The sequence below is a fragment of the Hyphomonas johnsonii MHS-2 genome (genome assembly GCF_000685275.1).
Classification (GTDB): domain Bacteria; phylum Pseudomonadota; class Alphaproteobacteria; order Caulobacterales; family Hyphomonadaceae; genus Hyphomonas; species Hyphomonas johnsonii.
The window spans coordinates 112,062-168,077 of record NZ_ARYK01000001.1; the positions used below are offsets into that span (position 1 = coordinate 112,062).

Consider the following 56,016-nt stretch of genomic DNA (forward strand, 5'->3'; position numbering starts at 1 on the left):
ATTGGATGAAGGCTTTATCGTCTTCATTTCATCCCGAATGGAATCCTCCATATCGAGGATGTGGTTGGAATTTTTAAACACAGCGATACGCGTCAGATAGAAGATGGTGAAGTTTTCGATCAAGAGATGTGGTGTGAACCCTTCTATGAAATCGAGGCTCTGAAGGTTGCATCCAGCCTGCAGCATGCCTTTGAGCATCATTGTGTTGAATTCAGGTAGAACTTCTTCGCTACGCCCCAGCAAAGCGAGGAGCTCTTCGAGAAACTGCTTTCGATTCTCCGGCGCAACATCTGGATAGTGATACTTATAGAGAATGTTTATTGTTGCAGGGAGGTTTGCTCGTAGCAGCGTGGTCAGGTCAGCCTTTAGCACGATGTGTAGTTCAGTCAGGCGTGGTTGACCCAGTCTGTAAAGGATCGAGTCTATGATATCGACAAGTGACCAATATAGCGGGTCAAGTGCATGATAGTGGACCATTAGGCCATTATCGGTGACCCATTGCAGAAACATGGTCAGCTTGTCGGACTTGAGTAGGTCCAAAAACTCACCCTTGGCAACATGCTTGAGTTTGATTTCATCCGCACTCTTCTGGATGCGCATTGCATCACGCAATGGCTGAATATCAAGCGGGCGTGGTCCGCTGTCATGGACTACACCTCCTAAAACGAAGACGGCGAGCTCTGCAACGTTTAGGCCCTGAAGTCCAAGGCGGAGCTTTTTGATGTTGTTTGTTTCGTCGTGATAAAAGGTATAGGCCGCATCGGCCTTTGTCAGTCCATGCATAGCTATGTGTGCATTTCGAATTTCACCAATGTCCATCAAAGGCAACCCCACAAGTATTGTATTTAGAAGGCTGCACTATAAACCAAAGGTAGCTCATACATTTTTCAATATTTGAACGCTTGTGGCGTGCAGAAGCGGCCACCTTAACACCCTTTCTGTTGATAAGTCTGTAGATTTAGAGAAGAACTACTGCCTTACCCCTATATAATGTTCTCCAGAAAATACTCATGCGAATCGGGTGATTGTTTCACCCCTAACGAAAGCGCCCTTGTCAATTTCATGTCCCAACTTTCTGCCACACAGATCCCAAAACCTTCGGATGATCAGGCATTTGAACGAGCATGTTTGGTGCTCTTTCGGAACGTCCTCAACGACCCCTCCGCTAAGCTGTACGGACGGAAAGGCACTTCGCAATATGGGGTCGATATTGCAGGCATTAGAGATGGCGATAACCACTGCGTGGTCGGCATACAATGTAAACTTAAGGGACCAGGCAAGGAACTCGACGAAAAAAAAGATATCCGAGACCAGGTTGCCATGGCACGAAAGTTCAGGCCTCTGCTGTCTGAGTATCTGATTGTCACTAGCGCTCCTGATCATCCGTCGTATGATACTTTAGGGCTTGAGCTATCTCAGTCAGAGAGCGAAGGCAGGTCCAAACCGATTAAGATACGCATACTCGGTTGGGAGTCTCTCGAAAGAGAGGTTAGGGAACACCCCGAAGCACTGAAAGCATTCGATCCGTCTCACACGCCTCATGGCGATCAAATGATCAGCATGATGACTGAGTTGTCAGCGGCAATCACGGCTGACATTCGTTCAAATCCGGAAATCCACACCTCCGACCAAGCAGCCCGCTTTGAAGTAGATACAGGCGTTGTTGGCATGGAAGCACAAGGTGTAGCTGCCGTTATCAATCAGCAAATTTCTGACTATGCCGACCTAATTTCGACAGACCCTAAAAGCGCCTTGAAGCTACTAAGCTCGGTTCGGGATAAGCTGGATGATGGAGCCACACAAACTCTCCGATATCGAGTGGTTGCAAATATAGCAGCCTGCTATCTTGAGCTTGGTGAAGAAGCCAATGCCGCAGAGCGCCTCATCAACGCCTACGACATTGACCCCGAAAATCCCAAGGCATCAGCCAACAAGGCCTTGGGACTGCTTCTGCAAAATGAAACCGCCAAGCTAATCTCATTCGCAGAGGCAAAGTTAACATCTCAATCTGAAAATGCGTCCTTGGCAGGATATCTCATTCAGGCGCGCATTGGTACAGAGTGTCTCGACCCGCTGGAAGCTATTCCCGAAGCGCTACGTGAGCATGCAGAGGTCCAGCTTGCTTGTGTCCGATACTACATGGAGGCAGGGGCAGAGGGTGAATGGTGGCCGCATGCAATGCAGGCCTACAAAGACCACCAAGATGTGCCAGGAGTATCTGAATTCTACGCGGCTGCCCTTCTGGAAAGAACAATTACCGCAACTGGATATAGATACGGATACATCCTCACGGACGAGCAGGAAGGTGACCTTAGGGAAGCAATTCAAATTCTTTCTCGTCAATGGAGCGAAATAAAAGATCCAAAGACACACACGCGGGGGGAGCCCATCGCTACACCACTCAACTTGATGGTGGCGCATCGACTGTTGGGCGAGCATGAACCGGCGCTTCAAATTGGACAGGACGCTTTGCATCTTTTCCCTGATAGCGAAGATGTTAAGGAACGTCTGGCAGCGGCCTATATGGATGCGGGAAAGAGATCGGACGCAGCCGAACTTACAGCCAGCCTCACAGTCACCCCAGCAATTTTCATGGTTCGCTTTACTGCCGCGATGGAGATGCAGGACTGGAAAACCGTAAACGAACTATATGAAGCACATCTCGACAAGTGTCCCCTTGCGGAGAAAAGTATTGTATCCGCAGGCCACCTTATCAGCAGTATGAGCGGGGAGGCGTCAGGTCAAATTGAAGTCAAGTTGACCGAAGCACTGAAAGAATTCGAATCAAGCCCGCGCGCCTGCATCGCCCTAAGTCAATTTGCAGGAGCCAACTCACTCAATGAGCGTGCGGATCAATTCTTTAATCTGGCGAAGAAATGTATCAGCGAACCATCCCCCAGTTTCGCGGCACGGATGATGTTTGCGCAGGAGGCAATCAATAGAGGCGACAACATAGCCGCAGCGAGTGCGCTTTATGGATATGTTGACACTTCGAGAGATTCTTCTGAATTGCGGACTCTGGCACATGCGTTAGCAAATGAGTTTCCGGTCAGACAACGAAGCCGAGACTTCTTTCAGAAGCTGCCGGATGAAATATCATCCACACCTTCATATCAGGTATTCGAAGCATTCAGCCTAATCAATGCAGGGCAGCTTAAAGAGGCTATCCCTCTTTTGGAGAGCGCATTTTCTTCTGAGCGGAAGCTAAGCACGCTAATATACCTTTTTAACGCGTTTATGAGGATTGATGACCGCAAAAGTATCAAAGACTATCTCGACCAAGATGGAATTGATGATCTCGAAGGCCCTCCGATTCACCGGATAACTCTTAGTCAGATTCTCTTGGAATTTTTCGAATGGGACCGGGCGATCTCTATTGGTTACGATACCGTTTGCGCCGCCACCAATATGCCTAATGTGGTAATGAAATTCTGTGGCCTTGTGCTAAAGCCAACCGCGAACAGGCCAATCGATTTCGACGGACGCGTTGCACCGAAATGCTGGGTGAAATTGCGCAGCGAGCAAGGCGATAGATACGAATGTATTATAGATGAAGAAGCTGACCGCGCCTGGGGCAGTGCGGCGAGTTCATCCAACACGTTTGTACAGCGTATGCTGGGTCTTTCAGATGGAGATTCCTTCAAAGAAGATGCTGTCTTTGGGATAACGAAAACTTGGACTGTTGAGGAAGTAAAGCCGCGCTGGTTACAGGCATTTCATTATCTCAGCGCCAGCTTTTCTCAGAGATTTCCCGGCGTGCCCGGCTTTGTCTCTTTCACCATGAAAGACGACGACATTCAGCCGGCGCTAGACCAAGTCAAACGGCAAGGCGAAGCTACACGAGAATACGCAAACCTCTATTTAAGAGATGGCGTTCCTGCGGCTATCGTTGCGGGCCGTCGCGTAGGCGGAGCGATAGCGTTTGCGGACTACCTGCCGATAATTGGTGAGAACTTGCGGACCTGCTTGGGAAGTCATCAGGAACGCCATGAAGCCTTCGAGACGATACGAGAAATTCAAAACAAAGGAGTTATTGTCGATGCGCTTACGGCATGGCGTGCGGCCGAGCTGAAGGTGTTTCCCGCACTAAAGGCTGTATTAGGACCAATATACTTGCCTCAATTCGAGCTTGAAACCTTAAAAGAAATTCTTGAAGACCAAATGATGGATAGAGAAGGCAGCTCGCTATCCATGAGCTATGAGAACGGCCAGTACTTCCGAAGAATGACAACGCCAAAAGAGCGGAAGGAAACACTCAAAATTCATCAAGAGCGCTTGGCCGAGATTCAAATACATTGCCAAACTGAAGCAGTCGTCCTTCCCACAGAGATGAATGAGGTATTAGAACAACTGGCAAATGCCGAACTGGCAAAAGATATATCGCCCGTGCTGATTCCTATTGATGAGCGAGCGCTCTTATCGGACGATATGCGGCTACGCGAGTGGGCATTTGCCGCATGTGGTCGTAAAGGACTGTGGTTGCAGACTGCGTTGATGGTAGCGCTGGATGACGGCCATATCACCCTGGACGAGTATAGCGACGCTATAGTGCTTCTTGCCGCTCATAGACATGATTATGTATCGGTCGGAGCGGAGGCCATGCTAAGCGTGGTTACACGGGGGAATAGCGATCACCTCTATGAGCTTCTGGCTCTGTGCCAGTTTGTTGGATCAAAGAATGCTGAATTCAGATCGCACCTAAAGTTAGTCGCTGAGTTCATAAATAGGCTCTGGAAAATCAGCACCCTTCCAGATCTGACGGTTATGAAGGCTACGAGTATTGCGCTTCGCGCACTCCTGACAAAGCATCGAGAGAAAGAGTGGGCGCTATGGGCAGCCGGATTGGCTGTGATTTTGGATGCTCAGCCCAAGGGATATTTTCAGTCTTGGCTCAGAGGGCACTTCCTTAGCGTCGAGGAGGTGAACGACGAGATCGGAAAATTTTCGGAGGCTCCAAAAAAAGGACGTAAGCGAAAATAGAGACGCCTACACAACTTCGAAAGTTAGGTAGAGTAAGACTTAAACGGCATCCAATCCGCGCAGGGTTGGTCACACTGAGGGTGTCACGCTGAAGGCGTCTCCATGAAATGGTCTGGGGTCTTGGGGGCAGGAACGCCGCCTAAGTCGATGGGGTGCAGGGGAGAGCGAAGTCTCCCTTGCGAGTGGTGGAACGGCGATACGTTTTGATGGCTCTGGATGGGTTGCCCAGGAAGAGCCAGGGCCGGAGGGATGCAACGGGAGCGCGCAGCGGGCTCCCTTGCCAAGGTTGCTGGTATTACCAGCATACACCTTGCGCTTCTCACTATGGCCACCACGCTGACCAATCTTGAAATTTGAACTCTCCAGCCTGACCCACTCACTGACCTTCTTTTGCATCTGCTACGCCGATAACGTCGATATCATTTTGATCTAGAATTTCGCCTAAATACATTCGTATACTGGACTATGATCGATGAACTAAAATCTGAACTCGACCGCACTGGTCTCACACTTCGTAAGCTCGCTCTTCACATTGTTGAAACTGATCGATCCAAACTGTCGCCTGAAACTCTCAACTCCATGCTTGCTGAATGCCCACTTCATAGCATTACCGATCAATCTGCTGATCTCGTCGAGATTCTTCGAAGCCATCCCGACACGCCAGCGCCTTCTGATAATCGTCGCGCTAAACGTGATACCATTAGACGTTCCGTCATCAGCGCAGAAATGAGCGCCCAACTTGATCACGAACTCACTCGAACCGCAGCCTCTGTCAGCGTGTTAGCTCGTCGTCTTTTTCCGAGCATGGATTCAACAAAGGTCGCTCAATCAATCTATCTTGCTAGAAAAGGCATCCTCACCACGCTGCCTGCGAATGTATGGAGCCCATTGATAGAGCATCTGCAGTCATTGCCCTCTCCTGGATCGACACTTCCTATATCTGAATCTGGCGGCGAGATGGTGCTGCCCACGGCAGAGAGCTATCCTAAAAAGGCTACGCGGTTATCTTCGGTCGACGATAGCGCTGCTGCCCCCGATCTGGAGCTCGCGCAAATCCTGCCGCCGGCTCCGCGCCCAAACATGATTGGCTGCTCGCTTTCGGATAGGCCCAAGCGCGCTGGATACGTGGTTATTGATGAGCAGCTTTATCAAGCGCTACACGATCAGCGCCGCCGCACTCTCGTTTCACCCAGACGTCTACTGGCCGCTGCTGATAAGGCTCCTGCGGGCTTAAAAACGCATCTCGTAAAAAGCTGGTTCTCCGGCCAAACACGATGCGCAGAAGGGCATTACCTTGAGTGGGTTTTTCAGCGCTATCGCGCTCTTCCAAGCGCCCTCAAAAAGTAGATACAATTTTACTAAAGTTGTATCGAAACTTTACATATTCCTAAAAATTTATCCCTATACTGATGAGGTGTGTGAATTCGTGCAATGCGCGGAAATTCATTTGAATCAAAGACAATAAAACTGGGCGCGAAGCGCTCAACGCCAAGAGCCCGAGAAGAGGCAAGGCATAAGGGAAGTGTGTGTGGGATGGCATCGCCAGAAAGCAAATTAGCAGAATTCAGAGAAATGGGCTTGGCCATGGCCGCGCCGATTATGAGCGCGATGCTTCCAGGTGGGAAACCTATTGAGGCTCTAGCAAATGTATTTTCTGTTGCTCATGGACAGGCGGAACAATCAATTCAAACCAGTCTTGTGCGGCAGGTCTGGGCGGGGGTGATCGATCCTTCACAGCTCAGTATACGTGTTAATGGCGCGGATGCGGCAGCCCTCATGGCGCAAGTTCAAGCCTCGGAAGCGAAGCGTGCGTCTGAAAACCATATGTTCTTAATCACGTTAAGCCAGTTGAACGATGCAATTGATGAAATGGAAGCTCGGGCTGATGAAATGGAAAGAAGCTTTGTCGAGAAATACGGGGAGAGTTGGCGTGAAGATCTTGCTCTCAAAATTCTTGATGAAGATGAAATCCCTCAACGCATGGACGGCGAGAGCCTCGCTGATTATCGTGAACGTGTCGAGCAGGCTCTTATCGAGGAAATGATCGATGAAAATGGCGAGATTAAAGATCAGTACAAAAATGATCCTGAGCTAAAAGATCGCGCTGAGTGGGCGAAGACGCGTTGGGATACAAGACAGGCGAAACTTAAAGCAGAAGGCTTGGAGGCAACATATAATGATCCAAACGCTACTGACGTTGAGCGTCAAGAGGCGCTAGAAGACGCTTCTCAGGCGGGGGTGAGGCTTGCTAAGCATAATGCCGCAGATGAAGACATTGCGGCAGAAATGGACGCTGAAATGGATAAAAGGCTAGATGAAGTCAGTTCGACAAAGGAAGTGGCTGTTGAAAACAGCTTCCTCTCCATGACGGGCCAGTCCTAATTAAGGGTGTCGTAGTCGTTGCTAGCTGTTTGAAACAGCGCGCCGTCAGTTTTGAGGTAATTCGTCGCTTTTTGTGTTTTGGCGATTATGTCTCCCATTGAAATTGGAGCATCATAAACATCCTGATAATAAAGAGCGAATGAGTTTGCCGGAGTATCGTTTTGCTCGAAGAAAAACTCAATATTACCTACGCCGCCACTGTTCGCCACGTTAGTTAGACCAACTCTTAGTTGCTCAGGCGTGAGGTCGGTTTCAGTTCCCATGTAAACCGCAATGCCAATCCCATCAGGATTGCTCGCATTCCACTCGGTTGCCGCATCATCTGCGTTCTCAACATAACTAATAGTCGTAGCGGCCACCGTTGTTGCTGCCGCAACGGGCGCAGGTTTAGGAGCATCTTCCGCATACGCCGCGCTCGCAAAGGGCAGTGAGCCTGTGGTCAGCGCTAATAATCCTGCTTTTACTGTGTTCTTCATAGCAAATAGCCTCAAAATCGATCGGGATACTGCGCTGTAATCATTCGCAAATTCTGGTCAAAAAGGACCCTTTTTGTTGCAAAGCAATTATCTTTTGTGTTACGTTCCGTATTGAATAAGAAGCCGTTGTTTTTACTCGGCTTTGTAACAAGTGCGGGTCGTTGCGAATCGTAACCGTGCAAATTCAACAAAAACGGTCGTTTTTTGGGTGTGTCGCCAGCGTTGCTTTGGTGGCCGCTGGCGTCATTTCAACTCACTTGAAAGGACACCGACCATGGCAAAGACCTATGGCTATTACCGCGTAAGCACACATGACCAGAACCCCGAGCTACAAATCTCCGCGTTGAGGGCGGCGGGATGCCACCCAGTTATCAGAGACGTGGGAGTTTCAGGCGCGAAAGCGTCACGGCCCGCATTCGATCAGATCATGAACAGGATAACCGATGGCGATAAGCTGATCGTCTGGCGATTGGATCGCATGGGACGGTCCTTGCGAAACTTGGTTGAGGTGAATGAAACGCTGATTGAGCGCGGAGCGAAATTCGAGTCCCTTACTGAGAAGCTCGACACCTCAACCCCGATGGGGGAGTTTGTGTTTCACATCCTGGCCGCAGTCGCGCAGCTTGAGAGACAGATCATTCGCGAGCGTACGCTGGCGGGCATGGCTGTGGCTGCTGCGAAAGGACGATTTCCAGGTCGTCCTCGGAAAAGAAGCAACGAGTCCCCTATTCAAAGAGGAAAAAAATTGAATAGAAACATCCGTATACTGTATAATAATGTATATGTGGGACAAGAAAGAAATAAAGAAGTGGAATCGTCATTTTGCAAATGACCCGATGTGGGCCGTTGAGGTTCACCTTAAGTTTTTAGATGAGCAGCGGAGGTGCGGAAGCCGAGACATTGGATTTCAAGAGCTTGCTATCGCTGCAAAGTTTGACATTAACCCTTTTGAAGACATGTCTTTCGACAGGCTGGACCCTGTGAAGATATTTTTCGAGTTTCTTCCAAAAAAGTATCACAATGACTACGCGAAAGTAGACGTCGGGAATAAAATTGATGAACTCAAACGGCTTTACCAGGGTGGTCACCCCGCACCAGATCATCGTACGTCCGGTCCCACATAAGCATGAGCATAAGCACCAAAAGTGATTGGGTTAGCATCTCTGAGAAAAATGCATCTTGCTCCACTTGATTTTGATCGTCGAGGAAGAAGGTTTGGTTTGGCATGCCAACTTTACCGCGCATCTGATTGAGCCCGTACTGCCAAGCAAAATGTAATGCGATGTGCGGGTCCAAAGCTTTGCGATTGTATCCTCGAAAACGCTTATAACGGTCTCTCATTTTTCTAATAAGCATTGGATTGGTAGCTTTCTCGAAATCTCCAAAACCTAAAACCCTCATCACCGCGTATGGAACCTGATCAGATGACAGCATGTCAATGATTAGGCCCCAATTCTCCTTAAAATCTTCGATGGGACGCAAGGCGCACTCCCTCTCGAATTGTCGGATTTCAGTTGCCGACATCCCTTCGGTTATTCTTTTATAACGAGTATTTTCTCTATGCCCGTCAAAGGCGGATTCTACGTTGTCGAACAATCCAGAATCTCTCTGATCAACATAGGCCGCAGCGATAATGAACTCTGCAAGGTTGTTGATAATATTGTGGGCGCTCTGTCGGTTCAGTGACTCTCCTTCTTCTGCTTCAAAATTAAAGGGAGGAATAATACTCCGAATTTCATCCAATGCACGATCTGCGGCACCACTCTGGTTCAATACAAGATTTGGAATTGATGACACCGTCGCTCCTGAAAGCCAGTAGTAGACTGTTTTCAAATACAGCCTTTCCGATGATCGAGAGTTCTTTCTAAATCTATTTTTTTGTTTGTGCTTCTTAGCCATCTCGCGAAATTTCTGATGCTTGGGGGGGAATCTTCTATACAAGCTCTAACATCGTAGCGTGACAGCTTTTCCGCAAGTCTGTTAGATCAACCTCACCAAACGCGAATAACGAATTAGCATTTAAAAACAGAGCGCTAGCTTCTGTTCGCGGGAGAGTTTTGTTTAACGGTTGTCCAAGGAGCTGAGCCATGGAATTTTGTCGCGAATGTCTTATTGCTGCGTACTGCAAGCGTCTTGTGACACCAATTTTTGTGGACGATGAACTCAAGCGCCCGTTCTTTCAGTCCGACTTAAAGGCCTTCTTGGTGCGCTACACTTACACGCATGGTTTGCCACCTAGCGAGTGGCACGAGCACCTTGTTGATTTGAACCGCGATTATCGTGGCTGGTACAAAAGCGGGGATGGACGAGAAGTGCTTCTTAGATTGAGCGTCTTCGAAATCCCTCACATCCGGGAATGGTTTCGTGACTACATCCAAATCGTTCCGAACGGTGTTGAAACGCGCTTGCGCGGCGAAAGCAAGGAAAGGGTTCGAGTTCTCGCGACTATCATGCGGGCCTATTATCCTGAAGAAGCGATGATGTGGGGCGTCCGTGCGGCGAACGATAATTAGAGCTCAGACATCCGTATCGGAATTATTGAAGCGCTTCGGCGCTTCTTTTTCTTGGCTATCGCCCTAAGCGTCACCCAGAGCGCTGTATTCCTGATTTTGAGCCAAGGGGCTCAACACAAGAAAGGGGGTGCAATGCTCGCCAATCAAAAACACAAAGCAGCGGGACAGTCGATCTTCATGTCGTCTGTAACCGGACTGGCCAACACTCTGGCGGTAGTGACAACATTCATTGGAGCGCCGCCGCTCTATGGCCGGACCGTTGGCTGGGTGCAGGGTTTCACAGCCAACAACTATGGCAGCGGGTTTGAAGATATCACAGCTTTCACATGGGGCGTTGTCTGCGCCTGTCTCGTCTTCTTCATCTCGCGCGCTTCAATCTCAACTGCATTGGTCATGGGCGGTCTCGCTCTGGCTACGCGCATTTTTTAACCCAAAGAAAGGAGCCTAAACATGGCTAAGTATACATCTCAAAAAGTTGGTGAACTCCACCGCATCACCAAAAAGAAGTCGAACATCGGCGAAACGATTGCCGGCATCGCTGCTGTGATCTTTGTCATCATGATTATCGGTGCAATCGCTGGATAATCTTCAACTTTAACATTGCGGGGCTGAGGCGCAGAGGCGGCTTAGCCCCCTTTTTTTGAGGTTCATATGAAACTGAGGGATAACGAAACCCATCGCTTCGGCTCGGCGGAGTTCTGCGATAAGCGCGATTTAAACCTCGCAGGCATGCTTAAACAGCGCCCACACTCGCTTCTAGTTGGATTTAACGGCAAGCGGCCCGTCTTCTACGGTGACGCTGGCGGCCTGCTTCTTATTGGTGGAGCGCGAGGCGGAAAGCTGAAAGACTTGCTCTCCTATAATCTGTGCGCAGGCATCCATAGCCCTTCGATGCTTGTGCTGGATATGAAGGGCGAACTGGCGGCTATCAGCCAGGATCAAACACTCGACAAAAAACACTGCGTTTACTGGAATCCGGCAGCCCTCCATGGCTTGCCTCAACACCGCATCAATCCTGTTGATTATGTGCGGATTGATAGCCCCAGCTTGATCTCAGATGTCAAAGTGCTGGCGCATAATCTCATCCCGCCATCAGGCAGGCATAACGGGGATTATTTCGAAGCGCGGGCGCGAGAGTTTCTCGAAGGGATCATTCTGACGCTTGTGCGGTTGCACGGTGTTTTGACGCTCGCGCTTTTGTACGAAGCCGTGAACCTCATTCCTGGCGGCGGGGAAGCGTGGCTCAATTTTGCGTTCGAGATGAACCAGTCCGGCTTCGCTGTCTCAGCGCGCATCGAAGAGGAAATTGCCGCCTCCCGCGACGGTCATTCCGGCTCGGGCTTTCAAGGCATTCTGGGGGAGGTGTTCAAAGCTTTGTCGCCGCTTTCAGATCCGACGCTGATGGCAGCGGTGTCGCCGCCCTTTGATTTCTCCATGGAGCAAATGTGTGCAGATCAGGCAGTTCAGCTTTACATCATGCCGCCTGCTGAATTCATTGAGCCCTGGGCTCCCGTGATCAAGGCGCTGTTTGTGGCGGGGATGATCTACAAGGCGCGAAAAGCCCAAGCGCCGCAGCAAACATGGATTCTCGATGAGTGCGCGCAGCTCGGCGGGTTTCCGCTCGTCGAGAAACTCTTCACCTATGGGGCCGGGATCGGGATACGTCCGTGGGCGGTGTTCCAGTCGGTTTTCCAGATGGAGCGGATTGGCAAGGGCGCGCAAAACATCATCACCTCAAGTGCGCAGCTGAGGAGCTATTTTGCCATTCGCGATATTGAGACGGCGCAAAGCGTCTCTCGGATGCTTGGCGCGCAGACGCTCGAATGCGATGATGAATTGATGCAGCAACGGGCGCGCCACGCCAGGCATCAGGCGATGCAATCCATGATGAGCGGCGGCGATCCGCTGATGGCGGGGATGAGCATTGCCCACCATGGGCGCGAAGCGCAGCAAAGAAGCAAACAGCACCGCCAGCTTCGCACGCCCGAGGAAGTGCTAAATACCCCCAAGGACCAGCAATACATCTTCACCGACGCTTTGCCTAAGCCGCTATTGGCCGAGCGAAAGCCTTATTACGAGCAGTCCTTCATGGCGGGTCGCTATCATCCGAACCCCTATCACCCGCCGGAGGGCCGCGTGCGTGTTAAGACGCGCTGGGGGCGTGCTTGGCGAGCGGTTGTTCGAGAGCCAGTGCCAGCGGCCTTCGCCGACTACCCGCAATATGCGGATGGTTGGTGGTCCCGCATCGCGCCTTAGACGGCACAGCTTCCAAATCAAATGCGGAGCAATCCATGGAACACCCGAACATCACAACCAGCGCCGAAGCGAGCATGCTGGAGAAGCATCGCAAGCCTTTGGTGCCTAGCCTTGATCTGACGCCGGGCGGAAGCCTGCAATACCAGACCGATTATGATGTTGAGCGCATGCGTGAGCGGCGCATCAGCTTTATCCGCCATCGCTTGTCGATGGCCTCACACAAGGTTCAACGAGATCACGATCAAGCTATTTCTCAAGAGCAATAGCCAACTCAAACCACTAGAAAGGACATCCCATGAGTGAAGCCCCACCAGGCAACCCGAAAACTGAAAATGCCCCCGAGATTGTGCTGCGTGACAATGCCTTGCGCGCCGCGATCTGGAAGGTCGATGGTGAGTATGGCCCGATCTACAACACAAAAATCTCCCGCTACTATAAGAATGACGAGGGTGAGATTCGTGAGACAAGTTCCCTGCGTGAGCGGGACTTGCTGCCAGCCGCAGAGCTTGCGGCAGAAGCCCATCGCAGCATCAGAGACCGTAAGCGGGAAAACGCCCAGACACGCTCCGAGCGTGATCAGCAGTCAGATCAGAGCAATCACGACTGGCATGATGACGAACTGTCACGCGGCGACATTCAGCGCGAACGCTTCAAGCAAGAGCGCGAGACAAAAGGCACTCGCCGCACGCGCCCACGAGATAGAACGGCCCGCTGAGATGCGGGCCTAAAGCCAACCCATTTCTTCTTGACGATTTTGAAAAGTGAGCGTATGTTCACTATCTGTTCTTTTGGTCGATCCCGTTGGATTGAGCAAAGCAAGAAGAGGAAAGGACGAAGATGATTGAAACACGCTAACTAGAAAAGGAACACGAGTCATGGAGGAAACCAGGACCACGCAACTGTCACCGGAACGCGCAGCCGGAACGCCAATAGAGGGGCGAAGCCAGCGCGAATTTAAGAACACCGTGTCGGTCGATCTCGAAGCCTATATGCCGCTTCTCGAAGACACGGACATTCCCGACGATCAAAAGCTTGAATTGCTGCAGGCACTATATGCCATCATGGCGAGCTTTGTTGATCTGGGGTTTTCGCTTGAAACGAGCCCCTGTGGAAAACCGCAAAAAACTGGCGATCCTTCGGCTCAAGCCCTTCGCGATCATGTATACTCTTCTCATCAAAATCAAATTGAGCGCTTTAAAAATGTTGCAGACCGCACGTGCGATGTTGCAGGGGAAGGAGTCGAAGCATGACCCTACAAGCCAAGACAAAAACTGCGATTATCTATTGCCGGATATCATCGCTAAAACAGGCCTCAGACGGGGACGGGCTCAATAGCCAAGAGCATCGCTGCCGTCAGTATGCTGCGCAAAAGGGCTATGAGGTCGAAGCGGTGTTCCCTGACTCGATCACTGGCGGCGGGGATTACCTGAAGCGGCCCGGGATGGTGGCGTTGCTTGCCTATCTCGATGCGCAAAGCGAGAACGAATATGTCGTGATCTTTGACGACCTAAAACGCTTCGCGCGCGACACGGCGCCACATATCGCATTGCGCAAAGAGTTGTCGTCGCGCGGCGCAAGCGTGGAATCCCTGAACTTCAAGTTTGAAGAAAGCCCCGAAGGCAAATTCATCGAGACAATCATTGCCGCGCAAGGGCAGCTTGAGCGCGAACAGAACAGCCGTCAGGTTGTCCAGAAGATGAAGGCTCGCCTTGAAAAAGGCTTTTGGGTCTTCAGCGCGCCCATTGGAATGAAATACGTCTCCGCCAAAGGTGGCGGCAAGGTGTTGGTGCGTGACGAGCCTGTGGCCTCCATCTGTGCCGAAGCCTTAGAAGGATTTGCGAGCAATCGTTTCGCCTCCCAGACAGAAGTGCTGCGCTGGCTGGAATCTCAACCCGAATTCCCGAAAGACAAACCCAATGGCACGCTGCGCCCCCAAAGCATCGTGCGTTTCCTCGGCAAGGAAGTATATGCGGGGCTCGTCTGTTCGAAGAAATGGGGCGTGTCGCTTCGCGAAGGGCAGCATGAGGGACTCATCTCGATTGCCACCTATGAACGTATCCAGCGGAAGCTGAAGGAAGGTGTGTATGCGCCGACGCGCATCGATACCCATGAGGACTTCGCCCTCAGGGGGGCCGTTAAGTGCGATTGCTGCGGCTATCACCTCACGGGCGGCTGGTGCAAAGGCAAGCGCAAGAAATACCCATATTATTTCTGCGTGAACCGCGACTGCGAACAAAAGTCCAAGACTGTTTCCCGTGACAAGCTGGAAGGCGCGTTTGCCGATCTGCTTGGCCAATTGCAGCCCGCGCCGTCACTTGTGAAAGTGGCGACGGCCATGCTGACGGATTGCTGGAAGCAGCGTCTCGCACGCGCTGAGGAGATCGCGGAAGGCTTTAGGGTGCAAGCGGATGCCTGTGAGCGGCAGATCAGCGAATTGGTGGACCGGATCGTCGAGGCGACGAACCCGCGCGTGATCAAAGCCTATGAAGACAAGATCGCCGAAGCGGAGAAGCGCAAGCTGGTGATGCTGGAGAAAGCCTCCCAAACCGCCAAACCTTCGATACCATTAGAGAGTTTGATTGAACACGCCCTGAGATACGTCTCGGCGCCGAAAACCCTATGGGAATCAGGGGGGTTAGAGCTGCGTCGGTTGGTATTGAAGCTCACTTTTTCGAGCCATCTGAGTTATTCTAAAAAGGACGGTATTAAACACCCTGAACCGACAGCGCCGTTCAAATTATTTAATCATATCAAACAAGTAGGAGAAGATATTATGACCCCACACCCCGAATTCGCTTTAGCGAAAGGAGTGGTGCCGCGAGGGAGAATTGAACTCCCGACCTCGTCATTACCAATGACGCGCTCTACCACTGAGCTACCGCGGCGTTGCCGTTTGCAAGACGCGGCTTTAGCTTATGCCTGTATAGAAGAAAAGACCGTTTAACCGCGAAAAGCTGCTGGAAATGCCCGAACGTCTGACTGAACAGGAAAAAGCGGCCCGCCGCGCCCAGGCGCTGCGGGCAAATCTCAAGCGCCGCAAGGCGGCGACACGCAGGGCGAAGGAATCGCCGCCGCCCGATCGCAAACCGGAATGAACCGGCCGGACCTGGCCTCGCAAGCCTTCAAGCGTGCGCCGCATGCGACGCTGGCAGGCGCTGTCGAGGCGGGGCCGTTCTGCGAGGTCAAGCTGCCCGTGTTCGGCCGGGTGCTGGCCACCACCCGCCACGCCGGCAGCCAGGCCTTGCTGAAGGACACAGACCATTTCGCGGTCGACGCGCGCAATGCGGGCCACAGGTCGGCCTTTGGCCTGCCATTCCTGCCCAAGGTGTTCCGGGACCTGGCCAACAATGTCCTGTCGCTGGACGACCCGGATCACAAGCGGCTGCGCCGCCTGGCGGACGGGCCATTCCGGCGCGCCAGCATCGAGGCCATGCGCCCGCTGATCCGCGAGCAGGTCGACCGGCTGCTGGACGCCCATTTCGCCAGCGGCGATGCCGACCTTGTCGCCGGGTTCTGCCGCAGGCTGCCCCTGCAGGTGATCTACACGGTGCTGGGCATGCGCGAGGAGACCCGCACGAAATTCGACGTTGCGATGAGGGCGTTCAATGTCGGTGAGTCGCCGCTGGCGATCCTGCGGGCCGTTTTTGCGCTGAAGCCCCTGCTGAGAACGCTGCGGGAGGAGATCGATGACCTGCGCGGCGCGCCCCGGCCGGGCCTGATGAGCGACCTTGTGCACGCCGAACAGGACGGCGACCAGCTCAGCGAGGACGAGCTGGTGACCATGGTGTTCGTGCTGTTCGTCGCCGGTCACGAGACAACCACGCACCTGCTGTCGACCAGCGTGTTCACGCTGCTGACCGATCCGGATGCGCTGGCGCAATTCCGCACGCTCGATGGTGATGCCCTGACGGTGGCGGTCGACGAACTGATGCGGTTCACGGCGCCGGTCCAGTTCACCAAGCCGCGCTTCGTGCGCGAGGACATGACGTTCGAGGGGCGCGAACTGCGCAAGGGCGACAAGGTGATGGCGCTGCTGGCGGCCGGCAACCTGGATCCTGACGCATTTGAGCAGCCACGGGTGATGGACCTGGCGCGCCGCCCGAACCGCCACCTCGGCTGGGGCGGCGGCCCGCATATCTGTCTCGGCCTGCACCTGGCCAAGGCGGAGGCAGAAATCGCCCTGTCGGAACTCTTCCGGCGGTGTCCCGGCCTGGCGCTGATGACGGCGCCTGACGCCCTGAAATGGATCAGGCGGTCCGGACTGCGCGGTCTCCAGACCCTGCCGCTCGCCCTGTCGTGACATGGTGCGGCTGTGTTTGCGCCCGCAAGCTTCCACATTCACGCCTTTCCCGCGCCGTGAACCTCTCTATAAGTGCGCGCCATGGACAGATTGAATATCATCGGCGGCGCTGAGCTCAACGGCCGCATTCCGGTCTCCGGCGCCAAGAATTCGGCGCTGAAGCTGATGGTCGCGTGCCTGCTGACAGACCAGCCGATCACGCTGACGAACATGCCGAGCCTCGCCGACACGCGTTTCCTGGCGCAGCTGCTGGAAACGCTGGGCGTCGAGGTCTATTGGCCGAAGGGCGAGTCGACCTGCCACCTGAACGCCGCGGAGCTGAAAAGCACGATCGCGCCTTACGAACAGGTGCGGAAGATGCGGGCGAGCTTCAACGTGCTGGGCCCGCTGATTGCCCGTTCGGGGCACGCGACGGTTTCGCTGCCCGGCGGCTGTGCCATTGGTGCGCGCCCGGTGGACCTTCACCTGCAGGCGCTGGAAGCGATGGGCGCCGACCTCAAGGTCGAGAACGGGTATGTGAAGGCGGCAGCGATTCAGGGCTTGAAGGGCGCGCATATCGTGTTCTCGATGCCGAGCGTCGGGGCCACCGAACACGCCATGCTGACCGCCACGCTGGCATCCGGCGAGACGATCCTCGAAAATGCGGCCCGCGAACCCGAGATCGAGGACCTCGCGGACTGCCTGAACAGCATGGGCGCGAAGATCAGCGGCACGGGCACATCGACGATCCGCATCGTGGGCGTCGAAAAGCTGAACGGCACCACGCACGCGGTCATGCCGGACCGGATCGAGGCAGGCACCTATGCGATGGCGGCAGCGGCAGCGGGCGGCGATGTCACGCTTGACGGCGCGCCTGTGGACGCCCTCGGCGCGATGATTGCCAAGCTGCGCGAAGCCGGTGTCACGGTGGACGCCGACGAGGCCGCCTCGACCCTGCGCATCCGCCGCAACGGTACGCGCCTCAAGGCCGTCAGCGTTTCGACGCAGCCGCATCCCGGCTTCCCGACCGACCTGCAGGCGCAGTTCATGGCACTGATGAGTGTCGCGGACGGCACCAGCATCATCCGTGAGACGATTTTCGAAAACCGGTTCATGCACGCGCCGGAACTGTCGCGGCTCGGCGCCGACATCAATGTGCGCGGCCAGGAGGCCGTCGTGAAGGGAGTCGATCACCTGACCGGGGCGCCGGTGATGGCGACCGACTTGCGTGCATCGGTCTCACTGGTCATTGCGGGGCTTGCCGCCGAGGGTGAGACTGTGGTGAACCGTATCTACCATCTCGACCGCGGCTTTGAGCGGCTCGAGGCGAAACTGAATGCCTGCGGCGCAAACATCAAGCGCCTGGCGGGTGAGGACGAGTGACACACCAAGGGGGGCCAATGTCCGATCAACAACCGCTACGCCTCCTGGCCGAGACGGCCGAGGATCTCGAAGTCATTTCGGCGGCGGTGCAGGATTCCATCGTCAAGGCCGGAAGCCTGAAATACGAAGCGAAACGGCACCGCTTTTCGCTCGAGCTGAACCGCTTCCGCTGGGAGGTGGGCCAGCCGCGGCCGAAGGAAGGCCTGCGGGTGCGCTCGCTGCTGGCCTTTGATGGCGTGCTTGGCGCGAAGACCCGCGCCGTGACCAAGGCCGACCCGGAAATGATCCTGTCGCTGCTGGACGCCACGTTCACGCCCGCCGCGGAACCGCCCGGCGGCGTGGTGACGCTGCTGTTTGCGGGCGACGGCGAGATCACGCTGGATGTCGAGGTGCTGGACGCAACCCTTCTCGACAGCGATTATGTGTGGCCAACCCGAAACCTTCCCAGCCACGAAAACAGGCGGAGATGATGCTGCGCCACTTTGCTCACGGCTCGCCGGACTTCAAGGCGGATTTTGACGCGTTCCTGCGGGAGGACCGCAGCAGCGACCATGACGTCGTGACCAGCGTCACGCGCATCCTGGACGATGTCGAAACCAAGGGTGGCAAGGCTGTCGCGGATTACACCGCGAAATATGATGAACTCCAGATCGATCCGACCACGCTCGACTCCGACAATGTGAACCTGCATGCGCTGGCAGCCGAATGCCCGCAGGACCTGTGCGAGGCCATCGATTTCGCGCATGATCGGATCGCCGCCTACCATATGGCGCAGCGCCCCTCCGACCATTCCTTCACCGACAGCCTCGGCGTCGAACTCGGCTGGCGCTGGACGCCGCTCGACAGCGTCGGCGTCTACGTGCCGGGTGGGCGGGCGAGCTATCCCTCGTCGGTGCTGATGAACACGGTGCCGGCCCGGATTGCCGGCGTCGCCCGGATCGTGATGGTCGCGCCTGCGCCCGGCGGGGAACTGGCGCCGTCGGTGGCCTACGCAGCGCTGAAGGCTGGCGTGCACGAATATTATCCCATTGGCGGCGCACAGGCGATCGGCGCGCTGGCGCTGGGTGCCGCGCGGCTGAAGCCGGTCGACAAGATTGTCGGGCCCGGCAATGCCTACGTGGCAGAGGCGAAGCGCCAGGTATTCGGCCGGGTCGGCATCGACACGATTGCCGGACCGTCAGAGGTTCTGGTGATTGCCGACCACACGGCCAATCCCGAATGGGTGGCCGCTGACCTGCTTGCCCAGGCCGAGCATGACCCGTCCAGCCAGTCGATCCTGGTCACTGTGGACGAAGCTGTGGGCAAAGCTGTGGAAATCGCTGTGGAAAACCAGTTGAAGGATCTCGCGACGGGTGAACGCGCGCGCACCTCGTGGGACCGCCACGGCGCAATCATCCATGTACCTGACCTTGCCACCGCCGCGGAGATATCCAACCGCGTCGCGCCGGAGCACCTGGAGCTTGCAATCGCAGACCCAGACGCCCTGCTGCCGCTGATCCGCCATGCTGGTGCCGTGTTCCTCGGCCACATGACACCGGAGGCGCTTGGCGACTATGTCACCGGTTCCAACCATGTGCTGCCGACCAGTCGTTCGGCGCGATTCGGTTCGGGCCTGGGGCTGAACGATTTCATGAAGCGGATGAGTATCCAGCGCGTCAGCCCAAAAGGCTTTGCCGCACTGGCCCCTGCGGCCCTGCGCCTCGCCGAAGCCGAACGCCTGCCGGCGCATGCCCGGTCGATCACGATTCGCTCCAATCCGGGCGGGGGCGATGGGTGACAACCGCCTCATATCGGTCGAGATCGACGACGAAACGCTCGGCGCGTCCGGTCCGGACGCCGAACACGAGCGGCGCGTCGCGATCTTCGACCTGATCGAGGAAAACAGCTTTGCGTTGTCGGATCATGACAAGGGGCCCTATGTGCTGTCCCTGTCGCAGGTCGACCGCAAGCTGGTCTTCGCCATCCATGACGAAAGCGGGACTGACGTGCACACGTTCATCCTCTCGATGGGGCCGTTCCGCGGCGTGATCCGTGATTATTTCATGATTTGCGACAGTTATTACGACGCGATCCGGACGCAGACGTCGCACCAGATCGAGGCGATCGACATGGCCCGGCGCGGAATCCACAATGAGGGCTCCGAATTGCTGGCCGAACGGCTTGAGGGCAAGGTGACGGTCGACTTCCAGACCTCCCGCCGCCTGTTCACGCTGATCTGCGCCCTGCACGCCGGGAACACCCGTTAACGCTGCTGACCTTCCAAGCTTGCCGGAATCCGTTCAAGGCGCTATGGCGCACGCCTGTATGCGTTTCGGCGGCGTAATGGTCGCGCACTGTTTGGAGACTTCATGTCGAAAGAAGAACTGATAGAATTTGAAGGCACGGTCGTTGAACTGCTGCCCAACGCGACGTTCCGCGTCAAACTTGAGAACGATCACGAAATCGTCGCCCACACGGCGGGCAAGATGCGAAAAAACCGTATCCGCGTGCTGACCGGCGACAAGGTCATGGTTGAAATGACCCCCTACGACCTGACCAAGGGTCGCATCACCTACCGCTTCAAGTAAGACCCATGGCGAGCTTTGGACATGCGCCGCTGATCCTTGCGAGCGCCAGTCCGCGCCGGCGGGACCTGCTCGCGCAGATCGGCATTGTCCCGGCCCGCATCGCCCCCACCGACATTGACGAAACGCGCCGCAGGGACGAGTCCCCGCGCGCGCTGGCCGAACGCCTCGCCAGGGAAAAGGCGGCGGCGTGCGATGCCGACGGCTTTGTGCTGGCGGCTGACACGGTCGTTGCGCTAGGCACTCGCAACCTCGAAAAGGCCGAGGACGCGGCTGAAGCGGAAGCCTTCCTGCGCCTGCTGTCAGGCCGCTCGCACCAGTGCATTACCGGCATTGCCGTGAAAGCGCCCGACGGCCGCCTGCAGTCGCGCACCGTTCTTGCGCGGGTGCGGATGAAGCGCCTCACCGACCAGGAGATCGCCGCCTATGTCGCCAGCGGCGAATGGCAGGGCAAGGCAGGCGGCTACGGCATCCAGGGCATGGCCGGCGCCTTCATCACCCACATCAATGGCAGCTACACGGCGATTGTCGGCCTGCCGCTCTATGAAACCAAATCCCTGCTTGAGGGCATGGGCTGGCGCGGGTGACGCAGATCATCCGCCGAAGGCTTTTCTCATATTGATGCCCGTCGCGCGATAGCCTGCCGCCAAGTACAGGCGCTGCGCCTTTTCATTGTCTGCGGCCACGCGCAACCGGGCTTCTCGGTGTCCGGTCTCGGCGAACATGTCCTCCAGGGCGATCAAGGCGGATTTGGCATACCCTTTCCCCCTGTGACCGGGCAGGACGTAAAACTCGCTGATGAAAACAGTCTTGCCGGCCGCTTCGGGCTTGCACCAGAGATACCCGACAGGCGCGTCGCTTTCGTCGCCGTCTCTCACCATGCAAAGCAGGGCCTGACCCGGCGTATCAACGCCCAAGGGCAAATCGGCTTTCACTTCGCGCTCCGCCCGCGCGCGAGCAGCGCCAATGTCTTCATCATAATTGGCAGAAATTTCTTCTGCATAGTCGGGGATGAAGTAGGCGATGAAATCGGCATATTCGCCAATTTTCATGTCGCGGAGATGTATCATGTGATCCTATGTCCCAAGCGTGCCACCCATTACGACTGGTTTGGACTGTCGGGCAGCCCAGGCCAAGCGGAAGCAGGCACAAAACATGGGCAAGTCGACAAGAGCCTGGCTGTGATGTCGCGCCAGGGTCATTTCAGGGAACGGATTTACATGACGAAAACCACCATCATCACCGGCGGCACCAAGGGCATCGGGCTGGCGATCGCCACGCGTCTCGCCGCAAAGGACAGCCATCTCATCCTCGGCTATTTGAGTGATGAGCGCGCCGCGACAGACGCAAAAGAAAGCCTCGAGCAGCTTGGCGCGAAGGTCACGACGGTTCGCGGCGACCTGGGTGAGGCGGGCGGGGTTGAACGGCTTGTCGAGGCTGTAACCGACGATGGCCCGGTTCACATCGTCCATAATGCGGCAATGATCTATGCCACCAACCTGTTGTCTGCCGACATGACCGTATTATCCAGGGCGATCGAAGTGAACGGGATGTCGCTGCTGCATCTCGTGCGGGCGGCGATGCCCGTGCTCAAGGCCGGAAGTTCAATCGTGTTTGTGACCAGTGCCGGGACGAAAGTGGCGAGAACGGGTTATGCGGCCCTGGGTGTGGGGAAAACCCTTGCCGAGGGGCTTGTCCGTTACCTGGTGCTGGAACTGGCGCCGCTTGGAATCACGATCAATTCAGTGGCGCCGGGCATCGTTGCGACCAGTTCCGTGGCAACCATGGTGGGTGGCCAAGAGGCGGCGAACAAGGTTCTTGCAAATGCGGCACGCATGACCCCACAGGGCCGGATCGCACAGGACGACGACTTTACCGGCGTCGTGGAATTCCTGTTGAGCCCGGCCGCGAAATTTGTGCAGGGGCAGACCATTCATGCCAATGGCGGCGTGTTTGTGCCCTAGAATTGCGTGAAGGGCGACGCCATCCGCCCTTGGGCCCCTTGGCTAGGTCCGCTCCATCGCGGCGACGGCCAGCAGGCTGAGGCCGACAATTGCAGCGATGCCCAGCCAGAGTGGATTGGCGCTTGCCAGCGCGCTGGCGTCCGTCTGGACCTGGATGATCGACGTCGTCAGCGATGCATCGAGGCCGACCGTATCTGCCAGCAGCTTTGGCAGCTGGGACGCCGCCAGGAGCGCGCCGCCCACGCCGGTCACGACCAGCAGCAGCTTGCGTATGCGGGCCTGGGCCCGGATACGGCCCATCACCTGGTCCACGAACGGCTTGGCCTCTTGTTCGCGGTCTTCGGCGCTGAACAGTGCGGTCAGGTCGGCATATGTGTCTTCGTCTCGCATGGTCTCTACTCCATCACGCCACTTGGTCGGCGGCAAGGTGTTTGCGAAGCGCGGCAACACCGCGGTTCACATGGGATTTTATCGTGCCGAGGGGCCAGCCCGTGGCTTCGGCGGCCTCCCGGTGGCTGAGGCCCGCTGCGACACACAGGGTGACGCAGATGCGTTGGGCCTCGGGCAATTTTGCCAGCGCGCGCGACAGGTCCAGCTTGTCGCCTGCGTCGGGGACCGACCGGTCGAACGGGATGATCTCGGCGGTCTCGTCGAGCTCGATTTCCGGCCTTTGCCGACGCCGCACCTGCAGGAACTCGCGGTAGCAGATCATGCAGATCCAGGCGCTGAACGTGCCACCGGCATAGGTGGCGATCTTTTGCCAGGCGGTCAGGAAGGTCGCCTGGGCGATATCGTCGCCATCACTGGCCGAGCCGGTCAGCCGCCGCGACATGCCCCGCACCCGTGCCTGGTGACGCCGCACGAGTTCAGCGAAGGCGGTGTCGCTGCCGCGTGCGGCATCAGCTGCCAGGTCAGGGTCGGTGCGCATGTCGGTGCCTCCCGCAGCGACGATCCAGAGATCAGGCCGATTTGTTGCCATGACCGAATGCCCAGAGGCCAAGATATGCCAGTCCGAGGAAAACCGGAAACGATGCCACGCCGAGCATGGGCATCAGGGCATCGCCATCTTCGAAGTTGACCATCATGCCGAGGACGGCAAAGGCGGCACCAAAGGCAATGAACAGCACGCCGCGGCGCAGGTCGGCGCGGATCGGGTCGACCAGGAGCGACATCTTTTCGATCAGCTCCGGAGACACGGTCTGGCCGGCATCGATGGCGTGACGCACGGTTTCGTGGGCCGTCAGGCGTTTGCGATAGTTGAAATAACTGACCAGCCAGATGCACACTGGCAGGACAGAGAACAGGACGATTGGGACAATCACGTCTTCCATTGGGTAATCTTTCTGCGTGTTTCACCGGATCCGAATGTCCGGCCTTGTGGGTGAGATGCCCTGACCGGGGCATTTGGATGCAGGCGGGCTGAAAAAACGTCAGCTGCCCCCATGTCTTGCCGTGCGGAAAGCGGGCCTGTAATCGCGGGAACAGAATGGTCAAACTGACACCCAAATCGAAAAAGCGCCCGCATGTGGCTCCTGATCTCAGCACGCCGGGCGGGCGGCGCCGTGCGCGCGCCGAGCTTGTCTGGGGCGATCACGGCTTCCTGAGAGCCGCGTTCAGCAACCTGCACCAGATCTCGCCCGACATGTGGCGCGCCAACCAGCCATCCCCCCGCCAGGTGGTGGCGCATGCCAAGGCGCGGGGCATCCGGACGATCATCAATCTCAGGGGGGCCAGTACAAAGGGCTATTACCTGCTCGAAAAAGAGGCCTGCGAAGCGGCCGGGATCGTGCTGGAAGATTTTCAGGTGTTTTCGCGCGATACGCCGACCAGGGAGGCGATATTCGGCGCACGCGACCTGTTTGAGCGGATTGCCTATCCGGCCCTGATGCACTGCAAGTCCGGTGCAGACCGGGCCGGGCTGATGGCAGTGCTGTACAAGCTGCTGCACGAAAAGGTGCCGTTCGAAGAGGCGCGCCAGCAGCTGTCCTTCAAGTACCTGCACGTGAAACACGGCAAGACAGGCATGCTGGATGCCTTCCTGGACGCCTATGCGAACTACAATTCGGGCCGCCCGGTGGACAATTGGAAGCCGTTCCTCGACTGGGTCGCGGAAGACTATGACCGGCAGGCCGTCAAGGACGCGTTCCTCGGGTCATTTGGCAAGAAGGTCCAGCTCGACCGGATACTCGGGCGCGAATAGGCGCTTAACACCGCTGCCAAGTCGTGGTTGGCTTCGGGCTGGTGATAATATCGGAGACAAACGGCATGCGCACGCTGGTGCTTTCCCTCGCAGCCATTGGCCTTTTGGCGGGTTGCGGCAAGAGCGACAAGGCGACCCTGGTCGCTTCCTGTACCGCCGAAGGCGAAAGCCAGCAGGCCTGTGCCTGCATTGCCGACGCGATGGAGACGAATCTCAGCCCGGACCTGTTCAAGCGGACCGCCCAGGCGATCGGACGCGAGAAACAGGAGGTCGAACGGTTCGTGTTGTCACTGACACCGGACGACCAAATGGAATTTGCCGCGGTCGTCGGTGACATGTTCACCTGCAAACTGGCACCGGAAAAGGACTGAATTGCCAGCCGCAATCGGTGTTTTTGAGCAGCGGGCCCGCAAAGACATTCGTTTGGTACGTGTAATCGCGTGACGTGTCGTCGCAATCCGCCTAAATTCGGTTCCGCAACAGGAAGGGGATGCCCATGAAGTTCTTAATCATCAACAGTTTCCGCATCATGGTCTATGTGGCCTATATTGCGATCATCGTCGGGGGCATTGCGCTCGGACTCTACAACAAGGGTGAATTCAGCAACGAGATGCTCGGCCTTTCCGGCGCTCTCGCCCAGGTCGCGGACTTTGTGATCTTCACAGCAGCCGGCTGGATCGCGGCGAGTCTCGTTTGCGGTCTGATCGTCACGCTGATGGACATCCGTGACGACATCAACGATCGGTTGCCCGATGCCCGCCGCGACGATTGATGCGGCCGGCTTGAGCGGGGAATGACAATCATGCCGCCGGAAGCGTTCCGGCGGCATTTTTTCTGGGAGGAAATACAACATGGCACCACTGGAGGCGGCCGCAGTCTATGTCGGCATCAACATACTCCTGCTGATCTACCTGTCGTCCCGCGTCGTGTTCATGCGGCGGTCGGCGCAGGTTTCGGTCGGGCATGGCGGAAATGTCGACCTTGAAATTCGTACCCGCGTGCATGGAAATGCCGCCGAATACATCCCGTCCATGCTCGTGGCGCTGATTACAGCGGCCTTCATGGGCATTCCGGTACTGTGGATCCACATCCTGGGCACCACGTTCACGCTCGGGCGTGTCATCCATGCATTCGGGCTGTCACGGTCCGTGCTGCAGGCCCGCGTATTGGGCATGGTGCTGACCTGGCTGGCCATGATCGTCGTCGCTGCCATGCTGATTTTTCACGGTCTTACCGGATTTGCCCCGTTGCACGGCCTGTCGGGGCAGTCCATCTAGCGCGGATGACTGAATTCAAAATTCCGCCGGCCGATTTGCTCGCCGGCCTCCTCGACCAGTGCCTGAAGGCAGGTGCAGATGCCGCAGATGCCCGGATTGGCTCGGCCGAAGGCGTCAGCGTGTCGGTCCGCGACGGCAAGATGGAAAGCATCGAACGCGAAGAGAGCACGAGCGTCTCGCTGCGCTGCCTGTTCGGCAAGCGCCAGGCCCATGTCTCCGGCTCCGACCTGTCCAAGGATGGACTGTTCGCGCTGGCTGAACGCTGCGCGGCGATGGCGCGCGCGGTGCCGGAAGACAAGTATTGCGGCCTGGCCGAGCCTGAAGAACTGGCAACCGGCGAACTGGACATGGACCTCACGGGCGACCCGGAGATCGCCGCTGACACGCTCGAACGCGAATCACTCGCCGCTGAAGCTGCGGCGCTGGACGTAAAAGGCATCAAGACTGTCGCCGGCTGCGGCGCGTCCTGGAACCGGTCCACCCGCTGGGTGGCCGCCACGAACGGCTTTTCCGCCTGGAAGACCGGCACCAGCACCAGCCTGGGGCTCGCTTCCGTGGCCGAAAAGGACGGGGCGATGGAGCGCGACTATGAAAGCTGGTCGGTTCGCCGTACCGCCGACCGCCCCAGCGCGGAAACCATCGGCCGGACCGCGGGCGAACGGACCATCGCCCGGCTTGGCGCGCGCAAGCTGGAAACCCAGAAGGCGGCTGTCCTGTATGACCGCCGTGTCTCCGGCGGCCTGCTCGGAGCGCTGATGAGCGCCATATCCGGCCCGTCGATCGCGCGGGGCGTCAGCTTCCTGAAGGACCGCATGGGTAGCGACGTCTTCGCCAAGGGCGTCCACGTCATTGACGACCCGTTCCGCCCGCTCGGCATGGGCTCGCGCTGCCATGACGGCGAGGGCCGCCCGGTGCGCAAGACGCACTTGATTGACGATGGCCGCCTGACGGAATGGTTGCTGAATGGCCCGTCGGCCCGCCAGCTGGGCCTGCAGCCAAACGGCTTCGGTGCGCTCGGCTTTGGTGATCCGCCCGGTGTCACGACGTCGAACCTCTACTTGCAGGCAGGCGAGAAAACGCCTGCCGAACTGATGCAGCAGGCTGGCAAGGGCCTGCTCGTCACAGACATGTTCGGGCCGTCGATCAATGCCAATACGGGCGATTATTCCGTCGGTGTTGCGGGCTTCTGGTTCGAGAATGGCGAGATTGCGTACCCGGTGTCGGAAGTGACCATCGCGGGTGACCTGCCGGCCATCTTTGCGCGCCTGATCCCCGCCTCTGACCTCGAATTCCGGGGCACGCGCGATGCGCCAAGCATCCTCGTCGAGGACATGAGCCTTGCCGGCAGCTGAACGAACGCTGGTCGAAGACCTTGTGACATTGCGCAGCCTTGCCATTGAGGCAGGCCAGCTTGCGCTGTCATATACACGCGAAGGCCAGTCGGCCTTTGCCTGGGAAAAAACTGGAGGCAGCCCGGTCACCGAGGCGGACCTTGCGGTCAACCAGCTCTGTGCGGCACGCCTCACGCATGCCCGGCCGGGTTATGGCTGGCTGTCGGAAGAGACACTCGACGATTTTGCTGCGCGCCGGAAAGACCGTTGCTGGGTGGTCGACCCGATCGACGGAACGCGCGCCTATATGCGCGGCGATCCGAACTGGTGTGTCGGCCTCGCCATCGTCGAAGAGGGACGAGCCGTGGCCGGTGTCCTCTACGCGCCTGTCCTTGGCCACCTTTATGAAGCCCGCGCCGGAGCCGGTGCCTTTCTCAATGGCGAGGCGATCCGTGTGTCCGAATGCGGCAGCGAAGCCGGCTGCAGGCTGATCGCGGCTGAGGAAATGCTGGTCCACAAGGGCTGGCCGGAACCCTGGCCAATCCTCACGGTCGCCCGCCCCAAGCCGAATTCCACCCTCCTGAGGATGGCCATGGTGGCGTCGGGCGCATGGGATGCCACGCTGACGCTGACCCAGAAGTCGGACTGGGACCTCGCCGCCGGGACAATCCTTGTCACCGAGGCGGGCGGCGTTGCCACGACGCACAAGGGCGAACCTTTCCAGTTCAACCGGGAGGTTCCGGCCCAGCGTAGCGTCATTGCGTCTGGAAAACAGCTGCATCCTCTGTTAGTGCGCCGGTCAGGATTTGTGGATATACCTGACCCACAGGAAAAGGCGGCCAGGCCCGCCGCAACAATCAGTACGGAGCCACTCAAAATGGGCGACGCCCCCAAAGCCGAAAAGCAACTTCTCCACATCGTATTCGGCGGAGAGCTGAAAGACGTTGCCGAGCTGGAGTTCGAAGACCTCTCCAAAGTCGATTTCGTTGGCGCATTTGCCAGCTATCGTGAAGCCTATGACGCATGGAAGTCGGCCGCGCACCGCACGGTCGACCATGCCGAAATGCGCTATTTCATCCTCCATGCCCACCGGCTGCTTGATCCGGAGACGGGGGAACACCATCACGTCTGACGCGGCCAAACCGGCGCGCCGCACCGGCGCCCTGATGCGTCTGGCCCGCGAGCGCTTTGCCACGCACTGGCGATGGTTCGTGGCCGGAACGCTGTGCGCCGCACTGACGTCCGTGGCTGCTGCGTCTTACGGCTACCTGCTGAAACTTGTCGTGGAAGGGCTCGAGGCTCTCGCCGGGCCTGCACAGGTCGAGGTGCCGACCCACCTCTGGTGGCTGATCGGCATCATCGGCGTGGCTGCCGTGGTCCGCTCCCTGGCGCTGTATGGCATGACCATCTTCAACAATACCGGCGTGCAGCGCGCGATTGTCGACATCCAGGACGCCCAGTTCGATGCCCTGACCGGGGGTGACTTTGCCCGTATCGCGGCCGAAGCGTCAGGCGGGTTCGTGTCGCGTTTCATCAATGACGTGAATGCCCTGCGCGATGCAGGCCTGCGCATCGCCAACAACCTGACCAAGGGCGTGCTGACGGTGATCGGCGTGTTCATCACCATGCTGGTCATGGACTGGAAGCTGACGCTCGTCCTGCTCGTCATCTACCCCATCGCCTTCGCGCCGGTCATTGCCCTCGGCAACCGCGTCCGCAAGCGCTCGCGCCAGTCGCAGAAACAGATCGGCGAAGTCACTTCCCTGCTCGGCGAGGCGTTCCAGTCGGCGCGCGTGGTGAAAGCCTATGGCCTCGAGGACTACCAGAAGGCCCGGGCTGCCCGGGGCTTTGCCGAACGCTCTCGGCTGTTCCTGAAAGTGCTGACAGACCGCGCCGCCGTCGACCCGATCCTCGAGATCACCGGCGGCCTCGCGCTTGTCGGCATTTTGGCGCTGACCGCGTGGCGCATCGCGCAGGGCGACACGTCGCTCGGGAATTTTGTCGGCATTATCGGCGCCATCGCTGTCGCTGCGCCGGAATTGCGGGCGCTCGGCACACTGAACTCCGTTGCGCAGGAAGGCGGCGCTGCGGCCGACCGTGTATTCGAAATCACCGATGCCGTCCCGGAAATCGCCGACGCGCCTGATGCGCAGCCGATCGGGAAAGTCACCGGTGCGGTCCGCTTTGACGCTGTTCACTTTGCCTATCCGGATGGCACCGAGGCCCTCAAGGGACTGTCCTTCACCGCCAGTCCGGGAGAGACGATTGCCCTTGTCGGCCCCTCCGGCGCGGGCAAGTCAACCGTGTTCAACCTGCTCCTGCGGCTCTATGATCCGACCGGAGGGAATGTTTCTGTGGACGGAACAGATGTGCGTGATGTGACGGGCGCCAGCCTCCGCGCGAACATGGGCCTCGTCGCGCAGGATGCCGCCCTGTTCGACGACACGATCCGCGCCAATATCGCGCTTGGTCGCCTCGGCGCCAGCGATGAAGAGATCCAGGCTGCGGCCCGTGCGGCCCACGCGCATGATTTCATCCTCTCGCTTCCGGGTGGCTATGACGCCCCTGCCGGCGAAATGGGCCGCAACCTGTCAGGGGGCCAGCGCCAGCGCGTCGCGCTCGCCCGCGCCATCCTGCGCGGCGCGCCGATCCTGCTGCTGGACGAGGCAACGTCCGCCCTCGATGCCGAAAGCGAAGCCAAGGTGCAGGACGCTCTGGGGAAATTCTCTGCCGGCCGCACCACGCTGATCATCGCGCACCGCCTGTCCACCGTGCGGGCGGCGGACCGGATCATCGTGATGGAAGATGGTCGCGCCGTGGAAGACGGCACCCATGTTGCCCTGATGGACAAGAACGGCGCCTATCGCCGCCTTGTGGACCTGCAGCTCAGCTAGGCGGTCAGTCGCCTGTAAAGTCAGGCTTGCGGCCTTTCAGGAACGCACTGACGCCTTCCTTGAAATCATCTGACTGCTGCATCAGGGCGAACGCCTCAAGGTCGCGGTGCCCTGTCGCCCGGGCCAGTGCCAGCGCGGCGACATTCACGTCCTGCTTCACGCTTTTCAGCGCCGTCGGGGGCAGGGCAGCGGCCGCTTCGGCAATCTCGCGCGCCCTGGCCATGGCCGTGCCTGCAGGAACGACATGGTCGCAAAGCCCCCAGTCCAGCGCCATGCCGGCCCCGATCTTCTCGCACAGGGCCGCAATGCGTTTGGTCCTCGCCGGGCCGACCAGCGCCACAAAGCGCGGGATCGAGCCCCAGCTCATGTTCATGCCGCGCTCGACTTCGGGCACGTAGAAGGTGGAATTGTCTGCCGCCACGCGCAGGTCACAGGCGGTCGCCAGGGCCACGCCGCCGCCCACGCACCAGCCCTCGACAGCACAGATCGTGAGGGCATCAACGTCTTCCCATGCCTGGCACATGCGCGGTCCCCGGCGCAGCAGAACGCGGCGCTGGCTGAGTGACGATTTTGCTGCCGCCGTGCCTTCGGGGTCTTTCAGGTCTGCGCCCATGCAGAACTGGTCGTCGCGGCCGGTCAGGATGACGGCGGAAATGTCCGGGCAATCGTGGAAGCCCTGCGCGGTCTCTGTCAGGTCGCGCATCAGCTGCTGGCTCAGCGCATTGGCGCGGTTGCCGGTATCGAACCTGACGGTAGCAATCCGGCCTTCGCGCGTGACGCTTACAAGGTCACTCATTCAGGTGTCGCCGGCCGGGCGTTCCTGCGGCAACTGCGCAGCCGCGTGTTTCAGGAACTTTGCCAGCTTCTCGGCGGTTTCGGCGCCCTGCACAGCGACGGCACGGTTGGCGATATAGGTCGGTACGCCGCTGACGCCCATCTGGCGGAAGGATTCGGCCTCTTCACGCACAGTCTGCACATCCGCATCGGTCTTCAGCAGGTCAGCCACGATCGTTGCGTCGAGATCGATTTCCCGCGCCACGTCCACCAGCACCTGATGGTCGCCAATGTCGCGCCCGTCTTCGAAGAAGGCCTTGAACAACGCTTCCTTGGCTTGCACGCCCTTGGCCTGTCCCTGTGCCCAGCGGACGACGCGGTGGGCGTCGAAACTGTTCGGTCGGCGGGTGATCCGGTCGAAATGATAGGGAATGCCTTCGGCCTCGCCATAATCGATCAGGGCCTGGCGCATCGAGCCGGAGCGTTCGCGGCTTTCGTCCGAACCGCCGAACTTCTCTTTCATGTATTCCTTGTAGTCGATGCCAGCAGCCGGGATCGTCGGATCCAGCTCGAACGGGCGGAATATCATCTGAACATCAACTTCAGGAACAAGGGCTCTCGCCGCCTCGATCCTGCGAAGGCCCAGCCAGCACCAGGGGCAGACCAGATCCGAAACCATTTCAACAACAACTGTCATGGCCTCAGCCTATTCCCCACGCCTCATGCACGCAACCAGCGCAACAAGAAGTGATGGACAGGCAAGACATCGCGCTTGACAGGAGCGGTTATACAATCAATTGTGCAATTGATTGTATAACTAGGATGCAGGGCCAATGCGTGACATGAATTTCATAGATGGACATGAACTGCGGTCCGCATTCATTGCGTACCAGCTGGAGCGACTGTCCGAACTGATCGTCGCGCAAGGCAACGACATGCTGGACGCGGCCGGGATCACGTTCCCGTCGCGAGCGGTCTCGACTGTCCTGTATATCGGCGAGCACCAGCCCACTTCGACCGCAGATATTGCCCGTGCGCTTGGCCAGCCTCACCAGGTTGCCTCCCAGCGCGTGGATATCCTGATCCGGCTTGGCATCATCGAGCGCGTCGACGACCCCGATGACGGCCGGCGCAAACTGCTCCGCCTGACTCGTCAGGGTTCAGAGCAATTCAAGGCCCTGACAGCGCGGCTTGCGAAGGCGGGCCAGGCCTTCGAGGCCCTTTTCGACGAAATCGGGTGCGATCTCTCCGCCGCCATCCAACGCGCGGCAGATTCCCTGCTCAGCGTCCCGCTCCTCTCCCGCATGAAAGACAACTGACATGATCCGACTCATATCCTTCTTCATATCGGCCATGCTGCTTGCCAGCCTCTCGGCCTGCGGAACGCAGAATGCCGCCAAACCGTCGATACTGTTCGCGCAAGCGTGGAACAGTGGCATCGACCCGGATGAGCCGGCGTTCCAGGTGCAGGCGATCGGTTCAGACACGTTCGTCCTGCGCCAGTCGCTGCGGACAAGTTTCGAGGCGCCCTTCCTCTACCTCCTCGTCGGAGAGACCCGGGCGCTCCTCATCGACACCGGCGTTGAAGGCGTGGACCTTCGCGCCGAAGTGGACCGGCTGCTTGCGGCCAGCGGGCATGCCGGAATGCCACTCGTGGTCATGCATACGCATGGGCACGGCGATCATGTCGGTGGCGATGCCGGGTTTGCAGACCGGCCCGACACGATTGTGGTCGGGCATACGGCAGCCGATGTCGCCGCGTTCTTCGGGATCGATCAGTGGCCGGCGGATACCGGCACGCTCGACCTTGGTGGGCGCACAGTCGATGTCCTGCCGACCCCGGGGCACCATGACTCGCATGTCATGGTTTATGATGCGCTCACACGCATCATGTTCTCAGGCGACGCTGTCTATCCGGGACGGCTGTTCTTCGTGTGTGACAAGGCTGGCGAGTATGCGGCTTCCATCAGACGTGTCGCCGAATTTGCGGAGACCCATCAGGTCGACTGGCTGCTGGGTGGGCATGTGGAAATGAAGGCAGAGGCGGGCCAGGCGTTCAATGGCGAGAGTGCGTCGCGCCGCGGCGAACACGTGCTGGAACTGCCGGGCAGCGCCCTTGCCGACGTGAAGGCGGCGTTCGACGGAATCGGTGACTATCCGCGCGTGACACCCTTTCCCGAATTCATGCTTCTGCCGCATCCGGCAGACCCGACAGGCATGTCTCCGCCGGACTGGTGCAAGCCTGACTAGGGGGCGGGTTCGCCCGTCCTACTTCTTTCGTCCGCCCAGCACGGCGACCAGTTCTTCCACCTTCTCCCGCCGTTCATTCATGTCATCGCCTTCCAGCGCGTGCTCGACGCAGGTTGAGATATGATCGTCGAGGACCAGGCCTTCGAGCCCCGTCAACGCTGCCTTGATGGCCTGCACCTGCCGCACGACGTCGATACAATAGCGGTCTTCCGCCACCATCTTCGCCACGCCGCGCACCTGTCCTTCGATGCGGGCAAGGCGCTTGACGGCGCTGTCTCTGGTTTCAGGTGTCATGGCAACGGGTTCCTCAAAGTTTCACACTGCGCAGGCGCAGCGCATTGGCAATCACCGATACCGATGACAGGCTCATCGCGGCAGCGGCAATCATCGGGCTCAGCAACAGGCCGAAGACCGGGTAGAGTATACCTGCCGCCAGCGGAACGCCCAGTGTATTGTAGACGAAGGCGAAGAACAGGTTCTGCCGGATATTGCGCATGGTCGCGCGGCTGAGTGTGATCGCCTTTGCGATGCCAGCCATGTCGCCTTTGACCAGCGTCACGCCGGCGCTTTCCATGGCGACATCCGTGCCTGTTCCCATTGCGATGCCGACATTGGCCTGCGCAAGGGCCGGGGCGTCGTTGATGCCGTCACCGGCCATCGCCACGACCGCGCCAGCGGCCTGGAGTTCCGTCACGATCCGGTTCTTGTCTTCAGGCGAAACGTCGGCGCGCACATCGTCGATGCCCACCTGGCGGGCCACGGCAAGGGCCGTTGCCGCGTTATCGCCGGTCAGCATTACCACTTTCAGGCCCTGCGCATGCAGGCGTGCGATCGCATCCTGTGTTGTCGCCTTGATCGGGTCTGCCACGCCGACCAGGCCCGCCGCCCGGCCATCGACCGCCACGAACATCACGGTCTGGCCATCCTGGCGATGGGCATCTGCTGCGGCGGCGCGCGCTTCGTCGAAGCCGCCGATCCGACGCATCATCTTCTCGTTGCCGATGGCGACGGACTGGCCATCCACGCGAGCCTGTGCGCCCTCGCCGGTGACGGATTCGAAATCCTCCGCCGCTTTTGCCTCGATGCCGCGCTGTTTGGCGCCCTCAACGATGGCGGCTGCCAGCGGATGCTCGCTTGCGGCCTCGACGGCGGCAACCAGCGCCAGCAGGCCTGCCTCGTCCCAGCCTTCGGCTGGCTCAACGGTCACCAGTTTCGGTTTGCCTTCGGTCAGGGTGCCCGTCTTGTCGACCACGACCGTGTCGACCTTTTCCAGTGTCTCCAGCGCTTCGGCATTGCGGATCAGGATGCCGTTCTGCGCGCCCTTGCCGGTGCCCACCATGATCGACATCGGCGTTGCCAGTCCCAGCGCACAGGGGCAGGCGATGATCAGGACAGCGACAGCATTGACCAGCGCAAAAGCCAGCGCCGGATCCGGGCCGAACACGGCCCAGACAATGAAGGTGAGCATGGCCACCGCCACGACAGCCGGCACGAACCAGGCTGCCACGATATCGACCAGCCGCTGGATCGGGGCCCGCGACCGCTGCGCTTCCGACACCATGCGCACGATCTGGGCCAGCACCGTGTCGTCGCCGACATGTGTTGCCGTGATCACCAGCGTGCCTGTTGCGTTCACCGTGCCGCCGGTCACCCGGTCGCCTGCCGCCTTGGCCACCGGTACGGCCTCGCCAGTGACCATGGACTCGTCCACGCTCGACTTGCCGTCGACGACCTCGCCGTCCACCGGCACTTTCTCGCCCGGCCGGATGCGCAGGCGGTCGCCGGTTTTGACTTCATCAAGATCGACATCTTCCTCGCTGCCGTCCTCGCGGATGATGCGCGCCGTTGGCGGGGTCAGCTGCAAAAGGGCCCGGATCGCACCGGAGGTCGAGCTGCGCGCCTTCAGTTCAAGCACCTGCCCGAGCAGCACCAGCGCGGTGATCACCGCCGCGGCCTCGTAATAGACATGCACCGCGCCATTCATGTCGCGGAAATTGTCCGGGAATACGCCCGGCGCCACGGTCGCCACCAGGCTGAACAGGAACGCCGTGCCGACGCCCAGCGCGATCAGCGTGAACATGTTCGGGTTCATGCTCCTGATCGAGCGCCAGCCGCGCACGAAGAAGGGCGCTGCGCCCCACAGCACCACGGGCGCTGCCAGCGCCAGCTGGATCCATGCTGCCCAGCCTGCCGGGACAAGGGCGTGCAACGGCATGCCGGGGATCATGTCGCTCATGGCATAGACGAACAGGGGCAGGGCGAACGCCGTGCTGATCCAGAACCGGCGAGTCATGTCATCGAGTTCGCTCGTGTCCTCGTCCAGGGTCGCCGATTCCGGTTCCAGTGCCATGCCGCAGATCGGGCAGCCGGTATTGGATGTCTCACGCACCTGCGGGTGCATCGGGCAGGTCCACACGGTGCCGGTATAGCCGCCCGGGACATGGTCATAGGCGCCGTCCGGCTTTCCGGCCTTGGCGCCATCATCATGGCAGCAGGCATGTGCCGCAGGTTCGCTGTGGTGCGTGTGATCGTGGTGGGAGTGGTCGTTGGAAGGCGTGTTCATATGCAGTTGCTCCGCCGAGGTGTCTGATCTGCATATGATACCCTATGGGGGTATATTCAAGGCATGATTCCAACCGCGCCTCGAAGCGGCTTCTGTCTGTCTGTCTGTCCATGAATTGGTCTTGCCCGAAGAGAGCAGGCTTTCAGGCGAGCTGGAACGTCAGGCTCAACGAGAACCCGTCGGCAGTCGCATCGCGCACGACCTTGCAGCCAAGCTGCGACGCGGCGGCATCGACCAGTCGGTGCCCCAGGCCCTCCACGGCGCTTTCGGGACGTTCGGCCGATGCGCTGCCGACGCCGTTGTCGCTGCAGGTCAGGGTCACCTTGCGGTCAGGGCTGCCTTCGAGGCGCAACAGGATTTCGCCGGTCCTGCCATCCGGAAAGGCGTGCTTGATCGAATTGGCGACAAATTCGCTGACGATCATCCCGATGGCAGAGGCCGGGCCGGAGCCGACATGGATCGGGTCAATCTCTGTACGGATCTTGATGTTTTCCGGAGTGGAATCCTGGAGCAGCGCCATGACGCGGGGAATGAAGCCCTCCAGCGGCACGGTCTCGACTTCGGCCGCCTGGTGCAGTTCCTGGTGCAACAGCGATATCGTGTCGACTCGCCGCGCCACCGCGTCGAATGCGTCCTTGTTGTTGGCGCCCGCCCGCGAGCTGTAGAGCCGCACCAGCGAACTGACCGACTGCAGTGAGTTCTTCACCCGATGGTCCATTTCGTGGAGCAGGATATTCTGGTCCCGCAGCGTCATCCGAAGATCAAGTTCGCGCATTACCTGCTTGCCGAGGGTTCGCAGCGATTTCTTCTGGAACTCCGTCAATTCGCGGGGCTGGTCGTCGAGGACGCAGAGCGTACCGATGGGGTGGCCGTCACGCGATTTCAGCAGTGTCCCAGCGTAGAAGCGAAGACCCGGCTCGTCGAGGCAAAGCGGATTGTTGCCCGTCCGGGTGTCGGCAAGCGTGTCGGTGATCTCGACAAAATCGTCCTGCAGTATGACATGCGAGCAGATCGAGGTGTCGAGCGGTGTCTCTCTGACACCAAGTCCGACCTCGGCCTTGAACCATTGGCGGTCGGCATCAATCAGGTTGATGACCGAAATCTTCACGCCGCACAGTTCGGCCGCCAGTTCGACGATATCGTCAAAATCGGCTTCCCGATCCGTGTCGAGTATCTGGTATCGATACAAGGCAGCCAGACGTTCAGCCTGGTTGGCGGGCTTGGCTGCAAGCATGTTTGAATTCCCCTGAAATTCACGCTGACACGCTGGGTTGGGCCGGAAGCAATGCGTTCGTAGGCCAGGGCTGAAACCTGGTCAACGCGGATGCGCACCCTGCCAGCGGCGGCGCCGTGCGCCGTGGGGCCAGCCATGCCGGCGGGACTCACTCTTCGGGAACTTCAACGCCTTCGGATTCAAGCGCGCGCACAATGTCGCTGGCCATCCAGGTTTCCTCGCCGGCGATATGGGGCTCGCGCTTGACTTCGAGACCAAACGGCAACTCGACCTTGCTGGACGGTCCGGCCGGCAGGATCTCATGGTCGGCGAACAAGGAGCGCGGCTGGGGCGTCGGCAGCATCGCGGCGAGCAGGAACCCGATCGCCACCAGCGCGCCTGCGAAGACATTGGACTTGAACACGGCAAGCGCATCGGCCTCTCGGCTGGATTTCAGGCGGGCCGCCTGCCACAGCCCGTGCGCAAGGAAGGCGAGCGCCGTCACCGCTCCGGCCCGCTGCGACCCGTTCACCCAGGCGGCCAGCGCGATCAGGGCTGCTGCGCCCATGTGGAAGCTGAAACTGATCAGCACTGCCCGCTTGCCGAACAGGCGTGCCGTGGAGCGCACCCCGATCAGTGCATCATCTTCCCGGTCCTGCAGGGCATAGATCGTGTCATAGGCCAGGGTCCACAGGATCAGCGCGGCATAGAGGATGATCACCGGTCCGGACAGGCTGCCCGCTGTCGCGGCACCGACCAGGATGCCCCAGTTGAAGGTCAGGCCCAGCCAGGCCTGCGGCCACCATGTGATCCGTTTCATGAAGGGGTAGGCGGCAACAAGCGGCAGTGCGCACAGCGCGGAGATCTTCGCGTCGGCCGGCAGGCAGAGCCAGACCAGGCCGCCCACGAACAATTGCGCGCCCATGAAAATGTAGGCTTCGCTCAGCGTGACAGCGCCAGAGGGCAGGGGCCGCAGGGCGGTGCGTGACACTTGCGCGTCAAAGTCCCGGTCGCTGATGTCGTTCCAGGTGCAGCCTGCCCCGCGCATTGCGATCGCGCCGATCAGGAACAGCGGCGCCCACAGGAAATCGACGAGATAGAGGCCGGTCCGCATCCGCACGAAGAGGAGGCCGATCAGGCAGGGCAGGAAAAGCAGCCAGATGCCGACCGGCCGATCGAGTCGCGCCAGCAGGGCATAGGGCTGCATCCAGTCCGGCAGCAGTGCCAGCAGTCCGGGCAGCGCACTGTCAGCGGGCAAGGCCCGTGGGGAGGTCTCGGTTTCGGTCATCGCGCGGCTTATACAGGGAATTGCGGCGCTTCACAGCCGCAAGCAACCAGTGCGCGACCATCGGTCTTCAACTCAGTTCAAACGCGAACTGCTCGGTGTCCACGCTTGCCTGCGCGGCGGGCGAATAACGTGGACCCTTGACGGCCTCCGGCTGGAACAAGGTGTCGAGCGCCGCCATCACGTCGCTGGACAGCGAGAGGTCTGCCGCCAGGAAATTGTCCTTCAGGTGCTGGCGGCTGGTTGTGCCGGGAATGGGAACACAGGCCGCGTCCTTGGCCAGTGTCCAGGCGATCGCCAGCTGGGACATGGTGCAGCCGAGGTCGCCGGCAATCGCCTGTGCCTGTTTCAGCAGCGCCTGGTTCTGGGTCCAGTAGGGCTCGGTCCAGCGCGGGAAGATGCGCCGCATGTCGGCTTCATGATAGTCGGCCGGGGCGGGTGGATTGTCGGCGAGATAGCCACGCCCGACCGGGGAAAAGGGCACGAAGGTCACGCCCAGCTCCCGGCACGCATCCAGCACGGCAATTTCAGGATTTCGCGTCAGGAGCGAATATTCCGACTGCATGGCCGAAACCGGATGGACCGCATGGGCCCGGCGCAGCAGGCCTTCGCCCATTTCGGACAGGCCCACCATGCGAATCTTGCCCTCCTTGACGAGGTCTGCCATCGCGCCCATCGAGTCCTCGATCGGCACTTTCGGGTCCGGCCGGTGCATGTAGTACAGGTCGATCGTCTCGCGCTGCAGCCGTTTCAGGCTGGCCTCGCAGGCGGTCTTGATGCTGTCCGGCCGCGCGTCGATCATCCGCTTCTTGCCGTCGAACAACAGCACGCACTTGCTGGCCTGCAGGAATTCACCCTGCCGGGCCTTCAGCGTCTTGCCGATCAGGGTCTCGTTCCTGCCGAAGCCATAGATCGTCGCCGTGTCGAGAAAATTGTAGCCGAGGTCGAGCGCCTCATGCAGCAGCGCGGCGGCATCGGCCTCGTCCGTCGGCGGCCCATAGCCGTGATGCAGGTTCATGCAGCCAAGGCCCACCGGATAAACCGTGTCTGATCCCAATTTGCGCGGTGCTGGACTCATGTTTCTGCTTTCCGGTGACCGGGTTCCTCCGCACAGACTAGGCTTTGGGACGCAAAGCAGGCAAGGCCTGCAGGAATCATGCGCCAAACACGCGCCATCGTTCTATCGCCTTTGGTCACGACATTCGGTTCAAACAGTGATAACCATTGGGAACAGACCAATTCGGGGGCGCCAGGTTGCAGAATCTGATTCAGGAATTGCGGCGTCGGAACGTGTTCCGCGTCGCCTCGCTCTATGCCGTTGGCGGCTGGCTGCTGATGCAGCTGGCCGTGGTGCTGGAAACGACGCTGAATCTGCCCGGCTGGTTCGATACGCTGATCACCGTTCTCGTCCTGATCGGCTTCCCAATTATCGTTTTCGGCGCCTGGGCATTCGAAATGACGCCCGGGGGCCTGAAACCCACGGCGAAGATTGATCCGTCCAAAAGCGTCAGCGCCCGCACCGGCAAGCGACTCGACATGGTCCTTGCTGCCGCAACGGCCCTCCTTGTGGTGGTCATCATCGGCGACCGCGTCATGCCATCGGGCGACGCAGCCGCAAGTCACAAGTCGGCTGCCTCGGAAGACTTCTCCATCGCCGTGCTGCCGTTTGCAGACATGAGCCCGGATGGCGACCAGGAATATTTTGCCGACGGCATTTCCGAGGAATTGCTCAATGTCATGGCCCAGGTGCCCGGCCTCGCCGTGGCGGGGCGTACCTCCTCGTTCGCCTTCAAGGGCCAGAACACGGACCTGCGCGAGATCGCCCAGATTCTCGATGTGGCCCACGTGCTCGAAGGCTCGGTGCGCAAGTCCGGCAACAAGGTCCGCGTCACGGCCCAGCTCATCCGCGCCGACAATGGCTTCCATATGTGGTCTGACACCTATGATGGCGACCTGACAGACATCTTCGCGGTGCAGGACGAGATCGCCAACGCCATCCTCGCGGAACTGAAGCCCCAGCTGATGGGCACGGTCACGCCCATCGCCGCCCCGCGCACGGACATTACCACCTACGACCTTTACCTGCTCGCCCAGCAGAAAGCCGCGCTCAACACGATGACCGGCTATGAGGCCGCTGCCGAATCTCTCGACAAGGCCCTCGCCATAGACCCTGATTTCGTTCCCGCCCTCGCCTGGCGCGGCTATTACGAGCTGATGATGTCTGATGCAGAGGGTGCCGCCGGTGACATTCCCGCCGAAGAAGCCTTCGCGCGCGCTGGTGTCTGGACCGACCGTGCTCTCAAGCTGGACCCCGATTCCGCCGATGCCCTCTTCGCCCGCGCGGGGCTTTTTTCGATGGCGTTTGATGCCGAGACCCGCGACAAGGCGGGGGCACTCTATGAACGTGCCCTTGCGATCAAACCCAATTTTGCGCTTGCGAGGAATGACTATGGCTACTGGCTGAACGACCAGAAACGCTTTGGCGAGGCGATTGCGCAATTTGAAGTGGCGCTGGCACACGACCCGGCCCAGAGCGACGTGAACACGAATTTATTGGCCTATTATGGCCGCATAGGCGACTACGATAAGGCGCGCGCTCAGGCCGACAGATGGCTCGCCATCTCACCGGAGAATCCGGGGGCTTACGTAATTCAGGCGGTTCTGCAGGAAATATCCGGCAATCTGGCCGAAGGGCTGAAGATTCGGCGCAAGGTGCTGGCCATGGCGCCGCACGATCCGAGAGCGTCACGCGACCTTCATTTTGCCGAACTGGGACTGGGGGAGTTCCAGTCGGTCCTGAAGGCTGACGAACCTTATATGCGCTATCGGGCGATGGTCCTGATGGGCCGCAAGGATGATGCGCGGGCGCTGGTCAGGCAGGAACTGGACGCGCGACCGGACTTTCCGCAACAGCAGGCCGATTATCTCGAAATCCATAACAACACCCACGACTGGGCAGAGGTCGTTCGCTACTATGATGCAACCTGGGGCAGCCTCGAGTCTTTCCAGAAGACCTTTGTCAGGCCGCCCTACCTGGTAGTCCTGCCCGCCCTGATCGACGCCGGGCACCAGGACGCGCCCGCCATGCTTGCGGCCGCAAGACGGGCCATTGATGCGGATCGCGCGTCTGGCTTCCAGAACGCCAGTTTTGATGTGAATGAGGCCGGGGTGTATTTGCTCGAGGGCGATACGGGCAAGGCGATGGACCTGTTGGAACTGGCCTATGCGAAAGGGATGCGCGACATTTCCCTGTTCATCTATCCCATCCTGAATGACACACCCACGCCCCGTCTTGAAGCCCTTCAGGCCAAGGTCGCCGCTGACATCAACGCTGAACGCGCCAAGCTGGGCTGGACCGCCATTGAGATGCCGGAGGCCTTTCACAAGTCGTGACGGCCCCCTGACATGCCGCAATCAGGCCTGTCCGGACACGATTTCGGGCTGGCCAGCGCCCAAAATGCAGGACAATTTCGCCCTGTTCGCATAGGATTCGATACCGGACATCCCGATCAATCCGAGGCAAGGGACAGATGACGGTGCGCGAACCAAAGAAATCCGAAATGCTCGAGATCAGGGTCTCGCACGAAACCAAGGAGGCCCTGCATGCCAGGGCCCGTTCGGAAGGCCGGACAGTCAGCGATATCGTCAGGAGCCAGATTTCAGATTACATCGGTGCAGGCGACGCAGGGGCGCGTGCTGGCGGCCACATCGGCGGGCTGGCTGGCCGGGTGAAAGCGGGTGTTGCGACGCTGGCGCGGTTGCCGCGTGTCCTGGCCGCCGCTGCGGCGGCGCTGGTCGTGATGGTGCTCTTCAGCCAGTCGGCCAGTCTAGCGCAGGACGTCTCGCTCGAACTCGACGGCACGATCGTCAGTGGTGACCGGAATGTTCATTCCTTCGGAACCGAGATTGTCCTGGCCCCCGACACGCCGGTCTCGTTTCCGGTTCAATCGGACACGGACCCCTACACGGTCACCGTCACTCTTCATTCGCCCACCAAAGGGACCGGCCCGGTCCAGATCGGGTTCACGATCTCGCACGGCAATGCGGAGACGGAGGCAACAGCCGCCAGCCCCAGCGTGTTGATCGACTTCGACGAGAAGGCCCGCATCGAATTCCGCGGTGCCGACGGGGCGTTCTACGGCATCACGGCGCGCGCCCGGCCCGTCAGCAAATAGGCTTCACGCAATCGACACGGTCTTGCGGTTGACGAAGGCCCTGATGCCGTCAGCCGCGAGTTCGCGGCCGAAGCCCGACTGCTTGATTCCGCCGAAGGGCAGGCGGGGATCAGACGACACCATACTGTTGACGAAGGTCGATCCGGCTTCGAGGCTGTCGATCGCCAAAGTCATTTCGGATTCCACATCGGTGAAGATCGTCGAACCGAGGCCGTAGACGCTGTCATTGGCCTTCTCGATCGCCTCAGGCAGGTTCGTCACTTTCCAGAGGCCTGCGACGGGACCGAACATTTCCTCGTCGGCGCCCGGTGTGCCGGCAGGCGCGTCAGCCAGGACCTGCGGTGCAAACCACCAGCCTTTTTCCGGCAGGTCCGCCAAGCGGCCGAGCCGTTTCGCGCCGCCCTTCAACGTGGCGTCCACCTGGGCCTGCAATTCGTCGCGAATGGCGCGGGTCGCCAGCGGCCCGATATCCGTCGTGTCGAGCAGGGGATCGCCGACCCGCAGGGCCGCCACCTGGTCAACGAATTGTTGCGTGAACGCATCGTACACATCGGCGTGGACGAAGAACCGCTTGGCGGCGATGCAGGACTGGCCATTGTTCTTGGTGCGGGCCGCGACGGCCGTCTTGACGGCCTTGTCCATGTCGGCAGACGGCATCACGATAAAGGCGTCGGAGCCGCCGAGTTCCAGCAGGGACGGCTTGATCTCGTCACCCGCGATGCTCGCCACGCTCTTGCCGGCGGGGCCGGACCCGGTCAGCGTCACGGCCTTCACGCGGCTGTCACGGATCACGCCCTCGACAGCGCCCGAACCGATCAGAAGTGTCTGGAAACAGCCGTCCGGAAAGCCTGCCTGGCGGAAAACCGCCTCGATGTTCATGGCCGAGCCCCAGACGTTGGAGGCATGTTTCAGCAGGCCGACATTGCCGGCCATCAGGCTCGGCGCAGCAAAGCGGAAGACCTGCCAGAACGGATAGTTCCACGGCATCACCGCCAGCACCGGCCCGAGTGGCAAGTGCCGGACATAGGACTGGCTGGCCTCGGTCGGGATTACCTGGTCGGCGAGGTATTGCGGGGCATGATCGGCATAGTGCCGGCAGACGAGGGCGCATTTCTCGACCTCCGCAACCGCCTGCGCCAGCGGCTTGCCCATTTCGAGCGTCATCGTTCGGGCATATTCGGACTTGTGTTGATCCAGCACGTCGGCTGCGGCGTGCATCAGCCGGGACCGTTCGGTCATGCTTGTATGGCGCCATGAATCGAACCGCGCATCGGCCTTTTCAATGGCGGCATCCGTGGCGGCTGGGCTGAGCGGCGAGAATGACGAGAGCACCTCGCCGGTCGCAGGGTTTATCGAGGTGACAGCTTGCGCGCTCATGAGTTCGTCCTTCCGCTTAACGTGAACCATATATAGGCATATAGAGCCCCGATGAGTTCCCTGCCTCGCTTATTCGTGACCGTCGGCCTGGTGCCGGATAGTGCCTTCTCGCTTGACGAGGAGCAGGCCCGGTACCTGACACGCGTCATGCGCCTCAACATTGGCGATGCAGCCCGCGTATTCAACGGTCGTGACGGGGAATGGCGGGCGGAAATCACCGATATCGCGGGCCGCCGTGTCGAAATGACGCCGGTGGAGAAATTGCGGGAACAGGCCGGGCAGGGCGCTTTGCCGCTGACGCTGCTGTTCGCCCCGGTCAAGAAATCGGAGACGGATTTCATTGTCGAGAAGGCAACCGAGCTTGGCGCGGCCATCATCCAGCCGGTCATCACCGAGCGCACCCAGACCCGCACGGTGCGCCTCGACCGGTTCCAGAAGATCGCCCTTGAAGCCGCTGAACAGACCGAACGCCTCGACCTGCCGGAGGTTGTCGACGCGCTCAGCCTCGATGCTGCGCTGGCGGCCCTGCCGGACGGTACGGCGCTCATTTTCTGCGATGAAGCCGGCGACGAGACAGATGCGCCCTGGGGCGGTCAGGCAGGGCGGGCCGGGCCGATGGCAGGGGTGCTGGAGGGGGTGAAGGGGCGTGCTGCGGCCATCCTGATCGGCCCCGAAGGTGGGTTCAGTCCCGCCGAGCGAACCTTCCTGCGCGGCAGGCCCGAAACCTACCCGGTCAGCCTGGGCCCGCGCATCCTGCGTGCCGAGACAGCTGCCGTGTCAGCCATGACTCTCTGGCAGGCGATCTGCGGGGACTGGGGCTGACCCGGTGCGGACGCCCCAGGGGCATTTGGCGGGTGGGGCAGGCTAGCCCCTCACATACTTGATGAAGGGCGTCTGCACGCCGATCCGGTCATACAGCCGGCGTGCCGTTTCGTTGAATTCCTGCGTGGTCCAGTAGACCGAGGCCGCCCCGTGCGCGTCGGCGGCGGCGTAAACCGCCTCGATCAGCGCCCGGCCAATGCCGGTGCCGCGCACATCCGGATCGGCGTAAAGGTCCTGCAGGTAGCAGGTATCCCCTATCTCCCAATTCGTCCGGTGGAACAGGTAATGCGCGATGCCGACGGCCCGCCCGTCCAGGGTCGCGATCAGGCCGCGATACTCATTCGGCGCACCAGACAGCATCCGTGCAAAGCTTGAGGCATAGACGGCTTCCGGCCGTTCGGCCTCGTAGAACTCGAGATAGGCGGTCCAGAGCCTGCGCCATTCGGATTCGTCCGATGCGGCCAGAGGACGGATCACCAGGCCGGGCATGGCCAGCTAGAACGACCAGCGTTTCAGGGGTGTCGGCACGTCGCCGGTCCAGCGGCGTTTCCAGTCGAGCACCACACCGACGCGGTGGTCCAGCTTGCCGTCCCAGTGCGGTTTGAGCCCGACTGACTGCAGCACGTCGAACAATTCCTGCGCGACCGCGACATGCGCGACATCCAGGTCGGAATGCGTTGCGCCATAGCTGAAATACAGGCCGTGGCCTTCCACGGCGCTTTCGGTGTCCTGCTGGTGGAAGAAGACATAGCCGCGCGCCTTGCGGCCCAGCTCCTCGAATTCCTCGATCTCGGCGCCGATTTCGGCCGCGCCGCAATTTCCACAGCAGGTAAAATTGGCCCGGGTGACGATGCCGTGGTCTTCCAGCGTGTCCAAAGCCAGTTCCAGCCGGTCATAGTCGGTCAGCACCGGCCAGGCTTCCTGTTCTTCGACCAGCGTGCGCACCGCCACGATCAGCGCGTTGCGCACTTCGATGTGGCGATCCCGCTCCGATATCAGCGAATCGAAATCTTCCGTCAGCTCCTGCAGGAGCTCCTCGATCTCTTCGATATCTTCATAGCCGCCACGCACGTGGATACGCGCCCACGTGCTCAAATCTTCGCGTTCGTCTGCCTTAAGCTTGGTCACTTCAGCCCCTTGGCCCCTCTTGTACTTTTCTGTCCAGTTAGAATAACCCGGTTGGCGGTCGAGCGAAACATACCTATGTGCACTTCCATCGCCGATTCATGGGAGGCCCACAATGACCACACCGACGTCGGACGTTGACGAGGCCTCGCCACGCATCGAATCCAAGGCCGAACTGATCGCTTACCTTGCCGCAGGGTCAAAGCCGCAGGCGGACTGGCGGATCGGTACGGAGCACGAAAAGTTCGGCTTCCTGACCGACGGCCTGCGCCCGCTGCCCTATGAGGGCACGGCGTCGGTCTGTGCCATGCTGGAAGGCTTGCGTGACCGGTTTGGCTGGGACCCGATTGTCGAAGGGGGCCACCTGATCGGCCTCACGCAGGATGGCGCCAGCGTGTCCCTGGAGCCCGGCGGCCAGTTCGAACTGTCCGGTGCGCCGCTCGAGACCCTCCACCAGACCTGCAATGAAGTCGGCCGCCACCTTGCCGAAGTGCGCGAGATCGCCGAGCCGCTGGGAATTGGTTTCCTCGGCGCGGGTGCCAGCCCTCTCTGGAGCCTTGCCGAAACCCCGGTAATGCCCAAGGGCCGCTACCGCATCATGACCGCCTACATGGACAAGGTCGGCCGCCTCGGACGCCAGATGATGTTCCGGACCTGTACCGTGCAGACAAATCTCGATTTCGGCTCGGAAGCCGACATGGTGAAGAAGTTCCGCGTGTCACTCGCCCTGCAGCCGCTCGGGACCGCCCTGTTCGCCAACTCGCCATTCCTCGACGGGCGCCCGAATGGCTTCCTGTCCTATCGTTCGCAGATATGGACGGACACTGACCCCGACCGCACGGGCATGCTGCCCTTCGTTTTCGATCAGGGCTTCGGGTTTGAACAATACGTCGATTACGCCCTTGATGTGCCGATGTATTTCGTCCGCCGCAAAGGCGAATACCTTGATGCCAGCGGCCTCAGCTTCCGCGATTTCATGGCAGGCAAGTTGCCCATCCTGCCGGGCGAATTGCCCGCGATGGACGATTTCGTCGACCACCTGTCGACCATTTTCCCGGAAGTCCGCCTGAAGCGCTTCCTGGAGATGCGCGGGTCGGATGCGGGCCCGTGGAGTCGCCTCTGCGCCTTTTCAGCTTTCTGGACGGGCCTGATGTATTGTCCGACCTGCCTTGATGCAGCGTGGGACCTGGTGAAGGACTGGACCGCTGCCGAGCGTGAATGCATGCGCCAGGGCGTGCGTACGCTGGGCCTGAAGACCCCCGTTCCGGGTGGCGGCTCGATGCAGGACCTTGCCAAGCAGGTACTCGCCCTGTCGCGTGAGGGCCTCAGGAATCGCGGTAATCTCTCGACATCCGGCGACGACGAGACGGGTTATCTCTCGGAACTCGACGAGATCGCCGCCAGCGGGCTTACGCCGGCCGACCGCCTGCTGACCCGCTACCACACCGTCTGGAACCGCGACGTTCGCCCGATCTTCGAAGAAGAGGCCTATTAGAGGCACGGTTTTGCCGTATTTGTGTCACGCCAAAGCACAAATTGCCTTGAGCGATTGCGCGGCCCGTGGTCAAACTTCCTCCTTGCGTCGATGGCGCACCACAGACTGAAGCGAGCCTGGGGAGGGCCACTGTGACAGATACACCAGTTTCCACGACGGATCCCGTCGCGAACGACCATAGCTTTTTTGGGCACCCAAAGGGCCTGCTCATCCTGTTCCTGACAGAAATGTGGGAGCGCTTTTCCTATTACGGGATGCGCGGCCTGCTGATCATCTACCTGACCCAGCACTTCCTTTTCTCGGACGAGAAATCGGCGCTGATCTACGGTGCCTATACGGCGCTGGTCTATGTGATGACGATCATCGGCGGCACGCTCGCCGACAGGTATCTCGGCCAGCGAAAAGCCGTGACGTTCGGGGCTGTGCTGCTGGTGCTCGGGCACTTCGGCATGGCGTTTGAAGGCTCGGGGTCGCAGCAGATCGCCACGATCAATGGCGGTGAATACACATTGACGCTCGATGGCCGCGGCGGCGACGCCAACCAGATCATCGTCCAGGGCGACAAGACTTCGCTGATCAGTTTTGACAATGAAACCAATGAACTCGTGATCGCCGAACCGGACGTGATGGGCCTGCCGGAGCGGATCGACCGCTCAACCTATGACACCAAGATCATCCAGCAGGACCTGTACAAGAACATCCTGTTTCTCTCGCTGGCCCTCATCATTGCAGGTGTGGGTTTCCTGAAGGCGAACATCTCGACCATCGTGGGCGCGCTCTACGGCGTCGGCGATGCGCGCAGGGATTCAGGGTTCACGCTGTTCTACATGGGCATCAACCTCGGCGCCTTCCTGTCGTCGATCACCTGCGGAATCCTGGGCATCGTGTATGGCTGGGCCTGGGGGTTTGGCCTGGCAGGCATCGGCATGCTGGCCGGCCTCATGGTGTTTCTCTGGGGGCAAAAATTCCTCGGCGGCCGCGCCGACCCGCCAGATGCCGAAAAGCTCAAGAAGTCGGTTCTTGGTCCGATCAACGTGGAGTGGGCCTGCTACCTTGCCGGCCTGCTGATGATCGGCGTGTCGATGCTGTTGGTGATGAACGAAGAGATTGTCGGCGGAATCCTCGGCCCGATCGGCATCCTGATGTTCCTGTTCCTGGTTGGATACGCAATTCTTCGCCTGAAGGGCACCGAGCGGAACCGGATGTTCGCGGCGATCTATTTCGTCCTCGCACAAATCCCGTTCTGGGCCCTGTTCGAGCAGGCAGGTTCATCGTTGAATCTGTTCACTGACCGCCTGGTCGATCGGACATTGCTCGGTTGGTCCGTTCCGGCGCCCGTGTTCCAGTCGCTCAATGCCGCCTTCATCTTCATCTTTGCGCCTATCATCGCCTGGCTATGGATCTGGCTGGCAAAACGCAAATGGGAACCGTCGACGCCCGTGAAGTTCGCTATCGGTGTGTTCGGCGTCGGCCTTGGCTTTCTGGCGCTCGTCGCCGGGATCCAGACAGTTGGTCCGGCGGCCATGACGCCGGTCCTGTTCATCTTCCTCGTCTACTGGATCCACACGATGGCCGAACTCATGCTGTCTCCGGTCGGGCTCTCGGCCGTGACCAAGCTGGCGCCGCCGCAGGTTGTCGGCATGACGATGGGCGCATGGTTCCTCTATTCGGGCCTGTCGAATTTCCTGGCCGGTGTCATCGCCCGCTCGACGGGGTCGGAAACAATCGGTGGTCAGTTGACCGACGTGGCCGCTGCCAAGGCGACCTATGTGAGTGTCTATTCAACGGTTGGCATGTACGGGATCGGGATCGCGGTCCTGATGCTGCTCGTTTCGCCGGTTATCAAGAACTGGATGAAAACCGACGACGGTACGATGGTCTAGGTCGGTACCCGGTACCAAAACCAAAAGGGCGGCCCGCAAAGGCCGCCCTTTTTCGTTCCGGTCGCGTGAAAGCCTATCGCATCGGCGGATTGAACGGGTCGGTCGGCAAGCCGCGCTTGATCCAGCCATCACCGGCACCGCGATGCCCGGCCATGCCTTCGGAAATATTGAACACGTGGGCGAACCCTTCCGAGACCAGTTTCTGCGCAGCCGACGTCGACCGCGAGCCGGACCTGCAGATCACCGCGACGGGCTGTTCCAGGTCGCCCAGTACGGCGCCGCGCGCCCGGGCCACGAAGTCTGAATCCTGCAAGGTGGCACCGATGCTGTCGCGCGGCATGCCGGTCATCGCCCATTCCGAAGGCGTCCGGACGTCAATCACGACCAGTTCTCCCTTCTGGGACATCTGGAAGGCCGCGTCGGCCGCCAGGCTTTCAATGTCTGCACTGGCTGCACCGGCAAGGCCAAACGCCGCGCAGGCCACTGTCAGGAATTGCAATCTCATTAGCGTCACTCACCATCTGCTCTACAAGAAGTCCCGACCCGCCTGATCGGCGGACCGGGGCTGATTGTGGCAGCAAAGTGGCAAAACCCTCGCGGTGCCGCAAGGGTCATGGTTAATCATGACGGTAATTTTATCCAGCGCCGCCAACGGTTAAGGCACCAACCTTGAGAGTTGGCTGTCCGACGCCCACCGGCACGGACTGGCCGGCCTTGCCGCACACGCCGACGCCGTCATCCATCGCGAAATCATTGCCGATCATCGAGACCTGCTGCAGCACGGTCGGCCCGTGGCCGATCAGGGTGGCGTTCTTGACGGGCGCAACAACCTTGCCGTCCTCGACGAGATAGGCCTCGGTGCACTGGAACACGAAATTGCCGGACGTGATGTCGACCTGTCCGCCACCGAAATCCACGGCCCAGAGGCCGCGCTTGATCGAGGCGACGATTTCGGCAGGGTCCTTGTCGCCGCCGAGCATCACTGTGTTGGTCATCCGCGGCATCGTCTGGGATTCGTAGCTTTCGCGCCGGCCATTGCCCGTCGCGGCGACGCCCATCAGGCGGGCATTCAGGCGGTCCTGCATGTAGCCTTTGAGGATACCATCCTCGATCAGCACCGTACGCTGGGTCGGCGTGCCTTCATCATCGAACGAGAGCGAGCCGCGACGGGCCTCGATGCTGCCATCGTCGATAACGGTGACGCCCTTGGCGGCGACCTGCTCGCCGATCCGGCCGGCATAGACACTCGTGCCCTTGCGGTTGAAGTCACCCTCAAGACCGTGGCCAACCGCTTCGTGCAGCAGCACGGCGGGCCAGCCGGGGCCAAGCACGACCTCCATGACGCCTGCCGGGGTCGGAATGGATTGCAGGTTGACCGACGCCTTGCCAAGCGCGCGGCGGACGAGGTCCTGCCAGCGGCCCGGCTGGATCCATTCGTCATAGGCGGCCCGCCCGCCTGCACCGGCGCTGGCGGATTCGCGGCGGCCGTTTTCCTCGAGGGTCACGGAGACATTGAGGCGCACCAGGGGACGCACTTCGGAGAACACCGCGCCATCCGGGCGGATGATGTCGACTTCGCGGTGGCTGCCGGCGAGGGAGACGGAGACCTGCACGACACGCGGATCGAGCGCCCGGGTCCAGGCGTCGATCTCGGCCAGGAGGCCGGTCTTCACGGTGAAATCGGGTGCCGAGGTGGGGTCGATGGGGGCATAGAGGCGGCGGTTCGTCGGCTGCGGGCCATCGGCGAGCCGGCCGGAATAGCCGCGCTTGGCCTGGGAGGCGGTGCGTGCGGCACGCTTGATGGCGTCGAGCGAAAGTTCCGAGCCATAGCCGCTGCCCTGCGCTTCGCCCGCCACGACACGCAGGCCGAAGCCCTGGTCGGTATCGAATGCGGCGGACTTCAGCCGCCCGTCATCGAATACGAAGCTTTCCGAGCGGGAGCGCTCGATGAAAAGGTCGCCATCGTCACCTCCGGCGACAGCATCGGAGAGAATGTCGGCCGCGCGGGTGACGTCGAAAGGCAATTGGGTCTGGGTCATGCTTCCTAGATGCGGGTGAACGCCCGCTGCAGCAAGGGCAAAGCCGGTCAGGCGGTGACATTCGCCTCTGGTGCTGGCGATGAGCCGGGCAGGGATGCGGGGTCTGCCGCCGCTTTGGACGCCGCACGCTTGCTGAGCGGTGCATCGCGCCTGAAGATGTATTTCAGGATCCGCCGGTCCGAGCGTGACAGCTCGTCCCGGTCAGCGAGGAATTTGCCGAAACCGTGCATGCCCGGAACATGGTCGGACACGACTTTCATCGTCAGCAACATCGGAGTCGACAACAGCATGCCCATGAACGACCACAGCCACGCCCATAGCGCGAAGGACACGAACACGACCACCGCGTTCAGTTTCAGACGCCGCCCCACCATGATCGGCGTCACGAACTGGCCTTCGAACGAGGTGAGCGCCCAGTAGGCAAGTGCCGGCACGATCGCTGCGGTCGCCGAGTCAAACGTCACCAGCGCGACCAGGAACGATATCCCTGCGCCGGCCATCGCGCCGATATAGGGGATGTAGTTCAGCAGGAAGCCGGCAATCCCGAACAGCACCGGGTCAGGCATTCCCAACCCCCACATGGCGAGCCCGATCGCCAGGCCAAGGCCCATGTTGATCAGCGTGATCGTCAGCAGGTAAGTTGATAACTGGTTCTCGATCGCCCGCGCGACGGCCAGCGCCCGCCGTTTGTCCTTCAGGGTGGGCATCATCTGCACCAGTTTTTCGTAGAACAGATCACCCGATGCGATCAGGAAGAAGGCCAGCGTCAGGCAGATCACGATCTGGCCGAACATGACGGGCAGCGTATCCGCAAAGTCGGCCATGAAGCCGGGCTCGCGCAAGGTGACCGTATCCGAGGCAGGTTCGGGGACAGCGATATGTTCAATCTGCTCGGTTGCGTCCATCACCGGCTGCACCGTGCCTGTCAGTTCCTTCAGCTTGTCGCCGACGTCCTCGATCATGTGTGGCGCATCGAGCAAACGGTCCTGCGCTGCGCCGGAGACGAAATAGCCGAGCGTGCCAAGCAGGGCGAGCAGGCTGAACAGGATCAGCGCCGCCGAGACGCCCGAAGGCACGCCGATGCGGGCAAGGGCGCGCCGGACCGGGCTGAAGATCAGCGCGATCAGCATGGCCGACACGATGGGAACAATCAGGCCCTGAGCAATCGTCAGGATGCTCAGGGCCATGATCCAGAAGATGCCGATTATGGCCCAGCCGCTGGCCGCGCCACGCGGCGGGGCGTCAGCGGGAGATTCGGACGTGCCGGATGTCATCCCCGGCGCAGCCCGCCGAAGACCAGGGACACGACGAACAGGATGACGAAGATCAGGGCCAGAAGTTTGGCGATGCCGGCCGCGGTGCCCGCAATTCCGCCGAAGCCCAGAACGGCCGCCACAAGGGCGACGACGAGAAATATGATTGCCCAACGCAACATGGTGATTTCCTTTCTGATGATAGAAAGGGAAACGGCGAAACCTGAAGATGGTTCCCTCCGGGGGCGCCCGGCAGGTTTGTCTGATGCGTGCCGGCGATCAGGTCAGTTGGCGACGACCGTGAACCGGGACATCTGGATCTTGGCGAGTTCGAAGTCGGGATTGAGATCGTCGGCTTGCTTGAAGTCGAAATATGCGCCTTGCAGGTCGCCGGTGTTTTCGCGGGCGATCGCGCGATTGTAATAGGCGGCGTACAGGTCGGTCGATTCCAGTTCGATCGCCTTGTTCAGGGATACCAGCGCCGAGTTGTAATCCTGCCGCAGGATATGGGCAGCGCCTTCGTTCAGGTAGGTCGCACCGACGTCGGGCTGCATCCGCTTGGAAATGTCATAGTCTGACAGCGCGGCCTCAAGCCGGCCGTCACGCATGCGCAGCACGCCGCGATTGGTGTAGGTGGCGGCCTTGTTGCTCACGTTCATGATCTCGGATTCGATGGCCTTGGTGCAGATTTTCTCGCCGGCTGAGGCCGATACCCGCTGGTATTTTGCCGCTTCGTAGCATTCCTTGGCGATGCCACCGCCAATAACAGTAACCTGTGCAGCAGCGAACGGGACTGACAGCGTGAGCACAAATGCGGCGAGGGCAGATAGTCTCAACATTTTCGTCTCCCTTATGTTCTTTTGGCAATATTAACACGGTTGCCCCTGAGCGGCGAGCGCCTGCGACAATATTGAGCGTCAAAACTGCTGGGTTGCGGGCGCAGTCTGATGTAGGTACAGCGGTGCCATTCCAACGAGACGAGGATTCCTTCGTGCGACACTTTTTTGCCGCCTTGTGCGCTTCATTACTGACTGCGCCGGCGTTTGCTTCCATCCCTCACGACGGTGCGCTCGGGTTCCAGCCCGCTGCGACCCGCATTGCAGAACGCATCCTCTTCTTCCACGACGATTACGTCCTCTGGATCATAACCGCGATCACGCTCCTTGTGACGGTGCTGCTGATCTGGGTGATGGTGCGCTACAATCGCAAAGCCAATCCGGTGTCCAAGAAATTCAGCCACAATTCGCTGATCGAGGTGATCTGGACGGTGGTTCCGGCGCTCATTCTCGTCGCCATTGCCGGCCTGTCCTTCCCGAACCTCTACTATCAGGATGTCGTGCCGAACCTGGAAACGATCCAGGCCGAATCAGCCGAATTGCTGGCCGACGGCAAATCGGCGGAATACGAGCGCTACACCCGCAACAATTTCCCCGATGCGGCCGAAAAGGGCTTCATCAACGTCAAGGCCCAGGGCAACCAGTGGAACTGGACCTATTCGTATCCGGACCTGGTGGACGCTGACGGCTACGCGCTGGAATTCGTGTCCAACGCTGTCCACAAGGGCAAGCCGGACGACGAGAAGAATTATGAGTCGTCGACGGGGCGGACAGATTACGCCACCAAGCCGCGCAATCTGGGCGTCGATTATCCAATGGTCATCCCGGCAGGCCGTTACATTCGCTACTACACTGCTGCGGCGGATGTGATCCACTCGTGGACGGTGCCGGCATTCGGCGTCAAGACAGACGCCGTCCCCGGCCGCCTCAACGAAGGCTGGTTCCTGGTTGACGAGCCGGGCGTGTATTACGGCCAGTGTTCGGAACTGTGCGGAATCGACCATGCGTACATGCCGATCGAAGTTCGCGTCGTGCCGCAGGACCAGTTCGACCGCTGGGCCGAGCAGATGCTGGCTGGCGACTATGAAGGCGCCTATTCATCGGTGATGATGATCGCCGCCCGCGAGCCGAGCACGCAGCTCGCAGCCAAACAATAGCCTGAGAGAGAAGTAGGTCCGCCATGCCAATGGATGAAATTGCCCTCGACCATCACCACGATGCCCATTCCCACACGCCGGGCTTCTTCAAGCGTTGGTTCCTGTCGACCAACCACAAGGACATCGGCACGCTCTACCTGCTCTTCGCACTTTGCGCGGGTATCGTGGGCTACACGCTGTCGGGCCTGATCCGCTGGGAACTGGCCGAGCCGGGCATCGGCCCGATGCTCTGGATCGTCCAGCACTTCCAGGGCGTGCAGGGCGACGAGGCGATCACCCACGCCAAGCAATTCTACAATACCGTGATCACCTATCACGGCCTGATCATGATCTTCTTCGTGGTCATGCCTGCCCTGATCGGCGGGTTCGGGAACTGGATGGTGCCGCTGATGATCGGCGCGCCGGACATGGCGTTCCCGCGCATGAACAACATCTCGTTCTGGCTGACTGTTGCGGGCTTCGTGCTGCTCTGTATCTCGATGGTCGTCCCCGGCAACTCGGCTGGCAATGGCTTCGGCGGCGGCTGGGTGATGTACCCGCCCCTGTCCTCCACGACCGGACACCCCGGGCCTGCCATGGATCTCGTGATCCTGGCGCTGCACACGGCCGGTATCGCGTCGATCCTTGGCGCCATCAACTTCATCGTGACGATCCTGAACATGCGTGCCCCCGGCATGACCATGCACAAGATGCCCCTCTTCGCCTGGGGCATGTTGGTGACGGCTGTCATGCTGCTGCTGTCCCTGCCGGTGCTCGCCGGCGCGCTCACCATGCTGCTGACGGACCGCAATTTCGGCTCGCAATTCTTCAATCCGGGTGGTGGCGGCGACCCCGTCATGTTCCAGCACCTGTTCTGGTTCTTCGGTCACCCTGAAGTCTACATCATGATCCTGCCGGCTTTCGGCATCGTCAGCCATATCGTGTCGACCTTCTCGAAAAAGCCGATCTTCGGTTATCTCGGCATGGCCTATGCCATGGTGTCGATCGGTGTGATTGGCTTCATCGTCTGGGCGCACCACATGTTCACCGTGGGCATGCCTGTCGACCTGAAAGCCTATTTCATCGCAGCCACGATGGTCATCGCGGTGCCGACCGGCATCAAGATCTTCTCGTGGATCGCCACGATGTGGGGCGGTTCGATCGAATTCAAGGTGCCGATGCTCTGGGCGATCGGGTTCATCTTCCTGTTCACCGTTGGTGGCGTGACGGGCGTCGTGCTCGCCAATGCCGGTATCGACCACGCCCTTCACGACACCTATTACGTCGTGGC

At 59.8% G+C, this 56,016-nt stretch carries 58 protein-coding genes, 1 tRNA gene and 1 pseudogene (2 of these 60 running past the window's edge); 37 read left to right on the forward strand and 23 right to left on the reverse strand.

Annotated elements, in window-relative coordinates:
* Positions 1–819: the 5' portion of a DUF3800 domain-containing protein gene (locus HJO_RS00560; RefSeq protein ID WP_035612469.1), read on the reverse strand. The gene continues 303 nt to the left of window position 1, outside the view; only the first 819 of its 1,122 coding nucleotides appear in the window; its start codon is at positions 817–819; the stop codon falls past the left edge of the window.
* Between the two features lie 243 nt (positions 820–1,062).
* Here HJO_RS00560 and HJO_RS00570 point away from each other — a divergent pair, with 243 nt between their 5' ends.
* The 3 genes from HJO_RS00570 (at position 1,063) to HJO_RS00575 (ending at position 7,362) form a co-directional block, all read left to right on the forward strand.
* The gene (locus tag HJO_RS00570) at positions 1,063–4,980 is read left to right on the forward strand and encodes a tetratricopeptide repeat protein (protein ID WP_156945361.1); all 3,918 of its coding nucleotides are present in this window, start codon (positions 1,063–1,065) and stop codon (positions 4,978–4,980) included.
* 465 nt (positions 4,981–5,445) lie between these two features.
* On the forward strand, positions 5,446–6,327 hold the full coding sequence (locus tag HJO_RS18310; RefSeq protein ID WP_156945362.1) for a hypothetical protein: 882 nt from the start codon (positions 5,446–5,448) through the stop codon (positions 6,325–6,327).
* A gap of 186 nt (positions 6,328–6,513) precedes the next feature.
* Positions 6,514–7,362 (forward strand): hypothetical protein, encoded by an 849-nt coding sequence (locus HJO_RS00575; protein WP_156945363.1) that lies wholly within the window; start codon positions 6,514–6,516, stop codon positions 7,360–7,362.
* On the opposite strand, the gene HJO_RS00580 is transcribed toward HJO_RS00575, so the two are convergent.
* Entirely contained in the window at positions 7,359–7,838 is a 480-nt protein-coding gene (locus HJO_RS00580) for a hypothetical protein (protein WP_035612476.1), read from the reverse strand. The two genes, HJO_RS00575 and HJO_RS00580, sit on opposite strands and share 4 nt — an antisense overlap.
* 274 nt (positions 7,839–8,112) lie before the next feature.
* On the opposite strand from HJO_RS00580, the gene HJO_RS00585 reads away from it, so the two are divergent.
* Entirely contained in the window at positions 8,113–8,670 is a 558-nt protein-coding gene (locus tag HJO_RS00585; protein WP_051617913.1) for a recombinase family protein, read from the forward strand.
* 230 nt (positions 8,671–8,900) lie between these two features.
* Here HJO_RS00585 and HJO_RS00590 read toward each other — a convergent pair whose 3' ends face one another.
* Positions 8,901–9,737: a hypothetical protein gene (locus tag HJO_RS00590; RefSeq protein ID WP_156945364.1), complete on the reverse strand. Its 837-nt coding sequence runs from the start codon at positions 9,735–9,737 to the stop codon at positions 8,901–8,903.
* Between the two features lie 188 nt (positions 9,738–9,925).
* On the opposite strand from HJO_RS00590, the gene HJO_RS00595 reads away from it, so the two are divergent.
* The 8 genes and pseudogenes from HJO_RS00595 to HJO_RS18875 form a co-directional block, all read left to right on the forward strand.
* A complete protein-coding gene (locus HJO_RS00595) occupies positions 9,926–10,351 on the forward strand; it encodes a hypothetical protein (protein WP_035612480.1) in 426 nt (141 codons plus the stop codon).
* A gap of 51 nt (positions 10,352–10,402) precedes the next feature.
* Positions 10,403–10,780, forward strand: a complete 378-nt coding sequence (locus HJO_RS00600; RefSeq protein WP_206741785.1) for a hypothetical protein — start codon at positions 10,403–10,405, stop codon at positions 10,778–10,780.
* Positions 10,781–10,801: 21 nt separating this feature from the next.
* Entirely contained in the window at positions 10,802–10,936 is a 135-nt protein-coding gene (locus HJO_RS18770) for a hypothetical protein (RefSeq protein WP_277813141.1), read from the forward strand.
* Between the two features lie 66 nt (positions 10,937–11,002).
* A complete protein-coding gene (locus HJO_RS00605; protein WP_035612484.1) occupies positions 11,003–12,607 on the forward strand; it encodes a type IV secretory system conjugative DNA transfer family protein in 1,605 nt (534 codons plus the stop codon).
* A gap of 35 nt (positions 12,608–12,642) precedes the next feature.
* Complete coding sequence (locus HJO_RS00610) at positions 12,643–12,873, forward strand: hypothetical protein (protein ID WP_035612486.1); 231 nt, start codon at positions 12,643–12,645, stop codon at positions 12,871–12,873.
* A 29-nt stretch (positions 12,874–12,902) separates the two neighbouring features.
* On the forward strand, positions 12,903–13,322 hold the full coding sequence (locus HJO_RS00615) for a hypothetical protein (protein WP_035612488.1): 420 nt from the start codon (positions 12,903–12,905) through the stop codon (positions 13,320–13,322).
* A 160-nt stretch (positions 13,323–13,482) separates the two neighbouring features.
* Positions 13,483–13,857 carry a hypothetical protein gene (locus HJO_RS18315; protein WP_156945365.1) on the forward strand — a complete coding sequence of 125 codons (375 nt, stop codon included), beginning with the start codon at positions 13,483–13,485 and terminating at the stop codon, positions 13,855–13,857.
* A pseudogene (locus tag HJO_RS18875) lies at positions 13,854–14,834 on the forward strand (recombinase family protein); the annotation flags it as partial. The gene HJO_RS18315 and the pseudogene HJO_RS18875, both read left to right, overlap by 4 nt.
* Positions 14,835–15,417: 583 nt before the next feature.
* Here the strand turns inward: HJO_RS18875 and HJO_RS00635 are convergent.
* Positions 15,418–15,492 (reverse strand) — tRNA-Thr (locus HJO_RS00635).
* Between the two features lie 78 nt (positions 15,493–15,570).
* Between HJO_RS00635 and HJO_RS18775 the strand changes: the two genes are divergently transcribed.
* The 8 genes from HJO_RS18775 to HJO_RS00670 all read left to right on the forward strand — a co-directional run bounded on the left by HJO_RS18775 (position 15,571) and on the right by HJO_RS00670 (position 21,420).
* Entirely contained in the window at positions 15,571–15,702 is a 132-nt protein-coding gene (locus tag HJO_RS18775) for a hypothetical protein (RefSeq protein ID WP_277813142.1), read from the forward strand.
* A complete protein-coding gene (locus HJO_RS00640; protein ID WP_035612496.1) occupies positions 15,699–16,907 on the forward strand; it encodes a cytochrome P450 in 1,209 nt (402 codons plus the stop codon). The genes HJO_RS18775 and HJO_RS00640 overlap by 4 nt, the downstream gene beginning before the upstream one ends.
* A gap of 81 nt (positions 16,908–16,988) precedes the next feature.
* Complete coding sequence (gene murA / locus HJO_RS00645; RefSeq protein ID WP_035612498.1) at positions 16,989–18,269, forward strand: UDP-N-acetylglucosamine 1-carboxyvinyltransferase; 1,281 nt, start codon at positions 16,989–16,991, stop codon at positions 18,267–18,269.
* A 17-nt stretch (positions 18,270–18,286) separates the two neighbouring features.
* The gene (locus tag HJO_RS00650; RefSeq protein WP_035612500.1) at positions 18,287–18,739 is read left to right on the forward strand and encodes a DUF2948 family protein; all 453 of its coding nucleotides are present in this window, start codon (positions 18,287–18,289) and stop codon (positions 18,737–18,739) included.
* 2 nt (positions 18,740–18,741) lie between these two features.
* Positions 18,742–20,046, forward strand: coding sequence for a histidinol dehydrogenase (gene hisD, locus HJO_RS00655; RefSeq protein WP_422120065.1), 1,305 nt, complete (start codon positions 18,742–18,744; stop codon positions 20,044–20,046).
* Positions 20,039–20,515 (forward strand): UPF0262 family protein, encoded by a 477-nt coding sequence (locus HJO_RS00660; RefSeq protein WP_035612502.1) that lies wholly within the window; start codon positions 20,039–20,041, stop codon positions 20,513–20,515. Before hisD ends, HJO_RS00660 begins: the two co-directional genes overlap by 8 nt.
* 102 nt (positions 20,516–20,617) lie before the next feature.
* Positions 20,618–20,836, forward strand: a complete 219-nt coding sequence (infA, locus tag HJO_RS00665; protein ID WP_035612504.1) for a translation initiation factor IF-1 — start codon at positions 20,618–20,620, stop codon at positions 20,834–20,836.
* 5 nt (positions 20,837–20,841) lie between these two features.
* Positions 20,842–21,420: a Maf family protein gene (locus HJO_RS00670; RefSeq protein WP_035612506.1), complete on the forward strand. Its 579-nt coding sequence runs from the start codon at positions 20,842–20,844 to the stop codon at positions 21,418–21,420.
* Between the two features lie 6 nt (positions 21,421–21,426).
* On the opposite strand, the gene HJO_RS00675 is transcribed toward HJO_RS00670, so the two are convergent.
* Positions 21,427–21,903, reverse strand: coding sequence for a GNAT family N-acetyltransferase (locus HJO_RS00675; protein WP_035612508.1), 477 nt, complete (start codon positions 21,901–21,903; stop codon positions 21,427–21,429).
* Positions 21,904–22,053: 150 nt separating this feature from the next.
* Here HJO_RS00675 and HJO_RS00680 point away from each other — a divergent pair, with 150 nt between their 5' ends.
* Positions 22,054–22,797 carry an SDR family NAD(P)-dependent oxidoreductase gene (locus tag HJO_RS00680; RefSeq protein ID WP_162173737.1) on the forward strand — a complete coding sequence of 248 codons (744 nt, stop codon included), beginning with the start codon at positions 22,054–22,056 and terminating at the stop codon, positions 22,795–22,797.
* Positions 22,798–22,839: 42 nt separating this feature from the next.
* Here HJO_RS00680 and HJO_RS00685 read toward each other — a convergent pair whose 3' ends face one another.
* The 3 genes from HJO_RS00685 to HJO_RS00695 are packed head-to-tail and all read right to left on the reverse strand — an operon-like array spanning position 22,840 to position 24,128.
* Entirely contained in the window at positions 22,840–23,187 is a 348-nt protein-coding gene (locus tag HJO_RS00685; RefSeq protein ID WP_035612512.1) for a hypothetical protein, read from the reverse strand.
* Between the two features lie 13 nt (positions 23,188–23,200).
* Positions 23,201–23,776: an RNA polymerase sigma factor gene (locus HJO_RS00690; RefSeq protein ID WP_084141289.1), complete on the reverse strand. Its 576-nt coding sequence runs from the start codon at positions 23,774–23,776 to the stop codon at positions 23,201–23,203.
* A complete protein-coding gene (locus HJO_RS00695; protein WP_035612513.1) occupies positions 23,757–24,128 on the reverse strand; it encodes a DUF6249 domain-containing protein in 372 nt (123 codons plus the stop codon). The genes HJO_RS00690 and HJO_RS00695 overlap by 20 nt, the downstream gene beginning before the upstream one ends.
* A gap of 155 nt (positions 24,129–24,283) precedes the next feature.
* Between HJO_RS00695 and HJO_RS00700 the strand changes: the two genes are divergently transcribed.
* The 7 genes from HJO_RS00700 to HJO_RS00730 all read left to right on the forward strand — a co-directional run bounded on the left by HJO_RS00700 (position 24,284) and on the right by HJO_RS00730 (position 30,499).
* Positions 24,284–24,997 carry a fused DSP-PTPase phosphatase/NAD kinase-like protein gene (locus HJO_RS00700; protein WP_051617916.1) on the forward strand — a complete coding sequence of 238 codons (714 nt, stop codon included), beginning with the start codon at positions 24,284–24,286 and terminating at the stop codon, positions 24,995–24,997.
* Between the two features lie 65 nt (positions 24,998–25,062).
* Entirely contained in the window at positions 25,063–25,368 is a 306-nt protein-coding gene (locus HJO_RS00705) for a hypothetical protein (protein WP_035612514.1), read from the forward strand.
* A gap of 125 nt (positions 25,369–25,493) precedes the next feature.
* Entirely contained in the window at positions 25,494–25,769 is a 276-nt protein-coding gene (locus tag HJO_RS00710; RefSeq protein WP_035612515.1) for a hypothetical protein, read from the forward strand.
* A gap of 79 nt (positions 25,770–25,848) precedes the next feature.
* Positions 25,849–26,274 (forward strand): MAPEG family protein, encoded by a 426-nt coding sequence (locus HJO_RS00715; protein WP_035612516.1) that lies wholly within the window; start codon positions 25,849–25,851, stop codon positions 26,272–26,274.
* Between the two features lie 5 nt (positions 26,275–26,279).
* Entirely contained in the window at positions 26,280–27,626 is a 1,347-nt protein-coding gene (locus HJO_RS00720; protein WP_035612518.1) for a TldD/PmbA family protein, read from the forward strand.
* Entirely contained in the window at positions 27,613–28,737 is a 1,125-nt protein-coding gene (locus tag HJO_RS00725; RefSeq protein WP_035612519.1) for an inositol monophosphatase family protein, read from the forward strand. Before HJO_RS00720 ends, HJO_RS00725 begins: the two co-directional genes overlap by 14 nt.
* The gene (locus HJO_RS00730; protein ID WP_241764642.1) at positions 28,703–30,499 is read left to right on the forward strand and encodes an ABC transporter ATP-binding protein; all 1,797 of its coding nucleotides are present in this window, start codon (positions 28,703–28,705) and stop codon (positions 30,497–30,499) included. Before HJO_RS00725 ends, HJO_RS00730 begins: the two co-directional genes overlap by 35 nt.
* 4 nt (positions 30,500–30,503) lie before the next feature.
* Here the strand turns inward: HJO_RS00730 and HJO_RS00735 are convergent, their stop codons facing one another.
* Together HJO_RS00735 and HJO_RS00740 are read right to left on the reverse strand one after the other, a co-directional pair.
* Positions 30,504–31,295 (reverse strand): enoyl-CoA hydratase/isomerase family protein, encoded by a 792-nt coding sequence (locus tag HJO_RS00735; RefSeq protein ID WP_035612523.1) that lies wholly within the window; start codon positions 31,293–31,295, stop codon positions 30,504–30,506.
* On the reverse strand, positions 31,296–31,970 hold the full coding sequence (locus tag HJO_RS00740) for a DsbA family oxidoreductase (protein ID WP_035612525.1): 675 nt from the start codon (positions 31,968–31,970) through the stop codon (positions 31,296–31,298). It abuts the gene before it with no gap.
* 136 nt (positions 31,971–32,106) lie between these two features.
* Here HJO_RS00740 and HJO_RS00745 point away from each other — a divergent pair, with 136 nt between their 5' ends.
* Together HJO_RS00745 and HJO_RS00750 are read left to right on the forward strand one after the other, a co-directional pair.
* Positions 32,107–32,592 carry a MarR family winged helix-turn-helix transcriptional regulator gene (locus tag HJO_RS00745; protein WP_035612527.1) on the forward strand — a complete coding sequence of 162 codons (486 nt, stop codon included), beginning with the start codon at positions 32,107–32,109 and terminating at the stop codon, positions 32,590–32,592.
* Between the two features lies 1 nt (position 32,593).
* Complete coding sequence (locus tag HJO_RS00750) at positions 32,594–33,523, forward strand: MBL fold metallo-hydrolase (RefSeq protein WP_051617918.1); 930 nt, start codon at positions 32,594–32,596, stop codon at positions 33,521–33,523.
* Positions 33,524–33,541: 18 nt separating this feature from the next.
* Here HJO_RS00750 and HJO_RS00755 read toward each other — a convergent pair whose 3' ends face one another.
* The 5 genes from HJO_RS00755 to HJO_RS00775 all read right to left on the reverse strand — a co-directional run bounded on the left by HJO_RS00755 (position 33,542) and on the right by HJO_RS00775 (position 39,662).
* The gene (locus HJO_RS00755; RefSeq protein ID WP_035612529.1) at positions 33,542–33,817 is read right to left on the reverse strand and encodes a metal-sensitive transcriptional regulator; all 276 of its coding nucleotides are present in this window, start codon (positions 33,815–33,817) and stop codon (positions 33,542–33,544) included.
* A gap of 13 nt (positions 33,818–33,830) precedes the next feature.
* Positions 33,831–36,086 (reverse strand): copper-transporting P-type ATPase, encoded by a 2,256-nt coding sequence (locus HJO_RS00760; RefSeq protein WP_035612530.1) that lies wholly within the window; start codon positions 36,084–36,086, stop codon positions 33,831–33,833.
* 142 nt (positions 36,087–36,228) lie between these two features.
* Positions 36,229–37,320 (reverse strand): histidine kinase dimerization/phosphoacceptor domain -containing protein, encoded by a 1,092-nt coding sequence (locus HJO_RS00765; RefSeq protein ID WP_035612532.1) that lies wholly within the window; start codon positions 37,318–37,320, stop codon positions 36,229–36,231.
* A 148-nt stretch (positions 37,321–37,468) separates the two neighbouring features.
* Entirely contained in the window at positions 37,469–38,587 is a 1,119-nt protein-coding gene (ubiA, locus tag HJO_RS00770; RefSeq protein WP_035612533.1) for a 4-hydroxybenzoate octaprenyltransferase, read from the reverse strand.
* 67 nt (positions 38,588–38,654) lie between these two features.
* Entirely contained in the window at positions 38,655–39,662 is a 1,008-nt protein-coding gene (locus HJO_RS00775; protein WP_035612535.1) for an aldo/keto reductase, read from the reverse strand.
* A gap of 176 nt (positions 39,663–39,838) precedes the next feature.
* Here HJO_RS00775 and HJO_RS00780 point away from each other — a divergent pair, with 176 nt between their 5' ends.
* Both HJO_RS00780 and HJO_RS00785 read left to right on the forward strand, forming a co-directional pair.
* Positions 39,839–41,977: a tetratricopeptide repeat protein gene (locus HJO_RS00780; protein WP_035612537.1), complete on the forward strand. Its 2,139-nt coding sequence runs from the start codon at positions 39,839–39,841 to the stop codon at positions 41,975–41,977.
* Positions 41,978–42,144: 167 nt separating this feature from the next.
* Complete coding sequence (locus tag HJO_RS00785; protein ID WP_156945366.1) at positions 42,145–42,759, forward strand: hypothetical protein; 615 nt, start codon at positions 42,145–42,147, stop codon at positions 42,757–42,759.
* A 3-nt stretch (positions 42,760–42,762) separates the two neighbouring features.
* Here HJO_RS00785 and HJO_RS00790 read toward each other — a convergent pair whose 3' ends face one another.
* Complete coding sequence (locus HJO_RS00790; RefSeq protein WP_035614136.1) at positions 42,763–44,136, reverse strand: NAD-dependent succinate-semialdehyde dehydrogenase; 1,374 nt, start codon at positions 44,134–44,136, stop codon at positions 42,763–42,765.
* Positions 44,137–44,187: 51 nt separating this feature from the next.
* Between HJO_RS00790 and HJO_RS00795 the strand changes: the two genes are divergently transcribed.
* Positions 44,188–44,958 carry a 16S rRNA (uracil(1498)-N(3))-methyltransferase gene (locus HJO_RS00795; protein WP_035612542.1) on the forward strand — a complete coding sequence of 257 codons (771 nt, stop codon included), beginning with the start codon at positions 44,188–44,190 and terminating at the stop codon, positions 44,956–44,958.
* Between the two features lie 42 nt (positions 44,959–45,000).
* Here the strand turns inward: HJO_RS00795 and HJO_RS00800 are convergent, their stop codons facing one another.
* Both HJO_RS00800 and HJO_RS00805 read right to left on the reverse strand, forming a co-directional pair.
* On the reverse strand, positions 45,001–45,447 hold the full coding sequence (locus tag HJO_RS00800; protein ID WP_035612543.1) for a GNAT family N-acetyltransferase: 447 nt from the start codon (positions 45,445–45,447) through the stop codon (positions 45,001–45,003).
* Between the two features lie 6 nt (positions 45,448–45,453).
* Entirely contained in the window at positions 45,454–46,086 is a 633-nt protein-coding gene (locus HJO_RS00805) for a DUF6891 domain-containing protein (RefSeq protein ID WP_156945367.1), read from the reverse strand.
* 112 nt (positions 46,087–46,198) lie between these two features.
* Between HJO_RS00805 and HJO_RS00810 the strand changes: the two genes are divergently transcribed.
* Positions 46,199–47,578 carry a glutamate--cysteine ligase gene (locus HJO_RS00810; protein WP_035612545.1) on the forward strand — a complete coding sequence of 460 codons (1,380 nt, stop codon included), beginning with the start codon at positions 46,199–46,201 and terminating at the stop codon, positions 47,576–47,578.
* Positions 47,579–47,709: 131 nt separating this feature from the next.
* Positions 47,710–49,461 carry a peptide MFS transporter gene (locus HJO_RS00815; RefSeq protein ID WP_035614143.1) on the forward strand — a complete coding sequence of 584 codons (1,752 nt, stop codon included), beginning with the start codon at positions 47,710–47,712 and terminating at the stop codon, positions 49,459–49,461.
* Positions 49,462–49,534: 73 nt separating this feature from the next.
* Here the strand turns inward: HJO_RS00815 and HJO_RS00820 are convergent, their stop codons facing one another.
* The 5 genes from HJO_RS00820 to HJO_RS00840 form a co-directional block, all read right to left on the reverse strand.
* Positions 49,535–49,966, reverse strand: a complete 432-nt coding sequence (locus HJO_RS00820) for a rhodanese-like domain-containing protein (protein WP_035612548.1) — start codon at positions 49,964–49,966, stop codon at positions 49,535–49,537.
* Between the two features lie 130 nt (positions 49,967–50,096).
* Positions 50,097–51,500 (reverse strand): metalloprotease TldD, encoded by a 1,404-nt coding sequence (gene tldD, locus HJO_RS00825; RefSeq protein ID WP_035612550.1) that lies wholly within the window; start codon positions 51,498–51,500, stop codon positions 50,097–50,099.
* A 47-nt stretch (positions 51,501–51,547) separates the two neighbouring features.
* Positions 51,548–52,774, reverse strand: a complete 1,227-nt coding sequence (locus tag HJO_RS00830; RefSeq protein WP_051617922.1) for an AI-2E family transporter — start codon at positions 52,772–52,774, stop codon at positions 51,548–51,550.
* Positions 52,771–52,935: a DUF1328 domain-containing protein gene (locus HJO_RS18040; protein WP_035612552.1), complete on the reverse strand. Its 165-nt coding sequence runs from the start codon at positions 52,933–52,935 to the stop codon at positions 52,771–52,773. Before HJO_RS18040 ends, HJO_RS00830 begins: the two co-directional genes overlap by 4 nt.
* 102 nt (positions 52,936–53,037) lie before the next feature.
* Positions 53,038–53,592 carry a tetratricopeptide repeat protein gene (locus tag HJO_RS00840; protein ID WP_035612554.1) on the reverse strand — a complete coding sequence of 185 codons (555 nt, stop codon included), beginning with the start codon at positions 53,590–53,592 and terminating at the stop codon, positions 53,038–53,040.
* A gap of 152 nt (positions 53,593–53,744) precedes the next feature.
* Between HJO_RS00840 and coxB the strand changes: the two genes are divergently transcribed.
* Positions 53,745–54,746, forward strand: a complete 1,002-nt coding sequence (gene coxB, locus HJO_RS00845; protein WP_035612556.1) for a cytochrome c oxidase subunit II — start codon at positions 53,745–53,747, stop codon at positions 54,744–54,746.
* A gap of 23 nt (positions 54,747–54,769) precedes the next feature.
* A protein-coding gene (ctaD, locus tag HJO_RS00850) for a cytochrome c oxidase subunit I (RefSeq protein WP_156945369.1) crosses the window boundary here: on the forward strand, positions 54,770–56,016 show its 5' portion. 436 nt of this gene lie beyond the right edge of the window; the window shows 1,247 of its 1,683 coding nt (coding positions 1–1,247); its start codon is at positions 54,770–54,772; its stop codon lies off the right edge, out of view.

Coding starts and splice junctions, on each gene's coding strand:
- ubiA (WP_035612533.1), bottom strand. CDS start 38,587: ATGACCGAAACCGAGACCTCCCCACGGGCCTTGCCCGCTGACAGTGCG.
- HJO_RS00695 (WP_035612513.1), bottom strand. CDS start 24,128: ATGGAAGACGTGATTGTCCCAATCGTCCTGTTCTCTGTCCTGCCAGTG.
- HJO_RS00605 (WP_035612484.1), top strand. CDS start 11,003: ATGAAACTGAGGGATAACGAAACCCATCGCTTCGGCTCGGCGGAGTTC.
- HJO_RS00700 (WP_051617916.1), top strand. CDS start 24,284: ATGGTCAAACTGACACCCAAATCGAAAAAGCGCCCGCATGTGGCTCCT.
- HJO_RS18310 (WP_156945362.1), top strand. CDS start 5,446: ATGATCGATGAACTAAAATCTGAACTCGACCGCACTGGTCTCACACTT.
- HJO_RS00680 (WP_162173737.1), top strand. CDS start 22,054: ATGACGAAAACCACCATCATCACCGGCGGCACCAAGGGCATCGGGCTG.
- HJO_RS00745 (WP_035612527.1), top strand. CDS start 32,107: ATGCGTGACATGAATTTCATAGATGGACATGAACTGCGGTCCGCATTC.
- murA (WP_035612498.1), top strand. CDS start 16,989: ATGGACAGATTGAATATCATCGGCGGCGCTGAGCTCAACGGCCGCATT.
- HJO_RS00595 (WP_035612480.1), top strand. CDS start 9,926: ATGGAATTTTGTCGCGAATGTCTTATTGCTGCGTACTGCAAGCGTCTT.
- HJO_RS00720 (WP_035612518.1), top strand. CDS start 26,280: ATGACTGAATTCAAAATTCCGCCGGCCGATTTGCTCGCCGGCCTCCTC.
- HJO_RS00830 (WP_051617922.1), bottom strand. CDS start 52,774: ATGACATCCGGCACGTCCGAATCTCCCGCTGACGCCCCGCCGCGTGGC.
- HJO_RS00820 (WP_035612548.1), bottom strand. CDS start 49,966: ATGAGATTGCAATTCCTGACAGTGGCCTGCGCGGCGTTTGGCCTTGCC.
- HJO_RS00715 (WP_035612516.1), top strand. CDS start 25,849: ATGGCACCACTGGAGGCGGCCGCAGTCTATGTCGGCATCAACATACTC.
- HJO_RS00710 (WP_035612515.1), top strand. CDS start 25,494: ATGAAGTTCTTAATCATCAACAGTTTCCGCATCATGGTCTATGTGGCC.
- infA (WP_035612504.1), top strand. CDS start 20,618: ATGTCGAAAGAAGAACTGATAGAATTTGAAGGCACGGTCGTTGAACTG.
- HJO_RS18315 (WP_156945365.1), top strand. CDS start 13,483: ATGGAGGAAACCAGGACCACGCAACTGTCACCGGAACGCGCAGCCGGA.
- HJO_RS00650 (WP_035612500.1), top strand. CDS start 18,287: ATGTCCGATCAACAACCGCTACGCCTCCTGGCCGAGACGGCCGAGGAT.
- HJO_RS00735 (WP_035612523.1), bottom strand. CDS start 31,295: ATGAGTGACCTTGTAAGCGTCACGCGCGAAGGCCGGATTGCTACCGTC.
- HJO_RS00740 (WP_035612525.1), bottom strand. CDS start 31,970: ATGACAGTTGTTGTTGAAATGGTTTCGGATCTGGTCTGCCCCTGGTGC.
- HJO_RS18775 (WP_277813142.1), top strand. CDS start 15,571: ATGCCCGAACGTCTGACTGAACAGGAAAAAGCGGCCCGCCGCGCCCAG.
- HJO_RS00585 (WP_051617913.1), top strand. CDS start 8,113: ATGGCAAAGACCTATGGCTATTACCGCGTAAGCACACATGACCAGAAC.
- HJO_RS00670 (WP_035612506.1), top strand. CDS start 20,842: ATGGCGAGCTTTGGACATGCGCCGCTGATCCTTGCGAGCGCCAGTCCG.
- HJO_RS00690 (WP_084141289.1), bottom strand. CDS start 23,776: ATGGCAACAAATCGGCCTGATCTCTGGATCGTCGCTGCGGGAGGCACC.
- HJO_RS00755 (WP_035612529.1), bottom strand. CDS start 33,817: ATGACACCTGAAACCAGAGACAGCGCCGTCAAGCGCCTTGCCCGCATC.
- HJO_RS00705 (WP_035612514.1), top strand. CDS start 25,063: ATGCGCACGCTGGTGCTTTCCCTCGCAGCCATTGGCCTTTTGGCGGGT.
- HJO_RS00810 (WP_035612545.1), top strand. CDS start 46,199: ATGACCACACCGACGTCGGACGTTGACGAGGCCTCGCCACGCATCGAA.
- HJO_RS00580 (WP_035612476.1), bottom strand. CDS start 7,838: ATGAAGAACACAGTAAAAGCAGGATTATTAGCGCTGACCACAGGCTCA.
- tldD (WP_035612550.1), bottom strand. CDS start 51,500: ATGACCCAGACCCAATTGCCTTTCGACGTCACCCGCGCGGCCGACATT.
- HJO_RS00765 (WP_035612532.1), bottom strand. CDS start 37,320: ATGCTTGCAGCCAAGCCCGCCAACCAGGCTGAACGTCTGGCTGCCTTG.
- HJO_RS00610 (WP_035612486.1), top strand. CDS start 12,643: ATGGAACACCCGAACATCACAACCAGCGCCGAAGCGAGCATGCTGGAG.
- HJO_RS18770 (WP_277813141.1), top strand. CDS start 10,802: ATGGCTAAGTATACATCTCAAAAAGTTGGTGAACTCCACCGCATCACC.
- HJO_RS00775 (WP_035612535.1), bottom strand. CDS start 39,662: ATGAGTCCAGCACCGCGCAAATTGGGATCAGACACGGTTTATCCGGTG.
- HJO_RS00615 (WP_035612488.1), top strand. CDS start 12,903: ATGAGTGAAGCCCCACCAGGCAACCCGAAAACTGAAAATGCCCCCGAG.
- HJO_RS00785 (WP_156945366.1), top strand. CDS start 42,145: ATGCTCGAGATCAGGGTCTCGCACGAAACCAAGGAGGCCCTGCATGCC.
- HJO_RS00640 (WP_035612496.1), top strand. CDS start 15,699: ATGAACCGGCCGGACCTGGCCTCGCAAGCCTTCAAGCGTGCGCCGCAT.
- HJO_RS00790 (WP_035614136.1), bottom strand. CDS start 44,136: ATGAGCGCGCAAGCTGTCACCTCGATAAACCCTGCGACCGGCGAGGTG.
- HJO_RS18040 (WP_035612552.1), bottom strand. CDS start 52,935: ATGTTGCGTTGGGCAATCATATTTCTCGTCGTCGCCCTTGTGGCGGCC.
- HJO_RS00760 (WP_035612530.1), bottom strand. CDS start 36,086: ATGAACACGCCTTCCAACGACCACTCCCACCACGATCACACGCACCAC.
- HJO_RS00750 (WP_051617918.1), top strand. CDS start 32,594: ATGATCCGACTCATATCCTTCTTCATATCGGCCATGCTGCTTGCCAGC.
- HJO_RS00675 (WP_035612508.1), bottom strand. CDS start 21,903: ATGATACATCTCCGCGACATGAAAATTGGCGAATATGCCGATTTCATC.
- HJO_RS00795 (WP_035612542.1), top strand. CDS start 44,188: ATGAGTTCCCTGCCTCGCTTATTCGTGACCGTCGGCCTGGTGCCGGAT.
- HJO_RS00570 (WP_156945361.1), top strand. CDS start 1,063: ATGTCCCAACTTTCTGCCACACAGATCCCAAAACCTTCGGATGATCAG.
- HJO_RS00575 (WP_156945363.1), top strand. CDS start 6,514: ATGGCATCGCCAGAAAGCAAATTAGCAGAATTCAGAGAAATGGGCTTG.
- HJO_RS00660 (WP_035612502.1), top strand. CDS start 20,039: ATGGGTGACAACCGCCTCATATCGGTCGAGATCGACGACGAAACGCTC.
- HJO_RS00800 (WP_035612543.1), bottom strand. CDS start 45,447: ATGCCCGGCCTGGTGATCCGTCCTCTGGCCGCATCGGACGAATCCGAA.
- HJO_RS00590 (WP_156945364.1), bottom strand. CDS start 9,737: ATGGCTAAGAAGCACAAACAAAAAAATAGATTTAGAAAGAACTCTCGA.
- HJO_RS00840 (WP_035612554.1), bottom strand. CDS start 53,592: ATGTTGAGACTATCTGCCCTCGCCGCATTTGTGCTCACGCTGTCAGTC.
- HJO_RS00685 (WP_035612512.1), bottom strand. CDS start 23,187: ATGCGAGACGAAGACACATATGCCGACCTGACCGCACTGTTCAGCGCC.